This window comes from Caballeronia sp. TF1N1 (genome assembly GCF_022878925.1).
Classification (GTDB): domain Bacteria; phylum Pseudomonadota; class Gammaproteobacteria; order Burkholderiales; family Burkholderiaceae; genus Caballeronia.
Map to the genome: position 1 here is coordinate 2571776 of NZ_CP084626.1, position 56875 is coordinate 2628650.

The 56875-nt window shown below is 60.6% G+C and carries 54 protein-coding genes, 3 tRNA genes, 3 rRNA genes and 1 riboswitch (2 of these 61 cut by a window edge); of the genes, 11 read left to right on the top strand and 49 right to left on the bottom strand.

The features are described from left to right. Window positions 1-132, bottom strand: the beginning of a protein-coding gene (locus LDZ28_RS11955) for an Hsp70 family protein (RefSeq protein ID WP_244828124.1). The gene continues 1143 nt to the left of window position 1, outside the view; only the first 132 of its 1275 coding nucleotides appear in the window; it begins with the start codon at window positions 130-132; its stop codon lies off the left edge, out of view. A gap of 197 nt (window positions 133-329) precedes the next feature. Here LDZ28_RS11955 and LDZ28_RS11960 point away from each other — a divergent pair, with 197 nt between their 5' ends. Further along, complete coding sequence (locus LDZ28_RS11960; RefSeq protein WP_244826348.1) at window positions 330-1817, top strand: MFS transporter; 1488 nt, start codon at window positions 330-332, stop codon at window positions 1815-1817. Window positions 1818-1866: 49 nt separating this feature from the next. On the opposite strand, the gene LDZ28_RS11965 is transcribed toward LDZ28_RS11960, so the two are convergent. Next, the gene (locus LDZ28_RS11965) at window positions 1867-2463 is read right to left on the bottom strand and encodes a nitroreductase family protein (protein WP_244828126.1); all 597 of its coding nucleotides are present in this window, start codon (window positions 2461-2463) and stop codon (window positions 1867-1869) included. Window positions 2464-2674: 211 nt separating this feature from the next. Then, window positions 2675-3958 carry an MFS transporter gene (locus LDZ28_RS11970; RefSeq protein WP_244826349.1) on the bottom strand — a complete coding sequence of 428 codons (1284 nt, stop codon included), beginning with the start codon at window positions 3956-3958 and terminating at the stop codon, window positions 2675-2677. A gap of 127 nt (window positions 3959-4085) precedes the next feature. Between LDZ28_RS11970 and LDZ28_RS11975 the strand changes: the two genes are divergently transcribed. Together LDZ28_RS11975 and LDZ28_RS11980 are read left to right on the top strand one after the other, a co-directional pair. Next, window positions 4086-4730: a TetR/AcrR family transcriptional regulator gene (locus LDZ28_RS11975; RefSeq protein WP_370652039.1), complete on the top strand. Its 645-nt coding sequence runs from the start codon at window positions 4086-4088 to the stop codon at window positions 4728-4730. Next, window positions 4727-5284 carry a DUF1415 domain-containing protein gene (locus LDZ28_RS11980; protein ID WP_244826350.1) on the top strand — a complete coding sequence of 186 codons (558 nt, stop codon included), beginning with the start codon at window positions 4727-4729 and terminating at the stop codon, window positions 5282-5284. The genes LDZ28_RS11975 and LDZ28_RS11980 overlap by 4 nt, the downstream gene beginning before the upstream one ends. Here the strand turns inward: LDZ28_RS11980 and LDZ28_RS11985 are convergent, their stop codons facing one another. After that, window positions 5285-6154 (bottom strand): SAM-dependent methyltransferase, encoded by an 870-nt coding sequence (locus LDZ28_RS11985; protein ID WP_244826351.1) that lies wholly within the window; start codon window positions 6152-6154, stop codon window positions 5285-5287. A 389-nt stretch (window positions 6155-6543) separates the two neighbouring features. Between LDZ28_RS11985 and LDZ28_RS11990 the strand changes: the two genes are divergently transcribed. Then, window positions 6544-6864, top strand: a complete 321-nt coding sequence (locus LDZ28_RS11990) for a DNA-binding protein (protein WP_244826352.1) — start codon at window positions 6544-6546, stop codon at window positions 6862-6864. Window positions 6865-6914: 50 nt separating this feature from the next. Here the strand turns inward: LDZ28_RS11990 and LDZ28_RS11995 are convergent, their stop codons facing one another. Further along, the gene (locus LDZ28_RS11995) at window positions 6915-7613 is read right to left on the bottom strand and encodes a FadR/GntR family transcriptional regulator (protein WP_250465782.1); all 699 of its coding nucleotides are present in this window, start codon (window positions 7611-7613) and stop codon (window positions 6915-6917) included. Window positions 7614-7866: 253 nt separating this feature from the next. Here LDZ28_RS11995 and LDZ28_RS12000 point away from each other — a divergent pair, with 253 nt between their 5' ends. From LDZ28_RS12000 to LDZ28_RS12010, 3 genes are all read left to right on the top strand, one after another. Then, complete coding sequence (locus tag LDZ28_RS12000) at window positions 7867-8991, top strand: mannitol dehydrogenase family protein (RefSeq protein ID WP_244826353.1); 1125 nt, start codon at window positions 7867-7869, stop codon at window positions 8989-8991. A 115-nt stretch (window positions 8992-9106) separates the two neighbouring features. Further along, window positions 9107-10387, top strand: coding sequence for an MFS transporter (locus LDZ28_RS12005; RefSeq protein WP_244826354.1), 1281 nt, complete (start codon window positions 9107-9109; stop codon window positions 10385-10387). 9 nt (window positions 10388-10396) lie between these two features. Then, window positions 10397-11938 (top strand): UxaA family hydrolase, encoded by a 1542-nt coding sequence (locus LDZ28_RS12010; protein ID WP_244826355.1) that lies wholly within the window; start codon window positions 10397-10399, stop codon window positions 11936-11938. 120 nt (window positions 11939-12058) lie between these two features. Here the strand turns inward: LDZ28_RS12010 and LDZ28_RS12015 are convergent, their stop codons facing one another. The 13 genes from LDZ28_RS12015 to LDZ28_RS12075 form a co-directional block, all read right to left on the bottom strand. Beyond that, the gene (locus LDZ28_RS12015; protein ID WP_244826356.1) at window positions 12059-13699 is read right to left on the bottom strand and encodes an NAD(P)/FAD-dependent oxidoreductase; all 1641 of its coding nucleotides are present in this window, start codon (window positions 13697-13699) and stop codon (window positions 12059-12061) included. A 156-nt stretch (window positions 13700-13855) separates the two neighbouring features. Then, window positions 13856-13969 (bottom strand): 5S ribosomal RNA (rrf, locus tag LDZ28_RS12020). Between the two features lie 117 nt (window positions 13970-14086). Then, window positions 14087-16967 (bottom strand): 23S ribosomal RNA (locus tag LDZ28_RS12025). Between the two features lie 304 nt (window positions 16968-17271). Beyond that, window positions 17272-17347 (bottom strand) — tRNA-Ala (locus LDZ28_RS12030). 56 nt (window positions 17348-17403) lie between these two features. Further along, window positions 17404-17480 (bottom strand) — tRNA-Ile (locus LDZ28_RS12035). A gap of 64 nt (window positions 17481-17544) precedes the next feature. After that, window positions 17545-19077: ribosomal RNA gene (locus LDZ28_RS12040) — 16S ribosomal RNA — on the bottom strand. The 16S, 23S and 5S rRNA genes sit together here with 3 tRNA genes alongside, the layout of an rRNA operon. A gap of 445 nt (window positions 19078-19522) precedes the next feature. Next, window positions 19523-19598: transfer RNA gene (locus tag LDZ28_RS12045), tRNA-Thr, on the bottom strand. Between the two features lie 18 nt (window positions 19599-19616). Further along, the gene (locus LDZ28_RS12050) at window positions 19617-20126 is read right to left on the bottom strand and encodes a ClpXP protease specificity-enhancing factor (protein WP_244826357.1); all 510 of its coding nucleotides are present in this window, start codon (window positions 20124-20126) and stop codon (window positions 19617-19619) included. A gap of 63 nt (window positions 20127-20189) precedes the next feature. Beyond that, window positions 20190-20801 carry a glutathione S-transferase N-terminal domain-containing protein gene (locus LDZ28_RS12055; protein ID WP_008344155.1) on the bottom strand — a complete coding sequence of 204 codons (612 nt, stop codon included), beginning with the start codon at window positions 20799-20801 and terminating at the stop codon, window positions 20190-20192. A gap of 91 nt (window positions 20802-20892) precedes the next feature. Next, a complete protein-coding gene (locus tag LDZ28_RS12060) occupies window positions 20893-21651 on the bottom strand; it encodes a cytochrome c1 (protein WP_244826358.1) in 759 nt (252 codons plus the stop codon). A 23-nt stretch (window positions 21652-21674) separates the two neighbouring features. Next, the gene (locus LDZ28_RS12065) at window positions 21675-23057 is read right to left on the bottom strand and encodes a cytochrome bc complex cytochrome b subunit (RefSeq protein WP_244826359.1); all 1383 of its coding nucleotides are present in this window, start codon (window positions 23055-23057) and stop codon (window positions 21675-21677) included. Next, the gene (gene petA / locus LDZ28_RS12070; protein ID WP_244828130.1) at window positions 23057-23686 is read right to left on the bottom strand and encodes a ubiquinol-cytochrome c reductase iron-sulfur subunit; all 630 of its coding nucleotides are present in this window, start codon (window positions 23684-23686) and stop codon (window positions 23057-23059) included. The genes LDZ28_RS12065 and petA overlap by 1 nt, the downstream gene beginning before the upstream one ends. Before the next feature lie 215 nt (window positions 23687-23901). After that, the gene (locus LDZ28_RS12075; protein WP_244826360.1) at window positions 23902-24648 is read right to left on the bottom strand and encodes a Nif3-like dinuclear metal center hexameric protein; all 747 of its coding nucleotides are present in this window, start codon (window positions 24646-24648) and stop codon (window positions 23902-23904) included. A 20-nt stretch (window positions 24649-24668) separates the two neighbouring features. Here LDZ28_RS12075 and LDZ28_RS12080 point away from each other — a divergent pair, with 20 nt between their 5' ends. Further along, window positions 24669-25892: a S1C family serine protease gene (locus LDZ28_RS12080; RefSeq protein ID WP_244826361.1), complete on the top strand. Its 1224-nt coding sequence runs from the start codon at window positions 24669-24671 to the stop codon at window positions 25890-25892. Window positions 25893-25988: 96 nt separating this feature from the next. Here LDZ28_RS12080 and tatC read toward each other — a convergent pair whose 3' ends face one another. The 29 genes from tatC to LDZ28_RS12225 form a co-directional block, all read right to left on the bottom strand. Beyond that, the gene (tatC, locus tag LDZ28_RS12085; protein ID WP_244826362.1) at window positions 25989-26765 is read right to left on the bottom strand and encodes a twin-arginine translocase subunit TatC; all 777 of its coding nucleotides are present in this window, start codon (window positions 26763-26765) and stop codon (window positions 25989-25991) included. Between the two features lie 44 nt (window positions 26766-26809). Continuing rightward, entirely contained in the window at window positions 26810-27343 is a 534-nt protein-coding gene (gene tatB, locus LDZ28_RS12090) for a Sec-independent protein translocase protein TatB (protein ID WP_244826363.1), read from the bottom strand. A gap of 36 nt (window positions 27344-27379) precedes the next feature. Next, the gene (gene tatA, locus LDZ28_RS12095; RefSeq protein ID WP_244826364.1) at window positions 27380-27616 is read right to left on the bottom strand and encodes a Sec-independent protein translocase subunit TatA; all 237 of its coding nucleotides are present in this window, start codon (window positions 27614-27616) and stop codon (window positions 27380-27382) included. Window positions 27617-27771: 155 nt separating this feature from the next. Further along, window positions 27772-28134: a histidine triad nucleotide-binding protein gene (locus tag LDZ28_RS12100; protein WP_244826365.1), complete on the bottom strand. Its 363-nt coding sequence runs from the start codon at window positions 28132-28134 to the stop codon at window positions 27772-27774. Between the two features lie 36 nt (window positions 28135-28170). After that, on the bottom strand, window positions 28171-28563 hold the full coding sequence (locus LDZ28_RS12105) for a hypothetical protein (protein WP_244826366.1): 393 nt from the start codon (window positions 28561-28563) through the stop codon (window positions 28171-28173). Window positions 28564-28591: 28 nt separating this feature from the next. Next, on the bottom strand, window positions 28592-28960 hold the full coding sequence (locus tag LDZ28_RS12110; protein ID WP_244826367.1) for a phosphoribosyl-ATP diphosphatase: 369 nt from the start codon (window positions 28958-28960) through the stop codon (window positions 28592-28594). Beyond that, complete coding sequence (hisI, locus tag LDZ28_RS12115; protein WP_244826368.1) at window positions 28957-29361, bottom strand: phosphoribosyl-AMP cyclohydrolase; 405 nt, start codon at window positions 29359-29361, stop codon at window positions 28957-28959. Before hisI ends, LDZ28_RS12110 begins: the two co-directional genes overlap by 4 nt. 2 nt (window positions 29362-29363) lie before the next feature. After that, window positions 29364-30137 (bottom strand): imidazole glycerol phosphate synthase subunit HisF, encoded by a 774-nt coding sequence (gene hisF, locus LDZ28_RS12120; RefSeq protein ID WP_244826369.1) that lies wholly within the window; start codon window positions 30135-30137, stop codon window positions 29364-29366. 86 nt (window positions 30138-30223) lie between these two features. Further along, window positions 30224-30976 carry a 1-(5-phosphoribosyl)-5-[(5-phosphoribosylamino)methylideneamino]imidazole-4-carboxamide isomerase gene (gene hisA, locus LDZ28_RS12125; RefSeq protein ID WP_244826370.1) on the bottom strand — a complete coding sequence of 251 codons (753 nt, stop codon included), beginning with the start codon at window positions 30974-30976 and terminating at the stop codon, window positions 30224-30226. Window positions 30977-31094: 118 nt separating this feature from the next. Next, the gene (gene hisH / locus LDZ28_RS12130) at window positions 31095-31736 is read right to left on the bottom strand and encodes an imidazole glycerol phosphate synthase subunit HisH (RefSeq protein ID WP_244826371.1); all 642 of its coding nucleotides are present in this window, start codon (window positions 31734-31736) and stop codon (window positions 31095-31097) included. Then, entirely contained in the window at window positions 31733-32353 is a 621-nt protein-coding gene (locus tag LDZ28_RS12135; protein ID WP_244826372.1) for a MarC family protein, read from the bottom strand. The genes hisH and LDZ28_RS12135 overlap by 4 nt, the downstream gene beginning before the upstream one ends. A 54-nt stretch (window positions 32354-32407) precedes the next feature. Next, complete coding sequence (gene hisB, locus LDZ28_RS12140) at window positions 32408-32995, bottom strand: imidazoleglycerol-phosphate dehydratase HisB (protein WP_244826373.1); 588 nt, start codon at window positions 32993-32995, stop codon at window positions 32408-32410. Between the two features lie 33 nt (window positions 32996-33028). Continuing rightward, window positions 33029-34102 (bottom strand): histidinol-phosphate transaminase, encoded by a 1074-nt coding sequence (gene hisC / locus LDZ28_RS12145; protein ID WP_244826374.1) that lies wholly within the window; start codon window positions 34100-34102, stop codon window positions 33029-33031. A 72-nt stretch (window positions 34103-34174) separates the two neighbouring features. Further along, window positions 34175-35497, bottom strand: a complete 1323-nt coding sequence (hisD, locus tag LDZ28_RS12150; protein WP_244826375.1) for a histidinol dehydrogenase — start codon at window positions 35495-35497, stop codon at window positions 34175-34177. Between the two features lie 47 nt (window positions 35498-35544). Further along, window positions 35545-36237, bottom strand: a complete 693-nt coding sequence (hisG, locus tag LDZ28_RS12155) for an ATP phosphoribosyltransferase (RefSeq protein ID WP_244826376.1) — start codon at window positions 36235-36237, stop codon at window positions 35545-35547. Beyond that, window positions 36234-37505 carry a UDP-N-acetylglucosamine 1-carboxyvinyltransferase gene (murA, locus tag LDZ28_RS12160; protein ID WP_244826377.1) on the bottom strand — a complete coding sequence of 424 codons (1272 nt, stop codon included), beginning with the start codon at window positions 37503-37505 and terminating at the stop codon, window positions 36234-36236. The genes hisG and murA overlap by 4 nt, the downstream gene beginning before the upstream one ends. Window positions 37506-37649: 144 nt before the next feature. Then, window positions 37650-37889, bottom strand: coding sequence for a BolA family protein (locus tag LDZ28_RS12165; RefSeq protein WP_244826378.1), 240 nt, complete (start codon window positions 37887-37889; stop codon window positions 37650-37652). A 17-nt stretch (window positions 37890-37906) separates the two neighbouring features. Continuing rightward, the gene (locus LDZ28_RS12170) at window positions 37907-38662 is read right to left on the bottom strand and encodes an ABC transporter permease (RefSeq protein ID WP_244826379.1); all 756 of its coding nucleotides are present in this window, start codon (window positions 38660-38662) and stop codon (window positions 37907-37909) included. Continuing rightward, entirely contained in the window at window positions 38659-39585 is a 927-nt protein-coding gene (locus tag LDZ28_RS12175; RefSeq protein WP_244826380.1) for an ABC transporter ATP-binding protein, read from the bottom strand. The genes LDZ28_RS12170 and LDZ28_RS12175 overlap by 4 nt, the downstream gene beginning before the upstream one ends. A 202-nt stretch (window positions 39586-39787) precedes the next feature. Next, complete coding sequence (locus LDZ28_RS12180) at window positions 39788-40087, bottom strand: lipid asymmetry maintenance protein MlaB (RefSeq protein ID WP_244826381.1); 300 nt, start codon at window positions 40085-40087, stop codon at window positions 39788-39790. Further along, complete coding sequence (locus tag LDZ28_RS12185; RefSeq protein ID WP_244826382.1) at window positions 40084-40713, bottom strand: phospholipid-binding protein MlaC; 630 nt, start codon at window positions 40711-40713, stop codon at window positions 40084-40086. Before LDZ28_RS12185 ends, LDZ28_RS12180 begins: the two co-directional genes overlap by 4 nt. 124 nt (window positions 40714-40837) lie before the next feature. Next, the gene (locus tag LDZ28_RS12190) at window positions 40838-41767 is read right to left on the bottom strand and encodes a VacJ family lipoprotein (protein WP_244826383.1); all 930 of its coding nucleotides are present in this window, start codon (window positions 41765-41767) and stop codon (window positions 40838-40840) included. Window positions 41768-41778: 11 nt separating this feature from the next. After that, window positions 41779-42345: an outer membrane lipid asymmetry maintenance protein MlaD gene (gene mlaD / locus LDZ28_RS12195; RefSeq protein ID WP_244826384.1), complete on the bottom strand. Its 567-nt coding sequence runs from the start codon at window positions 42343-42345 to the stop codon at window positions 41779-41781. 104 nt (window positions 42346-42449) lie between these two features. Beyond that, window positions 42450-43217: a lipid asymmetry maintenance ABC transporter permease subunit MlaE gene (mlaE, locus tag LDZ28_RS12200; RefSeq protein WP_244826385.1), complete on the bottom strand. Its 768-nt coding sequence runs from the start codon at window positions 43215-43217 to the stop codon at window positions 42450-42452. Further along, window positions 43214-44029: an ABC transporter ATP-binding protein gene (locus tag LDZ28_RS12205; protein WP_244826386.1), complete on the bottom strand. Its 816-nt coding sequence runs from the start codon at window positions 44027-44029 to the stop codon at window positions 43214-43216. The genes mlaE and LDZ28_RS12205 overlap by 4 nt, the downstream gene beginning before the upstream one ends. 97 nt (window positions 44030-44126) lie before the next feature. Further along, entirely contained in the window at window positions 44127-45191 is a 1065-nt protein-coding gene (gene thiE, locus LDZ28_RS12210; protein ID WP_244826387.1) for a thiamine phosphate synthase, read from the bottom strand. Then, on the bottom strand, window positions 45188-45997 hold the full coding sequence (locus LDZ28_RS12215) for a thiazole synthase (RefSeq protein WP_244826388.1): 810 nt from the start codon (window positions 45995-45997) through the stop codon (window positions 45188-45190). Before LDZ28_RS12215 ends, thiE begins: the two co-directional genes overlap by 4 nt. 26 nt (window positions 45998-46023) lie before the next feature. Continuing rightward, the gene (gene thiS, locus LDZ28_RS12220; protein ID WP_244826389.1) at window positions 46024-46221 is read right to left on the bottom strand and encodes a sulfur carrier protein ThiS; all 198 of its coding nucleotides are present in this window, start codon (window positions 46219-46221) and stop codon (window positions 46024-46026) included. 18 nt (window positions 46222-46239) lie between these two features. Next, window positions 46240-47382, bottom strand: a complete 1143-nt coding sequence (locus LDZ28_RS12225; protein ID WP_244826390.1) for an FAD-dependent oxidoreductase — start codon at window positions 47380-47382, stop codon at window positions 46240-46242. Window positions 47383-47584: 202 nt separating this feature from the next. Beyond that, window positions 47585-47712, bottom strand: a riboswitch (TPP riboswitch). Window positions 47713-47960: 248 nt separating this feature from the next. Between LDZ28_RS12225 and LDZ28_RS12230 the strand changes: the two genes are divergently transcribed. From LDZ28_RS12230 to LDZ28_RS12240, 3 genes are all read left to right on the top strand, one after another. After that, entirely contained in the window at window positions 47961-49703 is a 1743-nt protein-coding gene (locus LDZ28_RS12230) for an ABC transporter ATP-binding protein/permease (RefSeq protein WP_244826391.1), read from the top strand. 139 nt (window positions 49704-49842) lie between these two features. Then, on the top strand, window positions 49843-50325 hold the full coding sequence (locus LDZ28_RS12235; RefSeq protein WP_244826392.1) for a hypothetical protein: 483 nt from the start codon (window positions 49843-49845) through the stop codon (window positions 50323-50325). 1 nt (window position 50326) lies between these two features. Continuing rightward, the gene (locus tag LDZ28_RS12240) at window positions 50327-51112 is read left to right on the top strand and encodes a DUF1828 domain-containing protein (RefSeq protein WP_244826393.1); all 786 of its coding nucleotides are present in this window, start codon (window positions 50327-50329) and stop codon (window positions 51110-51112) included. Window positions 51113-51175: 63 nt separating this feature from the next. On the opposite strand, the gene LDZ28_RS12245 is transcribed toward LDZ28_RS12240, so the two are convergent. Together LDZ28_RS12245 and LDZ28_RS12250 are read right to left on the bottom strand one after the other, a co-directional pair. Further along, complete coding sequence (locus LDZ28_RS12245) at window positions 51176-52642, bottom strand: glutamate synthase subunit beta (RefSeq protein ID WP_244826394.1); 1467 nt, start codon at window positions 52640-52642, stop codon at window positions 51176-51178. A gap of 78 nt (window positions 52643-52720) precedes the next feature. Beyond that, a protein-coding gene (locus tag LDZ28_RS12250) for a glutamate synthase-related protein (RefSeq protein WP_244826395.1) crosses the window boundary here: on the bottom strand, window positions 52721-56875 show its 3' portion. It continues 549 nt past the right edge of the window; the window shows 4155 of its 4704 coding nt (coding positions 550-4704); the start codon falls outside the window, past its right edge — the gene reads right to left on this strand; the stop codon is at window positions 52721-52723.

Below are 56875 nucleotides of genomic sequence, written 5' to 3' on the forward strand. Positions count from 1 at the left end.
CGGAAGCGTGGTTGCCTCGCCCTCGACGGGAGCCAGCCGGATCGAATGGCCACCCTGCGTCTGCGCCTGAATCGCGGCAGGCACGGCGACGGCGGAATTCGACGTGCCAAAATCGATCGCACAGTAGGTCATGGACATCGAGGCAGCGTTACGAGGCAACGCCGCATTCAAAAGTGGACAGGGTTTGTAGCATGTTCGGCGGCATGCATCAACCGCATTCGAACCCGTCTGGAACCGCCACGACGCTTCAACCGACGCGGAATGCAACTTGCTCGCCAAAGCGGCAATTTATTCACTGTTGCGCGCGCGGATGCGGCGGGCACGAGCCAATGAACGACACTACCTTACCGCAGGAAAATCGTTCGACTGCGAGCGCCAGCGATCGATCCGACATCATAGAAACCGATTTGCCGGGACGGCTCGACCGTCTGCCCTGGGGCCGGTTTCATACGTTGATCGTATTCGCGCTCGGCATCACGTGGCTGCTCGACGGGCTCGAAGTCACGCTCGCGGGCGCGGTGGCGAGCGCATTGAAGTCGAGCCCGGCGCTGCACTTCAACAACACGGATGTCGGCATCGCCGGCAGCGCGTACATTGCGGGCGCGGTGGTCGGCGCGCTTGGCTTCGGCTGGCTCACCGACCGGCTCGGACGACGCAAGCTCTTCTTCATCACGCTCTTTCTCTACGTGGCCGCGACCGCCGCAACCGCGTTCTCATGGGATCTCGCAAGTTTCGTGCTGTTCCGCTTTCTGACGGGCGCGGGCATCGGCGGTGAATACACGGCCATCAATTCCACGATCCAGGAATTCACGCCCGCGCGTTTGCGCGGCTGGACCGATCTCGCCATCAACGGCACGTTCTGGATCGGCGCGGGCATTGGCGCGGCCGGTTCGCTCGTTTTGCTCGATCCGGGCCTGATGCCGCCCGATTGGGGCTGGCGCGGGTGCTTCTTGATCGGCGCAGCGCTCGGTCTCACCATTCTCTTCATGCGGATGTGGGTGCCGGAAAGTCCGCGCTGGCTCATCACGCATAACCGCGTCGATGAAGCGAAGCAGATTGTCGAGGACATCGAAGCGCATTTTCGCAAGCACGGCGTCGAAATACCGAACACGCCGATCAAGCCGCTGCGCCTAAAGATGCGCGAGCACACGCCACTTTCGGAAGTCGCGCACACGCTGTTTCATGTGCATCGGAGCCGCTCGCTGGTCGGCCTCATGTTAATGACCGCGCAGGCGTTCTTCTACAACGCAATCTTTTTCACTTACGCGCTCGTGCTGACGGACTTCTATCACGTGCCAGGCGATCACATCGGCTGGTACGTGCTGCCGTTCGCAGCGGGCAATTTCCTCGGCCCCGTTCTGCTCGGCAAGCTATTCGACGTGCTCGGCCGACGCCGGATGATCGCCTTCACTTACGCGATCTCGGGCGTGCTGCTCACGATCAGCGGATGGATGTTCATGCACGGAATGCTTTCCGTGACCACGCAGACCATAGCGTGGATGGTAATTTTCTTCTTCGCGTCGGCGGCGGCGAGTTCGGCCTATCTGACGGTCAGCGAGACGTTTCCGCTGGAGATTCGCGCGCTTGCCATCGCCGTGTTTTATGCGTTCGGTACGGCGCTCGGCGGGATCATCGGGCCGGCGCTGTTCGGGCAACTCATCGATACGCATCAGCGCGGCGCGGTGTTCGTCGGCTATCTGATCGGCTCGGCGCTGATGATCGCGGCCGCCGTCGTGGCCGGCATCTGGGGCGTGGCGGCGGAGCGCAAGTCTCTGGAAGATGTTGCGCGGCCGCTGTCATCGGCGGATGAGGGGTGATGTCGTACACATCCGCAGTCAAGCGCACCCGCGCCGCGTAAGCCTGGCTTCACTCGAAACTCTTTCCCCACGCGCCTTCGAACGAGGTCTCGCCCAGCGCCTTGCGTGCTCGCGGCGCGGCCTCGCGTTCGCGAAGCGCGTCGTCGAGAAGATTCGCGTCGCCGTGATGACCGACTGCGATCATCGCGATGATCTCCACCTCCGGCGGAATCTCGAACGCCGCGCGGAACGCGTCGCGATCGAAGCCGCCCATCTGATGCGTCGCGAGCCCGAGCGCGTGCGCCTGGAGCACGAGCGCCATCGCGGCCGCGCCGGTGTCGTAGAGCGCGGTGCGGCTGACATCGCCCTTCGGCGTGAGCGTCGACGCAGTCACGCAGACCAGCACGGGCACGCGAACATTCCATGTCCGATTGGACGGCGCGAGCGTTTCGAACGCGCGCTGGAACGCGGCTTCGTCGCGATGCCGATCGAACGCGATGAAACGCCAAGGCTGCAAATTGCTCGATGAAGGCGCCCAGCGCGCCGCTTCGAGCAGGCTATGCAGATGCTCGCGGCTCAGCGGCGCGTCGGAGAACGCGCGCGGGCTCCAGCGGCCCGCGAGTAGTTCGTGGATATCGACTTCGGTTGCGGCGGGTTTGGCGGTCATCATTGGAATCCTTCAGCGATTGGAAGAAGCGAGGCCTGCCCATCACGGTAAGGGCTTTGCAGCAGGCGACCGCACAACGCTACCACTTCAATTCAGCACCGTTGCCTCGCGCCGCCCTCAAAAGCGCAAACGGCGCGCATCGGCCCGATGCGCGCCGTTCAGGTATCGAACGACAAGGATAAGTCACGGACTCACACGTCCGCAAAAGCGCTCAAGTGGCGGCGATGCCCATCGACCGCCCCGCGCGATTGATCCGCAACACCGTGACGGCTGCGACGAGGCAAAGACCGCCAGAGATCATCGTCGCCACGGTGTAGCTGCCGAGGCTCGACCGCAGCATGCCGCCGCCCAGCGCCGCGAACGCCGCGCCGAGCTGATGCCCCGCCACGATCCAGCCGAAGACGATCGGCGCCGACTCCTTGCCATAGACATCGGTGGCGAGGCGCACCGTCGGCGGCACGGTCGCGATCCAGTCGAGCCCGTAAAACACCGCGAAAAGCGGCAACCCAAAGAAGTCGATGCCAAACGCATACGGCAGATAGATCAACGACAACCCGCGCAGGCCGTAGTACCAAAACAGCAGCAAGCGCGCGTTGAAGCGATCCGAAAGCCATCCGGAAAGCGTCGTGCCGAACAAATCGAAAATGCCCATCGCCGCGAGCAAGGTCGCGCCTTGCACCTGCGTCATGCCGTAGTCGGAGCACATCGCGATCAGATGCGTGCCGACATAACCGTTCGTGCTCGCGCCGCAGACGAAAAAGCTGAAGAACAACAGCCAAAAATCGCGCGTCTTGCTCGCCATGCCGAGCGTGCCGAATGCGACCTTGATCGGATTTTTCGGCGGCGGAATGACGGCGGGCGGCGCGTCCGGGCTTTCGCCGACGGGTCGCAGCGCGACATCCGACGGACGCTCCGGCAGCAGCCACGCGACGAGCGGCACGACGACTGCCGTCGCTATCGCCACGACGAAAACCACCGGCCGCCAGCCGTGATGCTCCGACAACGCCGCGAGAAACGGCAGAAACACGAGCTGCCCGGTCGCCGAACTGGCGGTGAGGATGCCCATTGCAAGCCCGCGATGCGTCGTGAACCAGCGATTCACCACCGTCGCCGAAAGCGTGAGCGCCGCCACGCCCGTCGAGCCGCCGACCATCACGCCCCAGATCACGATCATCTGCCAGGGCGCGGTCATCATCGAGGAGAGGCCGACGCCCGCGGCCAAGGTCGCAAGCGCGGCGAGCAAGGTCGGACGCACGCCGAAGCGCTGCATGGCGGCAGCGGCGAACGGTCCGGTCAGGCCGTAAAGCGCAAGGTTGATCGAGATGGCGAGCGAAATGGTTCCGCGCGACCAGCCGAACTGTTTTTCGAGCGGCAACATCATCACGCTCGGCGTCGCGCGCGTGCCGGCCGCCGCCAGCAAAACCAGGAAAACGACGCCCACTGCGATCCAGCCGTAATGCACGCGGCCGCCAAGCCGTCTCGCTACCCAATTCATCGCTGCTCCGTTCCGTGAATTTCGTGTTTTACGCGCCGTGACGTTACCGACCTGTCACATCAGAGTTGCGAGCTTAGTTACCGATCGGTAACATGTCAAGACCCAAGCAATATTCAAGGATGCGACTGTGACACGAACTCCCGCCGACCAGCCGAAAACCCCTGCTCGCCGCGGTGTGCGAACCGACGGCGTGCAGGCTCGGGAACAATTGCTCGATGCCGCGCAGGAACTGTTTTATCGCGAAGGCATCCGCGCGATTGGCGTCGATGCCGTCGTCGAACGCGCGGGCGTCAACAAGATGAGCCTGTACCGGCGCTTCGCATCGAAAGACGAACTCGTCACCGCGTATCTGCAGCGCATGGACGAAAGATTCCGCAAGCGCTTCGAGGCAAGCGTCGAGAAGCATCCGGGCGCGCCGGCCGAGCAACTCGTTCAATCGCTTGAGGATCTCGTCGGGCGCGCGTCGGCGCCGGATTATCGCGGCTGTCCGTTTCTCAACATCGCGTGCGAATTCGGCGATCCGGCGCATCCCGCGCGGCAATCCGTCGAGCGCAACAAGCACTATCTGATCACGCGGCTCACCGAGATTTCGGCTGCTGCGGGCGCCGCCGACCCCGTCGAACTGGCAGAATCGCTGGCGTTGCTCGTCGATGGCGTCTACGCGACGAGCCAGACTTACGGTCCCGGTTCGGGGCCGATGCGCGCGGCGCCTCGCATTGCGCGCACATTGATCGACGCGGCCTGCAAGCCGCTTATTCAGGATGCACCATGAACGACCGTAGCACCCGCGAAGAAGAAGTGATCGCGGCCACGCGCCACTGGCTCACCCGCGCTGTCATCGGCTTGAACCTGTGTCCTTTTGCCAAGAGCGTGCATGTGAAGGGACAGATTCGCTATGTCGTGAGCGACGCGCGCGGCGTGGAAGATGTCGTCGCGGAACTCGCGGACGAACTGCGCCTTTTGCGCGAAAGCGATGCAAAAGACATCGACACGACGCTTTTCATCACGCCGCACGCCTTTGCGCACTTCACCGATTACAACGACGCGCTGTTCTTCGCCGACCGCTTGTTGAACGACATGGGCCTTGCCGGAGAACTGCAGATCGCGAGCTTTCATCCGCAATATCGCTTCGAAGGCAGCGAGCCCGACGACATCGAGAACTTTACGAATCGGGCGCCGTATCCCATCTTTCATTTGCTGCGCGAAGCGAGCATCGACCGCGCAGTGGATGCCTTTCCCGACGCCGCCGATATCTACGAACGCAACATGGAAACGCTGCGTCGCCTCGGTCACGAAGGTTTCGCGGCGTGGATGAAAAGCGACTGATCAGTGCGCGAAGAAGCGCTCGCGCAACTCGTCCAGCCCGAGCGTTTCAAGCACATCCGACAGCCGTTGCGCGGGCCGGGCGCGCGGCAAGTCCTTGAACTGAGCGATGATGAGCTCGTTTTTCATCGAATGTTCCCAGCCTACGAGTTCCGTCACGCTGACCTGATATCCGTGCGATTCGAGCTGCAGGCAGCGCAGTACATTCGTAATCTGGCTGCCGAATTCGCGCGTATGCAGCGGATGCCGCCACATCTCCGTCAGCACGTTCTTCGACAGCGCATGCCCCTTGTTCTTGCGCAGCACTGACGCGACTTCCGCCTGACAACACGGCACCACGACGATGTACTTCGCGTTCTTCTGCAGAGCGAACTGGATGGCGTCGTCCGTCGCGGTATTGCAGGCGTGCAGCGCGGTCACGACATCGATGGAATCCGGCAGCAGATTCGATTCAATCGATTCGGCCACTGACAGATTCAGAAACGACATTCCCTCGAAATCCAGCCGCTTCGCCAATTCCTCCGATTTTTGAACAAGATCCTCACGCGTCTCAATACCGTAGATGTGTGACCGATCGCGCAGAGTCTTGAAGAACAGATCGTAGAGAATAAACCCAAGGTAAGACTTCCCCGCGCCATGGTCGACAAGCGACACCGAACCCTGGCGTTCGTGAACGTCGGCAAGCAGCGGTTCGATGAACTGATAGAGGTGATAGACCTGTTTCAGTTTGCGGCGGCTGTCCTGATTCATCTTGCCGTCACGCGTGAGGATATGAAGTTCCTTCAGCAGTTCGATCGACTGACCTGGACGGATTTCGTGCTTTGTAGCGGGGTCGGGGGTGCCCGGAGCCGACGCGGAGGACTTCTTGGCCATCGTGAAAGTGACGTGGAAATTAAAAAACGAGGCTAGTTTGCGCCGAATGTGCGCTAACCGCTGGTTCTGCCGACTCGAAAGGAGAAGTTTACCCAAAAGCGCGAAGACGCTCTTGTTTCGCCCAAGTCGACCGGCGATGCAAGACGGCTAGAAAACGCTTGGAACACTTCGTGCATTGTCCGGTATGCAGATCTGGCCGGGACGATGCACAGCGTGGGGAAGAAGCCCGGCGCGCCAATGCAGCAAGGAAGAGCAACAAGCAGGTAGCAAAGCCACGCCTCGACAACGCAGTACGCGTCGTCACCCGCGAGCGGCTTTCGTTACGTAACACCTAACACTCAGCGCGGCGATTGCGACTCGCCGGCGCCATGAACATGGAGAGGACGGCGATGGACGCGATCCCCGACAAGAAAGCAGAAAAGCAGTTTCAGGAGATGCTCGCGGCGCTGACCACGATGCCCGCCTGGAGCGAGAAGCAACAACTCGAACTCGAAATGGCTCGAGAGATTTCGGTGGAGATGCTGCGTCTCGCCGAATCGATGCGCGACGGCTCCACGGATATCGAATCGTGTCTGACCATGCTGAAGTACGCCAAGGTGATGGACTTCGTCCTGACCACGCTCGCCTCGCGCCGCGAGATCGCGCCGCAGACACTGCGCGTGATCTTCAAGCTGGCTGGCCTGAAGGTCGATGAAGCGTACCCCGGCTAACGCGGGCTAACTTTCGAGAGAACCGGTTCGTCTTTGAAGGCGCACCGGTTTCAGCCTTTGCGCCGTGTCATCAGACGTTCGGCCGACTTGCGCATGTGCCGCTGCATCGCGGCTTGAGCCTGCACCGCGTCCCGCGCTTCGAGCGCCTCGAGAATCTCGAGATGTTCGCCAAGCGCGGCCGCCCAGGTTTCCTCCCCCTCGAAATGTCCGCGTAACGTGGATGACAGCGGACTATGCCGTTCGTCATAGAGACTGCCCACGGTTCTGACCAGCACGTCGTTGCCCGACATCTGCGCGATCGCAACGTGAAACGCGCGGTCGGCGCTCATCGGCACTTGTCCCGCTTCGACTTCGCGCGCCATGGTCTCGTAGACGGCGCGTAGCGTCTTCAATGCCTTTGGCTTGGCAAACGGCGCGACATTCGCGGCAATCGCGCCTTCGATCACGCTGCGCGCATTCATGATCTCGATCGGGCTCTCGCCCAGTTCCGCCTCGGTGGCGGGCGGCTTCGCCACAGGCGTCGCGCAGATATAGACGCCCGAGCCCATGCGAATCTCGACTCGCCCTTCCAGTTCCAGCGCAACCAGCGCCTCGCGCACCGAAGGCCGCGACACGCCCAACGTCTGCGCGAGTTCGCGTTCGGAGGGTAACCGGCCGTTCGGCGCAAAGTCCTGCTGTTCGATCAGAGCGCGCAGCTTGTCGGCGATCTGAAGGTAGAGGCGACGCGTTTCGACTGGTTTGACACTCACGTGCACACTCCTGCATGTCTCGGGGAAAACGTGGATTGTAATCAGCGGAAGGGTTGACGCACCGTACGAAGCGCGTTCGACGGTTTTCAAACGCTTACAAGTGGCTTGACCAATTCCAATTCGAGCCACTAGTATGCATTTCGGTAAGGCCAGATGGGCCATATTTTTTACGGCTGTCTGGAACCGTTCCCAACGACAAAACCCCCTATGTACTTCGCCGTCGCATCGAGCGATGGCGCGATAGCCGCCCGACATGACCAATCCGATTCTCCAGTTCGGCACGAGCCGTTTTCTGCAAGCGCACGCTGACTTCTTCGTGGCCGAAGCCGCGCGGCGCGATCCTGCGAAAGCGCTCGGCAAGATCACCGTCGTGCAGACCACGTCGAGTCCTGACAGCCGCGCGCGCGTCGATGCGCTGCGCGCCACGGGCCGCTATCCGGTACGCATTCGCGGACGCGAGCGCGACGCGACCGTCGACACCACCATCGAATGCGATTCGATCACCGAAGCGCTGCACGCCAACGACGACTGGCCGCTGTTGCTAGAACGCATGGAACGCGACGTGAAGGTGATCGTCTCGAACACGGCCGACACGGGTTACGCCCTCTTCGACGAAGACACGGCCGACCTGCTCGATGGCGCGCGTACGCCGCGCGGATTCGCGGCCAAGCTCGCCGTGCTTTTGCTCGCACGCTTCAAGGCGGGCGCGGCGCCGATCACGCTGTTGCCGTGCGAACTCGTCTCGCGTAACGGCGACACCTTGCGCGACCTCGTGCTCGACTTGGCGCGCAAATGGAATGCGGACGACGCGTTCATCGCTTACTTGTCGAACGATTGCGTCTGGGTGAATTCGCTCGTGGACCGCATCGTGTCGGAGCCGATCCTGCCGGTCGGCGCGATTGCCGAGCCTTACGCGTTGTGGGCAATCGAGCGGCAAGCGGGCATGACCTTGCCGTGCGAACACGAAGACATCGTCGTCACCGACGACCTCGCGCACTACGAGCGCCTGAAACTGCTGCTGCTCAACCTCGGCCACACGATGCTCGCGGAAATCTGGCGCACGCGCGGCGGCGCGCCCGACATGACCGTGCTCGACGCGATGCGCGATTCCGCGTACCGCGAGCCGCTCGAAGCCACCTGGCGCGACGAAGTGCTGCCGGTGTTTGTCGCGCTCGGCAAGGGCGACGTGGCAAGCGACTATCTCGCGAGCGTGCGCGACCGCTTCGAGAACCCGTTTCTCGTGCACAAGCTCGCGGATATCGCGCGCAATCACGACGAGAAGAAAGTGCGGCGTTTTCAACCTGTGATCGATTTCGCCGCCGGACTCGAACTCGATATCGAACAAAAGCGCCTGCGCGATGCATTGAACGCGCATTGAGATCCGCCAAAGAACGCGGACTCCCGTCACACCGTTTTTGAATCACGGCTCACCGCGTCGGCATGGCGGTTCGGGCCGGCAGATATGAAATGCCATCATCCCGAGGAGACAAACGATGCGCAAAATGCGTTGGGTAGTGATATTTCTGGCCTTTCTGGCCATTGCGATCAATTACATCGATCGCGCGAATCTGGCCGTGGCTGCACCGCAGATTGAGAAGGCGCTCGGCATCGGGCCGGCGGAAATGGGCTTCATCCTGAGCGGCTTCTTCTGGACCTACGCGCTCATGCAGATGCCTTTCGGTTGGTTCGTTGACCGCGTGGGCGCGCGAATCGCACTGCCGCTTGCGGTGGGCTGGTGGTCGGTGTTCACGGCGCTCACCGCCACCGCGACGAGCGTCGCGGGCATGTTCGGCTGCCGGCTGATGCTGGGCGTCGGCGAAGCGGGCGCGTATCCGTCGTGCGCGAAGCTCGTCGCGCAGTGGTTCAAGCCGCAGCAGCGCGCGTTTGCCACCAGCATCTTCGATAGCGGCTCGCGTGTCGGTTCCGCGCTGTCGATTCCCGTCGTTGCGCTCATCATCAGCTCGGTGGGCTGGGAAGCGTCGTTCGTCATCACTGGCGCACTCGGCGCGGTGTGGATCTTGGGCTGGTTCCTCATTTACCGTAATAAGTCGCTCGGCGACCTCACCGGTCCCGTGGATGTCCCGCCGCAACCGGTCGCGCCGAAGAACAAGGTCTCGTGGGGCTCGCTCTTCAAGTACCGCACGCTGTGGGGCATGATGCTCGGCTTCTTCTGCCTGAACTTCGTGATCTACTTCTTCATCACCTGGTTCCCGAGCTATCTCGTGCAGACGCATGGCTTCTCGCTCAAGTCGCTCGGCACGCTCGGCATGATTCCGGCGCTGATGTCCATCCCCGGCGGCTGGCTCGGCGGCGTCGTGTCCGACTCGCTCTTCAAGCGCGGCTGGAGCCTCACGGCGGCGCGCAAGACCTGCATGGTCGGCGGCATGCTGCTGTCGTCGGTCATCACGCTCTCGGCGTTCACCACGAACATCTATCTGATGCTCGGCTTTTTCGGCGTTGCATACGGCAGCCTCGCGTTCGCCGCGGCCAGCATCTGGTCGCTGCCGGGCGATGTTGCACCGACGCCGGGGCACGTCGCGTCCATCGGTGGCATTCAGAATTTCGCGTCGAACCTGGCGGGTATCGTCATCACGACGTTCACGGGCGTCATGGTCGAAATGACGAAAGGCTCGTTCACCATTCCGCTGTGTGTTGCAGGCGGCTTCTGCTTTCTCGGCGCGTTCAGCTATCTTGTGATTGTCGGCAAGATCGAGCCGCTCAACCGCGCCGAAACGGAAGCCCTCGCCGACAAGCGCGCTCCCTCCACGATCTAAGAAAACATCATGTCCACCACATCCACCGACCATGCGGTCATCCGGCTGCATCCCAAAGACGATGTCGTCATCGCGACACGTCAGCTGCTCTCCGGCGCGCGCATCGCGTCGGAGGATCTCGTCGTCATGGGCCTGATTCCGCCGGGCCACAAGATCGCGACGCGCGCCATCGCCGCGGGCGAGCCCGTCAAGCGCTACAACCAGATCATCGGCGTGGCGAAGGACGCCATCGCACGCGGCCAGCATGTCCATACGCAAAATCTGTCGATGGCCGAGTTCGCGCGCGAGCACGAGTTCGGCATCGACAAGCATCCGACACCTTTCGTCGATGAACCCGCGACGTTCATGGGCATTCGCCGCGACGACGGCCGCGTGGCGACGCGCAATTTCGTAGGCGTGCTGACGAGCGTCAATTGCTCGGCGACCGTCGCGCGCGCGATTGCTGATCACTTTCGGCGCGACGTTCATCCGGAAGCGCTGGCGGACTACCCGAACGTCGACGGCGTGATTGCGCTCACACATGGCTTGGGATGCGGCATCGACATGCAGGGCGATGGCCTTGCCATCTTGCGTCGCACGCTGGCCGGATACGCGGTGCATCCGAATTTCTATTCGGTGCTCTTCGTCGGCCTTGGATGCGAGACCAATCAGATTTCCGGCGTGCTCGAAGCAAGCGGACTGAAAGACGGCGAGCGTCTGCGCAGCTTTACGATTCAGGACAGCGGCGGGACGAGAAAGACGATCGAGCACGGCATCGCATTGGTCAAGGAGATGCTCACGGAAGCGAATCGCGTCAAGCGCGAGCCGGTGCCGGCGTCGCACCTGATCGTCGGTTTGCAATGCGGCGGGTCGGATGGCTACTCGGGCATTTCGGCGAATCCGGCGCTCGGCGCGGCCGTCGATAAACTCGTCGCGCATGGCGGCACGGCGATTCTCTCCGAGACACCGGAGGTTTATGGCGCGGAACATTTGCTGACGCGGCGCGCGGTCAGCCGTGAAGTCGGCGAGAAACTGCTGACGCGTATCAAGTGGTGGGAGGACTATTGCGCGCGCAACGGTGCGGCGATGGACAACAATCCGTCGGCGGGCAACAAGGTCGGCGGGCTGACCACGATTCTCGAAAAGTCGCTTGGCGCGGTGGCCAAGGGCGGCACGACCAATCTCGTCGAGGTTTATGAGTACGCGCAGCGCGTCGACGCCAAGGGCTTCGTGTTCATGGATTCACCCGGCTACGATCCGATGTCTGCAACGGGTCAGGTTGCTTCGGGCGCGAATCTCATCTGCTTCACGACCGGACGTGGTTCGGCTTACGGCTGCGCGCCTTCGCCATCGCTCAAGCTCGCGACGAACACCGCGCTCTGGGAGCGGCAAGAAGAGGATATGGATATCAACTGCGGCGGCGTGATCGATGGAACGGCGAGCATTGGGCAACTCGGCGATCAGATTTTTCAGATGATGCTGGATTGCGCGTCGGGCGTGGCATCGAAGAGCGAACTGCACGGGTATGGGCAGAGTGAGTTCGTGCCTTGGCAGGTGGGCGTGGTTACTTGAGGTTTTTTGGATGCGGATGAAAGGGCGCAACGGTGACGATGCGCCCTTTTTCGTTTTGGAGGCAATGGGCGTTGGTTATGTCTCTTCGACGTTTGCATGGACAGCAAATGAGTCACGACGTTACCGGACGGCCGCCTCATGTTCCGCCATCATCCTCAACGCGACGGCCTCCGCGACTTCGATTCCGTCGATCGCCGCTGAATAGATCCCGCCCGCATAACCCGCGCCCTCGCCCGCCGGATACAAGCCTTCGACATTGACGCTTTGGTAATCGTCATTATTGCGGCGCACCCGCAGCGGCGACGACGTGCGCGTCTCGACGCCAGTGAGAACGGCGTCGTGCATCGCGAAGCCGGGGATCTTCTTATCGAGCTCGGGCAGTGCTTCTCGGATGGCTTCGATCACATAATCGGGCAACGCGGTGCTGAGATCGGTCGGCTTGACGCCTGGCTTGTACGAAGGCACGACCGATCCAAGCGATGTCGAAGCGCGCCTCGCGATGAAGTCGCCCACAAGCTGTGCAGGCGCGCTGTAATCGCCGCCGCCCAGTTCGAACGCACGCTCTTCCCACATGCGCTGGAAGGCGATGCCCGCGAGTGGACCGCCCGGATAATCTTCCGGCGTGATGCCGACGACGATGCCCGCGTTCGCATTACGTTCGGCGCGCGAGTACTGGCTCATGCCATTGGTCACGACTCGGCCGGGCTCCGACGTCGCCGCGACAACCGTTCCGCCAGGACACATGCAAAAGCTGTAGACAGCGCGGCCGTTGCTGCAATGGTGGACGACTTTATAGTCCGCGGCGCCAAGCCGTTCGTGACCGGCGAATTTGCCGAAACGGCTCCGATCGATAATGCCCTGCGGATGCTCGATACGAAACCCGAGCGAAAACGGCTTCGCCTCCATGAAAACGCCGCGATCGTGCAACATCTGGAAGGTATCGCGCGCGCTATGTCCCACGGCAAGCACAACGTGATCGCAGCGCAGCGTTTCTCCGCTCGACAGACGTAGACCGCGCACCTTGCCATCGTCGATGTCGATATCCTCGACGCGCTGCTCGAATCGTACTTCGCCGCCGAGTTGATGAATATTCGCGCGCATCTTTTCGACCATGCTGACCAGTCGAAACGTGCCGATATGCGGCCGGCTCAGATACAGGATGTCTTCAGGCGCGCCCGCTTTAACGAACTCGTCGAGGACTTTGCGGCCGTAGTGCTTCGGATCCTTGATTTGACTGTAGAGCTTGCCATCGGAGAAGGTGCCAGCGCCGCCTTCACCGAACTGCACATTGGATTCCGGGTTAAGCTCGTTTCGGCGCCACAGACCCCAAGTGTCTTTCGTCCGCTCGCGCACGGCTTTTCCACGCTCGAGGATGATCGGGCGAAAACCCATTTGCGCGAGAATCAGCCCGGCAAACAGCCCACACGGCCCCATGCCGATGACGACGGGGCGAAGCTGGCTCGATGCTTCAGGCGCCTTGGCCACGAAGTGGTAAGCCATATCCGGCGTAATGCCGACATGCGGATGCGGCCGGGCCTTTAGTCGCGCGAGCACCGACGCTTCATCCGCCAACTCCACATCGATGATGTACGTAAGCTTGATGTCGGCGCGCTTGCGTGCATCGTGCGCGCGGCGAAAGACATGGAAGCGCACGAGTTCGCTTGACGTCACGCCGATTTCTCCAAGGCGCGCGATGACCGCAGGCTTGATGGCCGAATCAGGATGATCGAGCGGAAGCTTGATTTCGCTTAAACGTAGCATGGGAACTCGAATGGCAATCGACTGCGCAATGTTTTGCTGATTTTATCGCGCGATCAAGGCATGCACGGCTGATTGAATCTGGCAGATCAGCCCAATGCTGCAGAAATGCAAAAACCCCACCTGGTTAGGGGTGGGGTTTTTGTTGCTGCATGAGGAGCCTGACGATTACCTACTTTCACACGGGAGATCCGCACTATCATCGGCGTGGAGTCGTTTCACGGTCCTGTTCGGGATGGGAAGGGGTGGTACCAACTCGCTGTGGTCATCAGGCATGACTTGTTGTCGTGCGCCGGGTGGGCACACAACCAATCCGGGAAGAAGCAGTAAATGTTGGGTGGCGATTGTCGCACACGCATAACTCGCCAGTGGTTCAAACACACTGGTTATAGGATCAAGCCTTACGGGCAATTAGTATCAGTTAGCTCAATGCATTACTGCACTTACACACCTGACCTATCAACGTCCTGGTCTGGAACGACCCTTCAAGGGGCTCGAAGCCCCGGGGATATCTCATCTTAAGGCGAGTTTCCCGCTTAGATGCTTTCAGCGGTTATCTCTTCCGAACATAGCTACCCGGCGATGCCACTGGCGTGACAACCGGTACACCAGAGGTTCGTCCACTCCGGTCCTCTCGTACTAGGAGCAGCCCCCTTCAAATATCCAACGCCCACGGCAGATAGGGACCAAACTGTCTCACGACGTTTTAAACCCAGCTCACGTACCTCTTTAAATGGCGAACAGCCATACCCTTGGGACCGGCTACAGCCCCAGGATGAGATGAGCCGACATCGAGGTGCCAAACACCGCCGTCGATATGAACTCTTGGGCGGTATCAGCCTGTTATCCCCAGAGTACCTTTTATCCGTTGAGCGATGGCCCTTCCATACAGAACCACCGGATCACTATGACCTGCTTTCGCACCTGCTCGACTTGTCGGTCTCGCAGTTAAGCACGCTTATGCCATTGCACTATCAGCACGATTTCCGACCGTACCTAGCGTACCTTCGTACTCCTCCGTTACACTTTGGGAGGAGACCGCCCCAGTCAAACTGCCTACCATGCACTGTCCCCGATCCAGATCATGGACCAAGGTTAGAACCTCAAACAAACCAGGGTGGTATTTCAAGGACGGCTCCACCGAAACTAGCGTTCCGGTTTCATAGCCTCCCACCTATCCTACACAGATCGGTTCAAAGTCCAATGCAAAGCTACAGTAAAGGTTCATGGGGTCTTTCCGTCTAGCCGCGGGGAGATTGCATCATCACAAACACTTCAACTTCGCTGAGTCTCGGGAGGAGACAGTGTGGCCATCGTTACGCCATTCGTGCAGGTCGGAACTTACCCGACAAGGAATTTCGCTACCTTAGGACCGTTATAGTTACGGCCGCCGTTTACCGGGACTTCAATCAAGAGCTTGCACCCCATCATTTAATCTTCCGGCACCGGGCAGGCGTCACACCCTATACGTCCACTTTCGTGTTTGCAGAGTGCTGTGTTTTTATTAAACAGTCGCAGCCACCAGTTTATTGCAACCTCTTCACCCTTCCAGCGCAGGCTGGTTAAGCTACAGAGGCGTACCTTATCCCGAAGTTACGGTACCAATTTGCCGAGTTCCTTCTCCCGAGTTCTCTCAAGCGCCTTAGAATACTCATCTCGCCCACCTGTGTCGGTTTGCGGTACGGTCACTATTAGACTGAAGCTTAGAGGCTTTTCTTGGAACCACTTCCAATTGCTTCGCTTCCGAGGAAGCTCGCGCCACACCCTTGAATTATGTGCCCGGATTTGCCTGAGCACCTTCTCCAATGCAGCGACCGGGACGTCCAACACCCGGACAACCTTCCGCGATCCGTCCCCCCATCGCATCTAACAATGGTGCAGGAATATTGACCTGCTTCCCATCAGCTACGCATTTCTGCCTCGCCTTAGGGGCCGACTCACCCTACGCCGATGAACGTTGCGTAGGAAACCTTGGGCTTACGGCGAGGGGGCTTTTCACCCCCTTTATCGCTACTCATGTCAGCATTCGCACTTCCGATACCTCCAGCACGCTTTTCAACGCACCTTCGCAGGCTTACGGAACGCTCTCCTACCATGCATATAAATATGCATCCGCAGCTTCGGTGACTGGCTTGAGCCCCGTTACATCTTCCGCGCAGGACGACTCGATCAGTGAGCTATTACGCTTTCTTTAAAGGGTGGCTGCTTCTAAGCCAACCTCCTGACTGTTTTTGCCTTCCCACTTCGTTTCCCACTTAGCCAATCTTTGGGACCTTAGCTGGCGGTCTGGGTTGTTTCCCTCTTGACACCGGACGTTAGCACCCGATGTCTGTCTCCCGTGATTGCACTCTTCGGTATTCGGAGTTTGCTATGGCGTAGTAATCCGCAATGGACCCCACAACCATGACAGTGCTCTACCCCCGAAGGTGATACACGAGGCACTACCTAAATAGTTTTCGGAGAGAACCAGCTATTTCCAAGTTTGTTTAGCCTTTCACCCCTATCCACAGCTCATCCCCTAACTTTTCAACGTTAGTGGGTTCGGTCCTCCAGTACGTGTTACCGCACCTTCAACCTGGCCATGGATAGATCACTTGGTTTCGGGTCTACGCCCAGCAACTGATCGCCCTATTCGGACTCGCTTTCGCTACGCCTGCCTTAATCAGTTAAGCTCGCTACTGAACGTAAGTCGCTGACCCATTATACAAAAGGTACGCCGTCACCCCTTGCGAGGCTCCGACTGTTTGTATGCATGCGGTTTCAGGATCTATTTCACTCCCCTCCCGGGGTTCTTTTCGCCTTTCCCTCACGGTACTGGTTCACTATCGGTCGATCACGAGTATTTAGCCTTGGAGGATGGTCCCCCCATCTTCAGACAGGATTTCACGTGTCCCGCCCTACTTGTCGTACCCCTAGTTCTTCCACGCTGTTTTCGCTTACAGGGCTATCACCTGCTATGGCCGCACTTTCCAGAGCGTTCAGCTAACAACACAGATAAAGAGTACAGGCTGATCCCATTTCGCTCGCCACTACTCTGGGAATCTCGGTTGATTTCTTTTCCTGCGGTTACTTAGATGTTTCAGTTCACCGCGTTCGCTTCACTAAGCCTATGGATTCAGCTTAGGATGACCCATTCGGGCCGGGTTTCCCCATTCGGATATCGGTGGATCAAAGCTCGTTTGCCAGCTCCCCACCGCTTTTCGCAGGCTACCGCGTCCTTCATCGCCTGTGATCGCCAAGGCATCCACCACATGCACTTGTTCGCTTGACCCTATAACGAGTGTGTCTGCCAGCATTGCTGCCTTCAAGCCCACCGTCATAGGTTGAGTATTCGCGTTGTGCCGTATTCCAAAGCAATCTTTCGATCACCTTTTCATACTTGATACAATCACAACCCTGATTACCCTACTCACACCCATCTCTAAGTGCTTTCGAATAATCTCTTTACTACTTCTTCCAGATTGTTAAAGAACGACAGCCGATAGCGTGATCAATTCGATCACCTACCCGCGCTGACTGGCTCAATCGCCAATGCGCAACGTTGAACCCCGCGTTCAGCGCTGTGCATTGAGGATTGGTGGAGGATGACGGGATCGAACCGACGACCCCCTGCTTGCAAAGCAGGTGCTCTCCCAGCTGAGCTAATCCCCCCGTGTGTGCCTGACTCAGTCTGCTCGCTTGGTCGTTTTAAGCACCGCTTGCTCGGGTGGTGGGTCTGGTTGGATTCGAACCAACGACCCCCGCCTTATCAAGACGGTGCTCTAACCGACTGAGCTACAGACCCTTAGCCTGTCTTTCTGACAGCCGATAAGCGTGAACACTTGAGTGGGCGAGCGTTTAAGCTCGAGAAAGGAGGTGATCCAGCCGCACCTTCCGATACGGCTACCTTGTTACGACTTCACCCCAGTCATGAATCCTACCGTGGTGACCGTCCTCCTTGCGGTTAGACTAGCCACTTCTGGTAAAACCCACTCCCATGGTGTGACGGGCGGTGTGTACAAGACCCGGGAACGTATTCACCGCGGCATGCTGATCCGCGATTACTAGCGATTCCAGCTTCACGCAGTCGAGTTGCAGACTGCGATCCGGACTACGATCGGTTTTCTGGGATTGGCTCCACCTCGCGGCTTGGCAACCCTCTGTTCCGACCATTGTATGACGTGTGAAGCCCTACCCATAAGGGCCATGAGGACTTGACGTCATCCCCACCTTCCTCCGGTTTGTCACCGGCAGTCTCCCTAGAGTGCTCTTGCGTAGCAACTAAGGACAAGGGTTGCGCTCGTTGCGGGACTTAACCCAACATCTCACGACACGAGCTGACGACAGCCATGCAGCACCTGTGCGACGATTCTCTTTCGAGCACCCCAGGCTCTCACCCGGGTTTCGTCCATGTCAAGGGTAGGTAAGGTTTTTCGCGTTGCATCGAATTAATCCACATCATCCACCGCTTGTGCGGGTCCCCGTCAATTCCTTTGAGTTTTAATCTTGCGACCGTACTCCCCAGGCGGTCAACTTCACGCGTTAGCTACGTTACTAAGGAAATGAATCCCCAACAACTAGTTGACATCGTTTAGGGCGTGGACTACCAGGGTATCTAATCCTGTTTGCTCCCCACGCTTTCGTGCATGAGCGTCAGTATTGGCCCAGGGGGCTGCCTTCGCCATCGGTATTCCTCCACATCTCTACGCATTTCACTGCTACACGTGGAATTCTACCCCCCTCTGCCATACTCTAGCCTGCCAGTCACCAATGCAGTTCCCAGGTTAAGCCCGGGGATTTCACATCGGTCTTAACAGACCGCCTGCGCACGCTTTACGCCCAGTAATTCCGATTAACGCTCGCACCCTACGTATTACCGCGGCTGCTGGCACGTAGTTAGCCGGTGCTTATTCTTCCGGTACCGTCATCCCCACCCGGTATTAACAGGTAGGTTTTCTTTCCGGACAAAAGTGCTTTACAACCCTAAGGCCTTCTTCACACACGCGGCATTGCTGGATCAGGGTTGCCCCCATTGTCCAAAATTCCCCACTGCTGCCTCCCGTAGGAGTCTGGGCCGTGTCTCAGTCCCAGTGTGGCTGGTCGTCCTCTCAGACCAGCTACAGATCGTCGCCTTGGTAGGCCTTTACCCCACCAACTAGCTAATCTGCCATCGGCCGCCCCTATAGCGCGAGGTCCCGAAGGATCCCCCGCTTTCTTCCGTAGATCGTATGCGGTATTAATCCGGCTTTCGCCGGGCTATCCCCCACTACAGGACACGTTCCGATGTATTACTCACCCGTTCGCCACTCGCCACCAGGGTTGCCCCCGTGCTGCCGTTCGACTTGCATGTGTAAGGCATGCCGCCAGCGTTCAATCTGAGCCAGGATCAAACTCTTCAGTTCAATACCTGTTACTGTTTTCGGTTGTTTTACCAACCGGTCGCTCACTCAACGTACTGACGATGATTAATCCGTCTTTCGACAGATAAACCTTCCTCTAATACTGTGTGAGACTTGATAACTTTCGCTAAACGTCCCAACCCCGAAAGGTCAGAACCGCTCGCGCCATCAAGTGCCCACACTTATCGGCTGTTAGTTTTTAAAGAGCACATTCGCTAAGACTTCCTGCCAAGCGCACCAAGCATTTTGCTCAGCACCGCTTCGTCTTGCGTCGCTGCATCTGCAGCAGAGAAACGAGATTATGTACGTCGTTTCAGTTACTGTCAACAAGAATTTGAAGCTTTTCTTATTGACTTGCCTTTCAGCTTCCTCAGACCACTGCGGAACAAACAACCCGCTCAAACCAAATGGGTCGTGCGGACATCGCACGACCCGTCGACGTTAGTCTTGGTGCCGGCTGCAGGACTCGAACCCGCCACCTGATGATTACAAATCAACTGCTCTACCAGATGAGCTAAGCCGGCGAAGGACGGAATTCTACTTCATTTGACGACTTTGAGGTGCGATCGCCCAGATGATTTTGAAGCATCGTCATCCGAGCTTGCCGTAACGTCGTCGCTCGACGAAGTCCCGTCGGCGTCGGACAGTTCCTCTACCGCGTCTTCCGCGATACTTTCGTCTCGCTCGACCGAATGCGGCGCGGTGCTCGCGCCCGACGCGTCGATAGCCGTTTGCGATGAAGGCTCGACCGGGAACGCCATTCCCTGCCCGTTCTCTCGTGCATAGATGGCCAGCACGTTCGTAACCTGCACTTCGATCTTGTGCGACTTACCCGAGAAACGCGCGCTGAATTCGATCCATTCGTTGCCCATCTGAAGCTGGCTCGTCGCCTCGAAACTGATGTTCAGCACGATTTCGTCGTTACGCACGAACTGACGCGGCACCCGCGTGGCGCCGTCGACCCGCACCGCGATGTGTGGGGTGAACCCGTTATCCGTGCACCACTCATAGAGCGCGCGCAGCAGATACGGCTTGGTGGAAATCTCTTGCATCAACTTTCCTCTACAGGAGCGCGGCGGGCGAAATCCGCGCCGCCGCGCTCCGATGCCCGCAAACTATCGACGCATCACCTTTTCGGAAGGCGTCAGCGCTTCAATATAGGCCGGACGGCTAAAAATGCGTTCGGCGTACTTCATCAACGGCGCAGCATTCTTCGACAACTCGATGCCGTAATGGTCCAGACGCCACAACAGCGGCGCGATGGCCACGTCGAGCATCGAGAACTCTTCGCCGAGCATGTACTTGTTCTTCAGGAAAATAGGCGCGAGCTGCGTAAGACGATCGCGAATTGCACTGCGCGCCTTCTCGTGGTTCTTCTCGGCGGCTTTGCCCTTCTCGTTTTCGAGCGTGCCGACGTGCACGAACAATTCTTTTTCGAAGTTCAGCAGGAACAGGCGCGCGCGGGCGCGTTGCACCGGATCGGCCGGCATGAGCTGCGGATGCGGGAACCGTTCGTCGATATATTCGTTGATGATGTTCGATTCATACAGGATCAGGTCGCGCTCGACAAGGATCGGCACCTGACCGTATGGGTTCATGACCGCGATGTCTTCCGGCTTGTTGAACAGATCGACGTCGCGAATCTCGAAATCCATGCCCTTTTCGAACAACACCAGCCGGCAGCGCTGGGAGAACGGGCAAGTAGTGCCGGAATACAGAACCATCATGTCTTTAAAGTTCCTTCAGTAAACTCGAAAGGCCGGCCGCGACGCTTCCCGGGGAAACGCCGTCGTGCCGACCCACGCCGTCTAGGGCGCGCTATTTAATATCTTTCCAGTATGCCGCGTTCAGGCGCCATGCGAGGAAACTCAACAACGCCAGGAACAGCAGGACCCATACGCCGAGGCGCTTGCGAGTCTGCTGGGCGGGTTCGGACATCCACGAGAGGTACGAAACCAGATCGGCCACAGCATTATCATAATCCACGGAGGACATGGAACCCGGGCTAACCTGAGTGTAACCCACGAATCTCTTTACCTTTTCGCCGGTGTGCTCGTCGGTTTCGGTTTCGAATTTTGCATCGCGGATACCCTGCATCGTCCACAGCACATGCGGCATGCCGACATTCTCATACACGCGATTGTTCCAACCGGTCGGCCGCGCCGGATCGCGATAAAACCCCCGCAAGTACGTGTACAACCAGTCCTTGCCACGCGCCCGCGCTTCGACCGACAGGTCCGGCGGCGACGCGCCGAACCACGCTTTCGCGTCTTCCGGGCGCATTGCAATGGACATCGTGTTGCCGATCTTGTCTGTCGAAAACAGCAGATTTTCCTGAACGTCCTGTGGCGTGATGCCGAGGTCGGTCAGCCGGTTGTACCGCATCAGATTGGCGCTGTGGCAATTCAGGCAGTAGTTTACAAAGATTTGGGCGCCGTGCTGCAACGAAGCAAAATTGTCCGCGTTATCGGGCGCGCGGTCGAGCACCGCTTCTTCCTGCGCGTACGCCGGCGCACTCGCGCCGAACGCGAACATCGCCGCACCGATGATTGCCAGGGAACCGAGCCATTTTTTCATTGTGTTTGTCTCCGGACGAGTGCTCAGTGAGGTTTGAAAGTCACTCGCTCGGGCGGCGTCTTGAATCTGCCGCGCGGCGTCCAGAACGGCATGCCGAGGAAAAACGCGAAGTAGATCAGCGCGCAGACCTGCGCGATCAGCGTCCCCACCGGTGAGGGCGGCCTGGTTCCCAAGAAGCCCAGCACGAGGAACACGGCCACGAAGATGCCGTAGAACACTTTATGGAAAAACGGCCGGTAGCGAATGGACCTCACCGGACTGCGATCGAGCCAGGGCAGGAAAAAGAGCGATACGACCGCTGTGCCCATGACTACCACGCCCCAAAACTTCGACTCCGTCAGCGCCATGAAGACGATCACCGCGAGCGAGAGCACCGGCAAGCCGATCCGCCATTTGCCGCGCGCGCGTAACAGCGCAAAGAGGCCAAGCAGCGCGATGATGACCATCAGCACGATCTTGAACGGATCGGTGGTGGCGCGAAGCATCGCGTAGAAAGCCGTGAAGTACCAGACTGGCGCGATTTCGGGCGGCGTCTGCAACGGATTGGCCGGCACGAAGTTATTCGCTTCCAGGAAGTAGCCGCCCATCTCCGGCGCGAAGAAAATGATCGCCGCGAAGATCAGAAGGAAGACCGACACGCCCAGGAAGTCGTGCACCGAATAGTACGGATGGAACGGAATGCCATCGATAGGAATGCCGTTCGCGTCCTTCTTCGCCTTGATCTCGATGCCGTCCGGGTTGTTCGAGCCGACTTCGTGCAGCGCGACCAGATGCGCCACGACGAGGCCAATCAGCACGAGCGGAATCGCGATCACATGGAACGCGAAGAACCGGTTCAGCGTGACGTCCGACACGACGTAATCGCCGCGAATCCAGAGCGACAGATCCGGGCCGATGAAGGGAATCGCCGAGAACAGATTCACGATCACCTGCGCGCCCCAGAACGACATTTGCCCCCACGGCAAAAGATAGCCAAAGAACGCCTCGGCCATGAGGCACAGGAAAATTGCGCAGCCGAAAATCCACACCAGTTCGCGCGGCTTGCGATACGAGCCGTACATCAGCCCGCGAAACATGTGCAGATAGACGACGACGAAGAACATCGAAGCGCCTGTCGAATGCATGTAGCGAATGAGCCAGCCCCACGGCACCTCGCGCATGATGTATTCGACCGATGCAAACGCGAGCGTCGCATCGGGCTTGTAGTTCATGACGAGAAAGATGCCGGTGACGATCTGAAGCACGAGCACGAGCAGCGCGAGCGAGCCGAAGAAGTACCAGAAGTTGAAGTTCTTCGGCGCGTAGTACTCGGAAACGTGCTGCTTCCACGTCGCGGTGAGCGGAAAGCGCCGGTCGATCCAGCCGATCAGGCCCGTCGTCTCCACATCCTTGTCTGCGGTCGCCATTAAGCCTCTCCCTTTTCGTCCTTGCCGATCACGAGTTGCGTCGCGGAAGTGAACATGTACGGAGGCACGTCCAGATTCTGCGGCGCGGGCTTGTTCTTGAAGACGCGGCCCGCCATGTCGTAGGTCGAGCCGTGGCACGGGCAGAGAAAACCGCCGGGCCAGTTATCGGGAAGATTGGGTTGGGCGCCTTCGGTGAAACGCGGGGTCGGCGTGCAGCCCAGATGCGTGCACACGGCCACCGCCACGAAAATGTTCTTGTGATCGGTGCGGGAACGGAACTCGTTGTTGCAGTACTCCGGCAACGGCATCGAGAATTCCATCTTCGATTTCGGATCGGCCACTTCGGTGTCGGCTTTCTTGACGTCCGAAAGCATCTCGTCGGTGCGGTTGACGATCCACACAGGCTTGCCGCGCCATGCGACGGTCATCATTTCGCCGGGCTTGAGTCCGCTGATATCGACCTCGACCGGCGCGCCTGCCGCCTTCGCCTTCTCCGACGGAGCGAACGACCCCACAAACGGAATTACTGTTGCTACACCTCCGACACCACCTGCTACGGTCGTCGCTATCAGCCAGGTACGGCGGCTACCGTCAACGCGCCCATCGTGCTTATCGTCCTTGTCTCGCATCACACGCCCCACTTCTGAGTTGGATTTATACCGTCACATCAGTGTTCCGTCGCTAGTGTGCGCGAATGGAGTTGGCATTTACAAGGCCCGAATAGGAAAAATCACTCCAAGTGATTGTTCTTTCCGGGTTTTCCCGCACGTTTTCGCGCCATCTTGTGAAGCAATCATTTAAGGCAACTGCAAGGCCGATTAAAACGATAATCGGCGCAAAACATTTATACCGGATTGTCGATATCGATAAACACATGCTCGATGTCGAATTCTTCCGACAGGTGATTACCCAGCGCCTGGACGCCGTAGCGCTCGGTCGCGTGATGGCCCGCCGCGATGTAGGCCACGCCCGATTCCGCCGCAATGTGCATGGTCTGCTCGGAGACTTCGCCGCTGACGTAGACATCCGCGCCCGCCGCGATGGCCTCTTCGAAGTATCCTTGCGCGCCGCCCGTGCACCACGCGACGCGACGCAGTTCGCGGTCTGAATCGCCCAATACGAGCGGCTTGCGGCCGAGCGCGTTTTCGACCGTTGCGGTGAAATGTTCGAGCGAGAGCGGCATGGTAAGCGGCGCGATCCACCCGAGATCCTGGCCTGCAAAACGGCCGTCCGCGATCAAGCCGAGGCGCGCGCCGAGCTGCGCGTTGTTGCCGAACTCCGGATGCGAATCGAGCGGCAAATGATAGGCAAACAGGTTGATATCGTTGGCGATAAGCGTGCGGATTCGCTGATACTTGCGTCCCGTCAACTGCGGCGCCTCATTGCGCCAGAAGTAGCCGTGATGCACGAGTACCGTGTCCGCGCCCCACTCGAGCGCGGCTTCGAGAAAGGCGAGCGAGGCCGTCACGCCGGTTGCGATCTTCTGAACCCGGCGCGCGCCTTCCACCTGTAGACCATTCGGGCAATAGTCCTTGAAGCGGCCGATTTCCAGCAGATTGTTCAGATACAATTCGAGTTCGATCCGATCCATGAATTCCTCTATCCCTTCAAATGCTTAGACGCTTCTGGCTATTTTTTGCCCAAGCGGTCACCGTGATTTTGGCCCTGATGTTCATCATCGCGACCTTGAAACCGCAGTGGCTTCAACGTCAGGGCCAATTCGGCAAGCAACTCGCCGAACCAATAGTCGCGCTGCAGGAAGTGGCGCCGAGCATAGGCTCGCGACCGCTTCAATCTTCCTATGCCGAAGGCGCGCAAAAGGCCATGCCCGCTGTGGTCAACGTCTTTTCCAGCAAGGACGGCAATCTGCCGCCGGACCCGCGCGCCAAAGACCCGCTGTTCCGCTACTTCTTCGGCGATAAAAACAAGCGCAAGAGCGACGAGCCGCCAGCGTCGAATCTCGGCTCGGGTGTCATCGTCAGCTCGGAAGGTTACATTCTAACGAACCAGCATGTCGTCGATGGCGCCGATCAAATCGAAGTTGCGCTTGCCGACGGCCGCACGTCCAGCGCGAAGGTAATCGGCGTCGACCCGGAAACCGATCTTGCCGTGCTCAAGATCAACATGACGAATCTGCCGACCATCACGCTCGGCCGCATGGACCAGACGCGCGTCGGCGATGTCGTGCTGGCTATCGGCAATCCGTTCGGCGTCGGGCAGACGGTAACCATGGGCATTGTGAGCGCGCTCGGGCGCAATCACCTCGGCATCAACACGTTCGAGAACTTCATTCAGACCGACGCGGCAATCAACCCCGGCAACTCGGGCGGCGCGCTCGTCGACGTGAACGGCAATCTGCTCGGCATCAACACGGCGATTTATTCGCGCAGCGGCGGCTCACTGGGAATCGGCTTTGCGATCCCGGTGTCGACGGCGCGCAGCGTGCTCGAGAGCATCATCACGACGGGCACGGTCACGCGCGGCTGGATTGGCGTGGAGCCGCAGGACGTGACGCCGGAGATCGCGGAATCGTTCGGGCTCGACCAAAAATCTGGCGCCATCGTGGCCGGGGTGTTGCAAGGCGGCCCGGCGGACAAGGCAGGCATCAAGCCGGGCGACATTCTCGTCAGCATCAACGACGACACCATCACCGACACCACGCGCCTTCTGAACGTGGTCGCGCAGATCAAACCGGGCACGTCGGTGAAGGTTCATTTAATGCGCAAGAACAAGGAACTCGATATCAACGTGACTATCGGCAAGCGCCCGGCTCAACCGCGCGCGCCACAGTTACCGGAAGACGAGGACCAAGGAAACGATCAGGGCGACGAATAAACTCGGTTCTCCGTTGAAAACAAAAAGGCAGCTTCGGTAATCGAAGCTGCCTTTTTTGCGCATCCGACATTTCACTGCCGCGGCAATACGCCGCACCTACTCGGCCGTTGCCTCTTCGCTTTTGATTGGCTGCTTTCCAACCACCAGCCGCGCCGCAATAATCCCCGCTTCGTAAAGAATGATGAGCGGGATGGCCAGGATCAGCTGCGAGAAAACGTCTGGCGGGGTAACGACCGCCGAAATGACGAACGCGCCGACAATCACATACGGGCGAATCTGCTTGAGCTTCTGGATGGACACGACACCCATGCGCGCCAGCAACACAACGACGATCGGCACTTCGAACGTTACGCCGAATGCAAGGAACATCGTGAGCACGAAGCTCAGGTAGTTGTCGATATCCGTGGTCATCTCCGCACCGAGCGGCGCGTTGTAATGCGCCATCACGCGAAAGATTGTCGGAAACACGACGAAATACGCGAAAGCCATGCCGCAAAGAAAGAGCGCGTAGCTGCTGAACACGAGCGGCGCGACGAGCTTCTTCTCATGCTGATACAAACCCGGCGCCACGAACGCCCAAAGCTGATACAGCACAAGCGGCAGCGCGATGACGAAGGCGACGAGCATGGTCACCTTCATGGGCACGAAGAACGAGCCGGTCACGTCGGTGACGATCATCTTGCCGTCGGCCGGCAGGTTCTGCATCAGCGGCCGGGCCAGTAACTTGAAGATGTCCGGCGCCCAATACACCAGCGAGACGAACACCACGATAACCGAAGCGCCCGCTTTGATGATGCGGTCACGCAATTCGACCAGATGCGAAATGAACGTCTCTTCGACGGGCTCGTCTTTATTTTGTAGCGGGTCGCTCACGCCGGCCCTCGGTATGGATCATCGATGAAAGGAAGTGGCCCGGATCAGAAAAACCGGGTCGGACGGCGCAAGGTTTCTGGCGTGTGACGCGCAACGCGAGCCGCGCCAGACTGAACCCGCGTGCGGCGCAGATTCGTTCGCTTGTACCAGTTGGGGATGGCGCTTTGTTTGACGCGCCAGTTCTTGCGCGCCGCCCGGATGCCTGAAGTGCGCATCCACGGTTTGTCCGTGACCGCCGCGCTGCCGCCGATCGCCTCGGCCTCTTCTCTCGCGACACTCGGCGACACGGACGTGCCCTGACTCCACGCGTCGTTCAATTCGGCTTCGTGGCGCTTCAGGTTGTCGTGAATCGACGTTTCGACGTTCGACGCAGCGGTTTCGAAGTCGGTGCGCATCTTCTTCAGCTCGTCGAGTTCCATCTCGCGCGCCACTTCGGATTTGACGTCGTTGATATAGCGCTGCGCGCGCCCGAACAGTGCGCCGGCCGTGCGCGCAACCCCGGGTAGGCGCTCAGGCCCGAGCACCACAAGAGCCACGACGCCGATCAGCGCCATTTTGGTCAGACCGAGATCGAGCATTGAAGAGTAAGTGAAAGATTGCGGTCGATGACCGGATTAGCGATAGTCGCCCGAACGGGTCTTGTCCTTCGCTTCCACGTCAACCGCACCGTTGCGCGGCAGTTCGCGCGGATCGGTGGACGAAGCCGGCTGCTCACCATCGCGCATGCCTTCCTTGAAGCCCTTGACCGCGCCGCCCAAATCGCCACCGATGTTGCGCAGTTTCTTCGTGCCGAAGACGAGCGCCACGATCAAAAGGACGATCAACCAATGCCAAATGCTCAACGAACCCATGAATGAAAATTCTCCGTAATTCCGCCGCAACGGCTTTGTGCGAACGGAAGATCGGCCTTGCGGCCCGCGCCGAAAAAGTCACTTCGGCTATGAATACCGATTCTGCGCGTCCAATATTGCATTGGAAAGGCGTTTGCCGACAAAATTTGCGGTTTTCAGCCCATCCGGCGCCACGGACGCTTTCCTGCCAGCAAATGCGCGTGGATGTGATAAACCTCCTGTCCACCGCCCGGCCCCGTATTGATCACCGTTCGGAATCCCGTCTCGCCACCCGTGTAGGAGACGCCGAGATCTTTTGCCAGACGACCAACGAGACTTACCATTCTACCAAGCAGCGGCGCGTCGCTTTCCGTGCAGTGCGACAGCGTTTCGATGTGCTTCCGGGGAATGATGAGCACGTGAACCGGCGCGGCCGGATTGATGTCGTTGAAGGCGACGAACTCGTCGTCCTCATAGAGCTTCGTGCTTGGCAGTTGTCCTGACGCAATCTTGCAGAAAATGCAGTTGTCTTGGCTCATGAAATTCCCGTGTCTCCTGTTGCCAGGTGTTGCCGTTCAAAACCACGCGCGTGGGTCGAACGTTTTTCCTTCATAAAGATACAGCCAACCTTTGATGACGCGATAAAGCGTCCAGATGCCGACCGCGAAAAGAATCACGAAGCCGATCCCGACGAAAATGAGCGCCGCGCCAACTAGATGTCCGAGGACAGCCCACCAGAACGTGCGGATCTGCCAGGTGAAATGGGCTTCGTAAGGCGTTCCGACGGTATCGCCGCGTTTCAGATAATTGATGATGATCGCGACGAGCACGGTCAACCCGCCCGTCAGCCAATAGAGCGCGTAAAGCGCATACAAGACATGCGTGAGCGTCTTGAGGCTGCTCAGCCGCTGCGGGTCGAGCTGATTCTGATACACCGGCGGCGGGTACTGTTCGTGAGGCGTATTCACGGGGCCCTCCTTCGCAATGGGCGTCTCGTCAGCTGCCGTTTTGCTCGCGCTCGCGCGTTTTGCGCAGCGCTTTTTCTTCGATACCCGACAAACCTTCGCGCCGTTCCAACTCGGCGATCACGTCGGCGGGGGTCAGGTCGAAATGCGACAGCATCACGAGACAATGGAACCACAGGTCGGCGACTTCCCCGACGAGCGCTTTCGGCGCGCCGCCGTGGCGCGCATCCTTCGCGGCGAGCACGACTTCCGTCGCTTCCTCGCCGATCTTCTTCAGGATCGCGTCGTCACCTTTATGAAAGAGTCGCGAAACGTAGGATTGTTCCGGATCGCCGCCTTTTCGACCGTCGATAACCGCGGCGAGGCGCAGCAGCGTGTCCTGCGTGGTGGCTTGCGTCATTTGTAAATACTTTCGGGGTCTTTCAGAACCGGCTCGACCGCGACCCACGCGCCGTCTTGCGCCGTTCCTTCGAATTTCTGGAAAAAGCAGGAATGACGGCCGGTGTGGCACGCGATCCCCGATACCTGTTCGACTTTGAGCAGCACGACGTCTTCGTCGCAATCGAGCCGCACCTCGTGCACATGCTGAACGTGCCCCGATTCCTCGCCCTTGAACCACAGGCGCTGACGCGAACGCGAAAAATAGACGGCGCGCTTCAGTTCGATGGTTTTGGCGAGCGCCTCGCGATTCATCCAGGCGAACATGAGCACGTCGTTGCTCGACGCTTCCTGCGCGATCACCGGCACGAGGCCGTTCGCGTCCCAGTTCACCTTGTCGAGCCAATCGGCTTGATCCGTCACCGTCAATTCCTCACCGAAATGCCTTGCTCGGCCATGAAGCGCTTGGCTTCGCCGACCGTGTGTTCGCCATAGTGAAAGATGCTCGCGGCCAGAACGGCGTCGGCGCGGCCTTCCGTGATGCCATCCGCCAGATGCTTGAGCGTACCGACGCCGCCCGAAGCGATCACCGGCACGGGAACGGCGTCCGACACGGCGCGCGTGAGCGCGAGGTCGAAGCCGGACTTGGTGCCGTCGCGATCCATGCTGGTCAGCAGAATTTCGCCCGCGCCGAATTCGGCCATCTTGCGCGCCCATTCGATCGCGTCGATGCCCGTTGCCTTGCGCCCGCCGTGCGTGAACACTTCCCAGCGCGGCGGCTCGCCATCGGCGGAAACGCGCTTGGCGTCGATGGCAACGACGATGCATTGCGAACCGTGCTTGTCGGATGCATCGCGTACGAGTTGCGGATTCGCCACCGCCGACGAATTCATGCTGATCTTGTCCGCGCCGGCGTTGAGCAGACGCCGCACGTCTTCGACGGCGCGCACGCCGCCACCGACGGTCAGCGGAATGAACACCTGTGACGCGACCGATTCGATGATCGGCAAAATGAGGTCGCGCTGGTCGGAAGTCGCGGTGATGTCGAGGAACGTGAGTTCGTCCGCGCCTTGGTCGTCGTAACGTCGCGCGATCTCCACGGGATCGCCCGCGTCGCGCAGTTCGACGAAGTTGACCCCTTTGACGACGCGCCCGGCGGTCACGTCGAGACAGGGGATGATGCGTTTAGCGAGAGCCATGTTCCGCCACTGCAGGTCCAAAACGAATGAAGGGCGGCAAAAGCCGCCGCCCGGCGTGCTGCAACGTGCTCGCGCCCGAAAGAGCCTCAGGCGCCGTCCGCTTCGCGCAACGCATCCGCGCGCGTCTGCGCGGAAGTGAAGTCCAGGTCGCCGGAATAGATGGCGCGACCGCAGATCACGCCTTCGATGCCTTCGCCCTCGACTTCGCAGAGCGACTCGATGTCCGCGATGCTCGACAGTCCGCCGCTCGCGATAACGGGAATCTTCACGGCTTGCGCGAGCCGCACGGTGGCGTCGATATTGATGCCCTGAAGCATGCCGTCGCGCCCGATGTCCGTGTAGATGATCGACTCGCAGCCGTAGTCCTCGAACTTGCGCCCGAGATCCACTACTTCGTGGCCGGTCAGTTTGCTCCAGCCGTCGGTGGCGACTTTGCCGTCCTTGGCGTCGAGCCCGACGATGATATGCCCCCCGAACGCGCTGCACGCATCCTGCAGGAAGCCGGGATTCTTCACCGCCGCCGTGCCGATGATGACGAACGAGAGACCGTCGTCGAGATAGCGCTCGATGGTGTTCAGGTCGCGAATGCCGCCGCCTAGTTGCACGGGAATCTCGCTACCCACTTCGTCGATGATTGCGCGGATAGCGTCGCCGTTCCTCGGCTTGCCCGCGAAGGCGCCGTTCAGATCGACGAGGTGTAGTCTGCGCGCCCCTCGGTCGACCCAGTGCCGGGCCATTGCCGCCGGATCTTCTGAAAAAATGGTCGCCTGGTCCATATCGCCTTGTTTGAGGCGCACGCACTGACCGTCTTTGAGATCGATGGCCGGAATGAGCAGCATAGGTATCGCGTATTTTCTGGATTGAGTTGATCGAAACGGCCGCGCGTGAGGTCTCGGTGCCTTACAGCGGGCCGCTTCGCTAGTGTAGTACAAGTATTGCAACGCCCGGTTGCGCGCTTTACGGGTTCCAGTGAACGAAGTTGCGATACAGCCGCAAGCCCGCGTCGGCGCTCTTCTCGGGGTGGAATTGCGTGGCGAAGATGTTGTCGCGCGCCACCGCCGATGTGAACGCGGAACCATAAACGGTTTCGCCCGAAGTGTGCGCCGGGTTGTCCGGCACGACGTAGTAACTATGCACGAAGTAGAAGAACGCGCCATCCGCGACGCCGTCCCACACCGGATGCGCTTGCGTCTGGCGCACGCGGTTCCAGCCCATTTGCGGCACCTTGAAGCGCGAGCCGTCGTCCTGCAACTGGCCTTCGAGTTGAAAGCGCACGACCTTGCCGGGGAAAAGCCCGAGGCCCTTCGTGTCGCCTTCTTCGCTCCAGTCGAACAGCATCTGTTCGCCGACGCAAACGCCGAGCATCGGCTTGTTGCGCGACGCTTCGATCACCGCATCCTGCAAGCCCGACGCGCCCAAATGGCCCATGCAATCGCGCATCGCGCCTTGACCCGGCAGCACGATACGATCCGCCGCGCGAATGGCCTCGGGCTGATCGACGATCGCCACGTCGGCGTCGGGCGCGGCCTTCTTAAGCGCCTGATACACCGAGCGCAGGTTGCCCATTCCGTAATCAACAATCGCTATCGAAGTTTTCATTTCAAAGATGGCATCAAGGCCTTCAACCCGTTGACGATGAACTCCACCGCCAGCGCGGACAACATCAAACCCATGAGACGCGTGCCGATATTGATACCCGTGCGCCCGACCCAGCGCGCGATCGGCTCGGCCAGATTCAACGCGCCGAAACACAACGCCGCGATGATCGCGCCAAGCACGACGAGCCCGAAGCGGTCGTACCAGTGCTGCGCATTTGCAGCATAGACGATCACGGTGCTGATCGATCCCGGCCCAGTGAGCAGCGGAATCGCGAGCGGCACAACGGCAACGCTATTGCGCTCCTCGGCTTCCATGCGCTCCTCGACGGTCGATCGCGCGTTGCCGACTTGCGCGTTCAACATGCTGATCGCCATGAGCAGCATGATGATCCCGCCGCCGACTTCGAACGAGCCGACCGAAATGCCGAAGAACGCGATGATCTGCTGCCCGAGCAGCGCGGTGATCGCGATTACGCAGAACACCGAGATCGATGCCACGCGGATGGTGTTGCGCTTTTCGAGATCGGATTGTTGCGCGGTCAGGCTAAGAAAAAACGGTATCGCGCCGACCGGATTGATCAGCGCAAGCAAGGATATGAACGACTTGAAGAGATCCATCGCGGGCGAGCCTTTCGTGCGCGACGCATTGCTGCGTCGCTTGGAACGGGCTGATCAGAGACTGCCTTTGGTGGAAGGAATTTGTCCTGCGGCGCGTTCGTCGGCTTCGACGGCCATGCGCAACGCGCGGCCAAACGCCTTGAACACGGTCTCGACCTGATGATGCGCGTTGATGCCGCGCAGATTGTCGATGTGCAGCGTCACGCCCGCGTGATTCACGAAGCCACGGAAAAATTCGATGGTGAGATCGACATCGAACGTACCGATGCGCGCGCGCGTAAACGGCACATGGAATTCGAGGCCCGGACGGCCGGAGAAATCGATCACGACGCGCGACAGCGCTTCATCGAGCGGAACATACGAGTGGCCATAACGGCGAATGCCCTTGCGGTCGCCAATGGCTTTCGCCACCGCCTGACCCAGCGTGATACCGGTGTCTTCGACGGTGTGGTGATCGTCGATATGGAGGTCGCCATGCGCTTCGACTTCGAGATCGAACAGGCCGTGTCGCGCGATCTGATCGAGCATGTGATCCAGAAACGGCACGCCGGTGGCGAGCTTCTGCTTGCCGGTGCCGTCCAGATCGAGCTTCACACGGATCTGCGTTTCGCTGGTGTTGCGAACGACTTCCGCAATGCGCATGGTGTTTCCTTGAGGCTTTCGAAGAGTGGGGATTTAGTTGAGCGCGAGCTTTTTGAGCGCCGCGACCATGTGCGCGTTTTCCTCGGCCGTGCCGACCGTCAAACGCACGCAATTTGCCAGCAAAGCATGCATTTTACTCACGTTTTTGACGAGAACCCGCGAAGTCAGCAGGGTTTCGAACGCGACGGCGGCATCCGGCACGCGCACGAGCAGAAAGTTGCCCGCGCTCGGATACACCGTCATGCCGGGCAGCGCGGCGACTTCGCGCGCGAGGACGGCGCGCTGCGCGCGCAGATCGGCGGCCTGGGCGTCGAGGACATCGAGATGATCCAGCAGGAAATCAGCGGTTGCCTGCGTTAGCACGTTGATGTTGTACGGCGGGCGCACCTTGTCGAATTGCATGGTCCACGCGGGCAGACCGACCAGATAACCGAGCCGGATGCCCGCAAGTCCGAGCTTCGACACCGTGCGCATGACGACCACGTTGTCATACTCGGCCGCGCGCGGCAGCCACGTCTTTTCCGCGAACGGCTGATAAGCCTCGTCGATGACCACGAGACTCTTCTTCGCCGACGCGATCACGCGCTCGATGTCGGCATCGGCGTAAAGCGTGCCGGTCGGATTGTTCGGGTACGCGAGATAAACGAGCGCGGGCTGATGTTCGTCGATAGCCGCGATGAGCGCGTTTGCGTCTAGCGTGAAGTCCGCGTTGAGCGGCACGCCGATGAATTCGAGCTGCGCGAACTTCGCCGACATCTGATACATCACGAAGCCCGGCACCGGCGCCACGACTTTCGCGCCGGGCGTGGCGCACGCCATCGACATCATGCTGATCAGTTCGTCCGAGCCGTTGCCGAGCAGCACGTCGCAGGCTTCCGGCACCTTCATTGCACGCTTGATCTTGGCGAGCAGATCCGCCGGACGCGGCGATGGATAACGGTTCAGCGCCACGCCCGCGAGATGTTCGCCAAGACGCTTGGCGAGATCGGCGGGCAAGGAGTACGGGTTTTCCATCGCGTCGAGCTTGATCAAGCCCGTGGAATCGGCCACGGGGTAGCTCGTCATGGAAAGGACGTCGGGACGCAGGATGTCTTGAGGTGTGGTCATGATGTCGCCGACGTCTTTGCGCCGGACATATGGCGGCTCTCAGGCCGCCTTGGTCGTCTAAGCCGGCCAGATTCAGCCGACGTTTTTCATCCGATACTCCGCGCTCTTCGCATGCGCTTGCAAACCTTCGCCGTAAGCCAGTTCCGCCGCGATCTCGCCGAGCGTCTGCGCGCCTTCCGCGCTCACTTCGATCACACTCGAACGCTTCATGAAATCGTACACGCCGAGCGGCGACGAGAAGCGCGCCGTGCGTGAAGTCGGCAACACGTGGTTCGGGCCCGCGCAGTAATCGCCGAGGCTTTCGCTCGTGTAGCGGCCGAGGAACATGGCGCCCGCGTTGTGGATCTGCGCAGCCCACTGATGCGGATCGAGCGCCGAAATCTCCAGATGCTCGGGCGCGATATCGTTCGCGATCGCGCACGCTTCGGCCATGTCCTTCACCTTGATGAGCGCGCCGCGGTCTTCGAGCGAGCGCTGAATGACTTCGCGGCGCGGCATGGCCGGCAGCAATTCGACGATGGCTTCTTCAACGCGCCGAATGAACGCCGCGTCCGGACACAGCAGAATGGATTGCGCGAGTTCGTCGTGTTCGGCTTGCGAGAACAGGTCCATCGCGACCCAGCGCGGGTCGGTGGTGGCGTCGCAGATGACGAGAATTTCGGACGGCCCGGCGATCATGTCGATACCGACCGTGCCGAACACGCGCCGCTTCGCCGATGCGACATACGCGTTGCCCGGCCCGCAGATCTTGTCGACCGCCGGCACGGATTCGGTCCCGTACGCCAGCGCGCCAACCGCCTGCGCCCCGCCGATGGTGAACACGCGGTCCACGCCGCCGAGCAGCGCCGCCGCGAGCACGAGCGGGTTCTTGACGCCATCGGGCGTCGGCACGACCATCACGATTTCCTTGACGCCCGCGACGCGCGCCGGAATGGCGTTCATCAGCACGGACGACGGATACGCCGCCTTCCCGCCCGGCACGTAGATGCCCGCGCGATCGATCGGCGTCACCTTCTGGCCGAGCACCGTGCCGTCGGCTTCGGTGTAATGCCAGCTATGACTGCCGCATTCGATGCGTTGCTTCTCGTGATATCCGCGCACGCGAGCAGCCGCTGCTTCGAGCGCCGCGCGACGTTTCGGCTCAAGCCCTTCCAGCGCGGCTTCGAGTTCCGCCACGGGCAATTCGAGCGCCGCGACGCTGTGCGCCTTCAGACGATCGAACTGGTTGGTGTAGTCGAGCACGGCGGCGTCGCCGCGCGCTTTGACATCCGCGAGAATTTGCGCGACCGAGCGCTCTATTGCTTCGTCCTCGCTCGCCTCGAATGCGAGAACCGCGCGCAAAGCTTTCTGAAAACCGTCGGTGCTGGAATCGAGTTTGCGAATCTTGATAGACATGCTGGTTTTCCGTTTGCTGTGGCTCGCCGCGCGACTACGCGGCTGCCCTAATTATCCGTTCCTGCCGATGCGCGCTCGAAAGCGTCGAGATACGGCTTGAGCGCCGCGCGCTTCAGCTTGAGCGCGGCCTGATTCACGACGAGGCGCGACGAAATCTGCATGATCTCTTCGACTTCGACCAGATTATTCGCCCGCAGCGTGCCGCCCGAACTGACGAGATCGACGATGGCATCGGCCAGACCGACGAGCGGCGCCAGTTCCATCGAACCGTAAAGCTTGATCAGATCGACGTGCACGCCCTTCGCCGCAAAATGCTCACGCGCGGTCTCCGTATATTTCGTCGCGACACGCAGACGCGCACCCTGACGCACCGCGTTCGCGTAATCGAAGCCAGCTTTCACGGCCACCGACATCCGGCAGCGCGCAATGTTCAGATCAACCGGCTGATAAAGCCCGCTTCCGCCATGCTCGATCAACACGTCCTTGCCCGCCACGCCGAAATCGGCCGCGCCGTATTCGACGTAGGTAGGAACGTCGGTGGCCCGCACGATGATCACGCGCAAATTCGGATTCGTCGTCGGCAAAATGAGCTTGCGCGAGCTTTCCGGATCTTCCACGACCTCCACGCCGGCAGCGGCGAGCAGCGGCACCGTCTCCTCGAAGATACGCCCTTTCGACAGCGCGAGCGTCAGCGGCGCATTGGCGGCAAGCGAGGACGACGTCTGCGGCAACGAACTCATTGTTCGCTCCCGCTGCCCTTGATACGGCTCACCCGCGCGCCGACCGCCGTCAGCTTCGACTCCATGCGGTCGTAGCCGCGATCCAGGTGATAGATGCGGTCGATGAGCGTTTCGCCATCGGCGCACATTGCCGCGATCACGAGACTTGCCGACGCGCGCAGATCGGTCGCCATGACCTTCGCGCCCGACAGCATGTCCACGCCCGAGACGAGCGCCGTGTTGCCGTCGATGGTAATGCTCGCGCCAAGCCGGTTCAGTTCCTGCACGTGCATGAAGCGGTTTTCGAAGATCGTCTCGACGACTTGCGACGTGCCCTTGGCAATAGTGTTCAGCGCCATGAATTGCGCCTGCATGTCAGTGGGGAACGCCGGATATTCGGACGTGCGGATGTTGACCGCTTCGGGGCGCTTGTTCATGCGCACGCGCATCCAGTCGTCGCCTTCCTCGATGCTCACGCCCGCTTCGCGCAGCTTGGCGGTGACGGCATCGAGCAGCGACGGCGTGACGTTGCGCAGCGTGACATCGCCGCCCGCGGCCGCGACCGCGCACAGGAACGTGCCCGCTTCGATACGGTCCGGCACCACGCTATGCTTCGCGCCGTGCAGCTTCTCGACGCCCTCGATGACGAGCCGATCCGTGCCGATGCCATCGATCTTCGCGCCCATCTTCACGAGCAAATGCGCGAGGTCGGTAACTTCCGGCTCGCGCGCGGCATTTTCGATGACCGTCTCGCCGTCCGCGAGCACTGCCGCCATCAGCAGATTTTCGGTGCCGGTGACGGTAATCATGTCGGTGACGATGCGCGCGCCCTTCAGACGCTTCGCGCGCGCTTCGATGAAGCCGTGCTCGATATTGATCTCGGCGCCCATCGCCTGCAGACCCTTGATGTGCTGATCGACCGGACGCGCGCCGATTGCGCAGCCGCCGGGCAACGATACCTTCGCCTCGCCGAAGCGCGCGACGAGCGGACCGAGCACGAGGATCGACGCGCGCATGGTCTTGACCATTTCGTACGGCGCGACGAGGTTGTCCACTTTCGATGCGTTGAGCGTCACGCGGCCATCGCTCGACGCTTCGGAGTGCACGCCCATCTGGCGCAGCAATTTGAGCTTCGTGCGCGTGTCCTGCAAATTCGGCACATTCGACAGATGGACGTCGTCGGCCGTGAGAAGGCTTGCGCACAGAATCGGCAGAGCCGCGTTCTTCGCGCCCGATACGGTGATTTCGCCGGAGAGCTTCGCGCCCCCCGTGATGACCAGTTTATCCATGATGACGTGTCCTTCGACCGAGCGTCCTGCTGCGGAGCCGCTTTCGGCGCCGCGGTTGTCTTGAATGATTCGCACTGTTTCCTGCCGGTGTTGCCGGGTGTTACGGGATGTTGCGTGTTGCGTATTGCTACGAATGTCGCGTATTTACGCGGCTTTGAATTCGTCGGGCGTGAGCGTCTTCATGCTGAGCGCGTGAATTTCTTCGCGCATGCGCTCGCCAAGCGCCGCATAGACCAGTTGATGCCGCGCGATCAGCCGCTTGCCGACGAACGCGTCGCTCACGATGGTCGCGAAGAAGTGCTGGCCATCGCCTTCGACTTCGAGATGCTGGCAGGCGAGGCCGCCAGCGATGTAGTCCTTCACTTGCTCGGGAGTCGGCAACATGAAAGTCTCCTAAAGAATTAGTGACGCAGCTTGAAGCCGCTCGCGAGCAGACGCACGGCAATGAGCGCGAGCACGGCCAGAAATGCAGCGACGATACCCATGCTCACCAGCGGATTCACGTCCGAAAGACCGAAAAAGCCGTAGCGAAAACCGTCGATCATGTAGAAGAACGGATTTAGATGCGACACCGCGCGCCAAACCGGCGGCAACGTATGCGTCGAATAGAACACGCCGGAAAGAAACGTGAGCGGCATGATCAGGAAGTTCTGAAACGCGGCCAACTGGTCGAACTTGTCTGCCCAGATGCCGGCAATCAAACCCAACGTACCGAGGATTGCCGAACCGAGGATCGCGAACGCAATGATGTAGAACGGCGCGGAAAAAGACATCGGGACGAACCATATCGTCACGACGAAAACGCCGAGCCCGACACAAAGTCCACGCGCCACCGATGCCAAGACATACGCAAAGAACATTTCCCAATGCGCAATGGGCGGCAACAGCACGAACACGAGATTGCCTGTGATCTTCGATTGAATCAGCGACGACGAGCTATTCGCAAACGCGTTCTGCAAAACGCTCATCATCACGAGGCCGGGCACGAGAAAGCTCGTATAACCAACGCCAGCATAAACCTGTACGTGCCCGGAAAGCGCGTGACCGAAGATGGTCAGATACAGCAACGCCGTGACGACCGGCGCGAGCACCGTTTGAAACGATACCTTCCAGAAGCGCAAAAGCTCCTTGTAGAACAACGTCTGAAAGCCGCTCATGAAAGTCCCTCGACCACGTCGGGTTCGTTCATGACTTGCACGAACACGTCTTCGAGATCGGCTTTGCGAACCTCGATTTCATCCAGCGCGCAACCGGCCGCGCGGCACTTCGCGAGAATCGGCTCGACATCGTCGTAGCTCGAAAGGCGCAGCAGGTGCTGCATGCCGGACACCGCGTGCGGATCGACTTCCAGCGGACGCAGTTCCACAGGCAGCGAGCCGCTCGAAAAGCGCAGATAAAGTTGCAGACCGGAAAAGCGTTGCAGAAGCGTGCTCGTGCGCTCGAGCGCCACGACTTCACCACGGCGAAGCATGGCGAGACGATCACATAGCGCCTCGGCTTCTTCGAGGTAATGCGTGGTCAGCACGATGGTGTGCCCTTCGCGATTCAATCGCGAGATGAACTTCCAGAGCGTCTGACGAAGTTCGACATCGACGCCCGCCGTGGGCTCGTCGAGCACGATCACCGGCGGCCGATGCACCAGCGCCTGCGCCACCAGCACGCGTCGCTTCATGCCGCCCGAGAGCGCGCGCGTGTTGACGTCCGCTTTCTCGGTGAGATCGAGATTGGCCATGACTTCGTCGATCCAGTCGTCGTTCTTGCGCAAACCGAAATAGCCCGACTGAATTCGCAAAGCCTCGCGCACGGTGAAGAACGGATCGAACACCAGTTCTTGCGGCACCACGCCAAGCGCACGGCGCGCCGCGCGGAAGTCGCTCACGACATCGTGGCCGCGCACGGACACCGTGCCGCTATCGGCGCGCGCGAGTCCGGCAAGGATGCTGATCAGCGTGGTCTTGCCGGCACCGTTGGGGCCGAGCAAGCCGAAGAATTCGCCCTCTTCAACCGTGAGGCTCACGCCTTTGAGCGCCTGAAGCTGCTTGTAGCGCTTTCTGACGTTTCGGATTTCTATGGCTGACATTGACAGTGCGCGTGCCTCGTGTGGCCGCGCCTCGATTGTGCGGATAACGCTTGACGGACCCGGGCTCGATCGAAAAATTGCCGGGTGCGGGCCCGAAAAAGCATTTGATTATAGGGCAAACCGGATGGAGCCGACTTCGGAGCGATCCTGATCGCGGCAACGCAAGCCTGGTTGCCGCACCTGATATGGCGTCAGGACAGGATCAATGTCGGAAGGAGAGCAGCGTGTCGACGCCGTAAGCTTGCGCGAGACTGGCAAGCTTGGAAGGAACATTCACGACGCCAAGCGCCGTGCCGCGCTCGCTGGCGGCGCGCTGCCATGCAAGCAGCACGGCGAGCGCGGATGAATCGAAATGCGTGAGCGGCGCGCAGTCGACTTCGGTTGCACCCGCCGCGATACGCGACAAACCCGCGTCGAGCGCAGCCTTCGCGCTTTCGTGGGTCAGCGTGGCGGCCGTTTGGAAGCGGCCGCCCGCGACTTGCGCATTTGCCTGCGTGCTCACGATGCCTTGCCGTTCGCGAGTTGCTGATTACGCTGCGTGAGGAATTGCAGCAAGCCAGCCACGCCATTCTGCGAAATCTGCTCGTTGAACTGTTGCTGATACGCCTGGATCAGCCATGCGCCGAGCACGTTGATGTCGTACACGCGCCAGCCTTGCGGCGTTTTGTACAGGCGGTAGTCGAGTTCGATCGGCGAGCCGTTATTCATCACGACCGAGCGGACCACGACATCCGTGTCCTCCGGCGACGCGCGGAAGGGCTTGTACTGCACCGTCTGGTTACGAACCTGAGCGAGCGCGCCCGAATACGTGCGAATGAGCAGCATCTTGAATTGCTCGACGATCTGCTTTTGTTGCTCGGGCGTTGCCGTGTTCCAGTTGCGCCCCATCACGAGACGCGTGGTACGGGTGAAGTCCGTGTACGGCAGGATCTTCTGATTGACGAGTTCAGTGATGCGCTGGATGTCGCCCGACTGAATCTTGCTGTCGGACTTGATGTCGTCGAGCACTTGTTGCGTGACGGTCTTGATCATCACGTCGGGCGCGCTCGAGTCGACGGATTGCGCCGACGCCGCGCCGCAGAACGCGATCAGCATGGCGAAGATGGGAAGCAAAAAGATTTTTTTCATCGCAGATCCTGCAAAAAAAGGGGCTTGAGTTTGAGCGCGCTGGCTAGAACGAGTTCAGATCGCGCGCCTGTCAAACTGTAAAAAATGCTGCCAAGTATTTTACCGGCCGTTAGCGCCAGTCCGCTCAACGCAAGCGGAACGAAGGGAATCCCGGCGCGCGCGGCGGAACGTACTGATGTCCCGGAACCGTGTTGTTGCCCGTGTCGCTCGCTGCGCGCGGCGCGCCAGCGGCTCCAGAAGCAGGCGTCGCGCCCGATGCCGCTTCGGACGGAACCGCCGTGGCCGAAGCGCCCGCCGGAGTCGCGGCTTCCGCGCCTTCCGCATCGTAGTTTGGAAGCGGCGCTTCGCTGTAATCGGGCGAGGTGCCTTCGCCACCGGTAATCAGATATTGCCGCCGCTGCAGGTAAGCGTTACGAACGAAAGAGTATTTGTCGAGCGCGGCATCCGAAAGAATGTCGGATGCATCCAGCAGGTTCGCGCGTGTGTTCACGAGATTTACGCCGTACAAGGCCCAGCTCACGGAATCCGGCTGCACGTAACTCAGCGGATTACCGAAATAATCGACCGCGAGGCCGCCGGTATCGCGCACGGTGCTTGGTCCAAGGAGCGGCAGCACGACGTACGGGCCAGGCGGCACGCCGTAGTGCCCGAGCGTGAGACCGAAGTCGCCCGAATGCTTCGGCAGCTTGGCGACGGTCGCCACGTCGAACAGACCGCCCACGCCGAACACCGTGTTGATCGCGACGCGCATGATGTCAGACACGCCATCCGCGATTCTCAGTTGCAGAAGATTGTTCGCCGCGATGTAGACATCGCCGATATTCGAGAAGAAGTTCGTAACGCTGTTGCGCACGGGTTCCGGGACGGCCCAGACGTAAGCCTGCGCCACCGGCTTGAACGCGTATTGATCGACCTTGTCGTTGATCGTGAACATCGTCCGGTTGTAGCTCTCGAAGGGATCGCCCTTGGTCGGAGTGGTCACTGTCGCGCACCCGCCGAACATGCCCACCGTTGCCGCTAGAACGATTGCGCGCCGCATCCCTGTCGAGTGCATGTTGTTTCTCCTTATTGAGCCGTACCCGAGGCTGCGCTCGCGCCCATCGCGCTTGCCGCACCCGGAAATGCCGGTGCGGGAGCTGCCGTTGCCGCCGGCGCCGCCGAGGATTTCGACGCGCCGGAATCCGCTGCCTTGTTATAGAGGAACTGTCCGATCAGATTTTCTAGCACCACGGCGGACTGCGTCATCGTGATGGTGTCGCCGTTCTTGAGCATCTGATCGTCGCCGCCCGGCTCCAGGCCGATGTACTGCTCGCCGAGCAGACCGGAAGTCAGAATCTTGGCGGACGAATCTTTCGGAAATTGATATTGCTTGTCGATGTCGATGGCGACCACCGCCTGATACGTATTTCCATCGAAGCTGATCGAGCCGACGCGCCCGACCGTCACGCCCGCGCTCTTGACCGGCGCGCGCGCCTTAAGGCCGCCGATGTTGTCGAACTTGAGCTTCACCGCGTAGGTCTGCTGGAACGACAGCGAACTCATGTTGCCCGCCTTCAGCGCAAGGAACAGCAGCGCCACGAAACCGAGCACCACGAAGAGGCCGACCCAAAAGTCGAGAGCAGTCTTTTTCATCGTCTTCCCAAAGAGAATCTTGTCGCAGAGCGCGTGTGAGGTCTGTGCCCTTCACAACGCCCACGCCCTCGCGGGCGTTTTGCATTTGGTTCATTAGCTGGACATCAGCTGAACATCAACGCGGTCAGCAGGAAATCGAGGCCGAGCACCGCGAGCGACGCGTACACGACCGTCTTCGTGGTCGCGCGCGACACGCCTTCCGGCGTTGGCCGTGCTTCGTAGCCCTGGAACAATGCGATGAACGTCACCGCGAAGCCGAACACGATGCTCTTGATGACGCCATTGCCGACATCGCGCCACACGTCCACGCCGCCTTGCATCTGCGACCAGAACGCGCCGGAATCCACGCCGATCAGCAACACGCCGACCACATACCCGCCGATGATGCCGACCGCGCTGAAAATGGCCGCCAGCACGGGCATGGCGATGATGCCCGCCCACATGCGCGGCGCGACCACCACTTTCATGGGATCGACGGCCATCATTTCCATTGCCGTGAGTTGTTCGCCCGCCTTCATCAAACCGATCTCGGCAGTCAGCGACGTACCCGCGCGGCCGGCGAACAACAGCGCCGTGACGACCGGCCCGAGTTCGCGCACGAGCGAAAGCGCGACCAGCAGTCCGAGCGCCTGCTCCGAACCATAGCGGTTCAATGTGTAATATCCCTGCAGCCCGAGTACGAAGCCGACGAACAGGCCCGACACCGCGATGATGACAAGCGAATAATTGCCGACGAAGTGAATTTGCTTCGTGACGAGACGCGGCCGCCGCAAAAGCGGGAAGAATTCGAGTACGAGGCGCAACAGCATGCGCATTGCATAACCGGCGGTTCCGAAACCGTCGAGCACCCAGCGTCCGAGCGCGCTGATCATGCTTTCCCTCCGATGCCGAAATCCGCCGCGAGCGGCTGGCTCGCGTAATGAAACTTGAAGGGACCGTCCGGCGTGCCGTCGATGAACTGACGCACGGTCGGGTCTTCCGACGCGCGTAATTGCTCCGGCGTGCCTTCCGCGTGAATGCCGCCGTTCGCGACGAAGTACACGTAGTCCGCAATGGCGAACGACTCGGGCACATCGTGCGAAACGAGAATGGACGTGGCGCCGAGAGCGTCGTTGAGCGTGCGGATGAGTTGCGCGGTTATGCCGAGCGAGATGGGATCGAGACCGGCGAACGGCTCGTCGTACATCATCAGTTCGGGATCGAGCGCGATGGCGCGGGCAAGCGCGACGCGGCGCGCCATGCCGCCGGAAATCTCCGACGGCGCGAGATCGCGCGCGCCACGCAGGCCAACCGCGTTGAGCTTCATCAGGACGAGATCGCGGATGAGCTCTTCCGGCAGATCCGTGTGTTCCCGCAGCGGAAACGCGACGTTCTCGAACACGGTCTGGTCGGTGAACAGCGCGCCGAATTGAAACAGCATGCCCATCCGGCGGCGCAGCGCGTAAAGACCGTCGCGCGATTGCGTGCCGACGTCCTTGCCCGCGAACAGCACCTGACCGCGGCTGGCTTTCACCAGCCCGCCGATCAATCGTAAGGTTGTCGTCTTGCCGCAGCCGGAGCCACCCATGACCGCAACCACCTGACCACGCGTGAAACGCATGTTCAGGTTCGAGAGAACGGGCCGATTACCGTAACCGAAATCGACGTCGCGAAGCTCTAGCAGGGGCTCGGGGAAAGCTGGCACGAGGTAAGAAATTCCTTGGACGCAAGAGGCCGAATTATAGGGCCTGCGCGCAATCGGTGCTTTACCTACGCTCTACCCGATATGATTTTCAGAACATTTACCCTTGATTTGCAAAGCTTTGTTGTAGCGACTCGACGGCGGCTTCGGTGTCCGCCGCTTCTGTCACGGCACGCACGACAGCAGCGCTTCCTACGCTGGTCGCCAGCACCTCGGGCAATACCTTGCCGTCGATACCGCCGATCGCGACGAGCGGCACACGTCCTTTCAGAAGCTTTACGTAGCGTGTAAGCCGCGCCAGGCCTTGCGGCTTGGTGGGCATGACTTTCGTCGTGGTGGGAAACACCGCGCCGAGCGCGAGATAGCTCGGCCGGAAGTGCAGCGCGCGAAGCATCTCGTAATAGCCGTGCGTCGAAAGTCCGAGGCGCAAGCCGGCTTGCGCGATTGCCTGCAGATCGGCGGTTTCGACATCTTCCTGACCGAGATGCACGCCGTAAGCGCGTGCGGCGATCGCTTCGCGCCAGTGATCGTTGATGAAAAGCTGCGCCTGATGCCGCTGCCCCGCCACGACCGAACGCTCGATTTCGCCGTGAAGGTCCGCTGCGTCGGTGGTCTTGCGGCGCAACTGCGCCGTGCGCACGCCGAGGTCCAGCACGCGTTCGACCCAATTCGCGCTCGGCAAGACGGGGTAGAGACCGAGCTTGTCCGGGCAAGCGGGAAAGGCAGGTTCCGGCGCGGGCGGAAGATCGCCGACGCGCGGGAACGTGTCGAAGTCGCTTGGCCACGCGTCTTCTTTCTGTTCGTCGCCGGCGCGCCATGCCATTGCCAGGACGAGCGCATCGTGCGGTTCGAAATTGCAGTCGAGGAACGCCGCCAGCGCGGCCAGCCAGTCGTCGGAACGCTCGCCTTCGAGAACATGGCGCGCGCCTGCATGCAGCAATATCACGCGACGTTCGTACGCTTCCAGCACCGTCGCATTGCCCGCGGCGTATGGCTCGTTGACGACGAGCAGATCCTGCGCACTTGGCGTATCCGGCACGGTCAGGCAGATGCGCCAGCGCGTTGGCGGCGCGGGCCACTCGCCGAGCCGCGCGCGGATACGTTCGGCGACTTCGGTCAACTCATCCGCCGGCGGCCAGAAAACTTCGTGTCCGAGCAAGCTCATGCAGCACCTCCGTCCTGATGCCAGAACGGCATGCCAACGACCGGCGTGCTGGCCTGCGCGCTGTCGCGCTCGGCCATCGGACCGGCGAGAAACGCCGTGCGCCCGGCTTCGACACCCAGCGCGAACGCGCGCGCCATCTGCGACGGAAAGGTCGCCTGCGACACGGCGGTGTTCAAGAGCACACCGTCGAAACCCCACTCCATCACCTGGCACGCATGCGAGGGCACGCCGAGGCCTGCATCGACGATCAGCGGCACGTCTGGCAGCCGCTCGCGCAACGTGCGCAGACCGTAGGGATTGGTCACGCCCTTGCCGGTGCCGATGGGCGCGCCCCAGGGCATCAACGCCTCGCAGCCGGCATCGAGCAGACGGCGGCCGATCACGAGATCCTCGGTGCAATAAGGCAGCACCTTGAAGCCGTCGCGCACGAGCTTGCCCGCCGCTTCGACGAGGCCGATCGGGTCGGGCTGCAACGTGTAGTCGTCGCCGATCAGTTCCAGCTTGATCCACGGCGTGTCGAAAACCTCGCGCGCCATGTAGGCGGTGGTCAGCACTTCATCGACGCTATGGCAGCCCGCCGTGTTTGGCAGCAGCGCGACGCCGTGACGCTTGAGGACTTCGAAAAAACCGGCCTCGCCAGTCTCGGACTGACGGCGCAGCGCGACGGTCACCATGCCGGGCCGCGCGGCATCGATGGAATCCGAAAGCGATTGCAGCGACGGATAACGCGATGTGCCGAGCAGCACACGGCTCGGGAACGTCTGGCCGTAGAGCGTGAGGCTATGGGCGGCGGTGTGTGAGGTCATGATTCGATCCTTCGGATTCGGTGGATTCAGCCGCCCGCGACGGGCGACACGACGTCGAGCTTGTCGCCGGCTCGAAGCGTCTTCGTGCCGTGCTCGCCGCGCGCGACGAACTGCCCGTTGAGCGCGACCGCGAACGGCGGTTTGGCGCCGAATGCGGCGAGCGCGTCGGTGACGGTGGCGGCATCGGTCAGACTGAATTCGCGCTGATTGATGTGGATGTTCATGGCTTTGACTTTCGATGACTAGAGCGCGGCCGCGATGGCCGGTTCGCTATGCAGAAGTTCGGACCAGCGCGCGCCGCCGCGATAATCCGCGAACGATGCGGCGTCCGCGACGGTTCCGCCGGCGATGGCTTGGGCGAGTGCGCAGGCGGCATCGGCGACTTCCGGCGCGATCATGAAGCCGTGCCGATACAGGCCGTTCACGCGCACGGTCCGCGCCCCGTCCCAGACGATGGCCGGCCGATGATCCGGCAGCGTCGGCCGGCACTGAGAATTGAGTTCGAGGATGCGCGCCTCGCCGAAACCCGGATGCACCGCGAACGCCGCACTCATCAGTTCCAGCGCCGAGCGCACGCTCACGGGCGACATGTCCTCGCCTTCGACTTCGGTCGCGCCGATCACGTAAAGATCGTCCTCTTTCGGCGCGATATACAGCGGATAACGCGGATGCAGCAGCCGCACCGGCCGCGACAACCCGATGCCCGGCGCATGCACGCGCGCCACTTCCCCGCGAATACCACGCAACGCGGGCCACGCAGTTTTGCCGCCCAGCCCACGGCAATCGATGATCCAGCGCGCGTCGGGCATGGCATCGACCGGAGAATTCCAGTGCGTGCGCACGCCGCGCGCCGTAAGTCCGGCCGCGAGCGCTCGAAGCGCCTGACGATTGTCGAGTTGACCTTCGTGCGGCAGCAGCCAGCCTTGCGCGAAACGCGTGCCGAGCGCGGGTTCCGCTTGCGCGACTTCCGCGCCCGCGAGCTTGATGAAGCCGCCATCGAGCAAGCTTGCAGGCGCGTTGGCGCGCAGCCTGCGTTCGAACAGCGGCGCTTCCGCGCGATCCGCGCCGTGCCAGACGACGAGCGTGCCGTTGCGCTGAAAGTAAACCGGCTCGGGCAACTCGGCGATGAGACCCGGCCAGCGTTCCAGCGACGCCGCGCCGAGTTCGACGACGAGCGGCTCCGCACTCGTCGCCTCGGCGAGCGGCGCGAGCATCGCGGCGGCCACCCACGCAGCCGACTGCGTGCCCGCCTCGTCGCCGCGCTCGTATAGCGCGACGCCGTGGCCCGCGCCCGCGAGTTGCCACGCCACGAGCCGCCCGACGAGTCCTCCGCCGATGACGGCGAAGTCTGGCCGGCGCGCGGCGGGCTGATCGATCGTGTTCACTTTTCCGATGTCTCCTGTCGATCGAAACGAGGCTGTGCGCCGCTCCGGTCTTATCCACGACTGATAACGCCGTGCAGCAAACGCACGAACGCGAAGACAAAACTTGCAGAGGAGAGACCGGCCCGGCAGCGGCAACGCAAACAACGCGCGCCAGGCGGAAAAGAAAGATGATGGAAGAACCTGGAGGAAAGGCGCGACGGCCGCGCGTTCTCCGGAAACTTCCCTCGCCGGTATTACCCGGATCGGGTGCAAAGGGTCTCTCTCAGCCTCGCCGCGCCAGCACACCGATAATTCGATGACGTCGCGCGCGAAGCACCCCTGTTTCGTCGAAGATCATTAGACCATGAAAGCCAAAGCCGCTGCAAACCGGGATTCCCCGCCTTTGGTCGCCTCAGTCGGCACTCTGGCACAATGCCGCGAGCATGGTTCTCCGCATGGTTGTGCGAATGAGCACGGAATTAAGCGGCAGTTAAGGGAACCTCTGAACAATCTGCGGGACAGGAAAGAGGCTGCGCGTGCGAGTATCGCGGCGCGGTGCGTCCATTCGTAACTCGGACCGGCATATCATCAGGAAGGTCATGGCCAATTCTCAACCGGAAAACACGCAGCAACAAGCCGACACGGTCTCTGCGTGGAGCCTCATCAAGCCCTACTGGGTCTCGGAGGAGCGCGGCTTCGCATGGGGTCTGCTCGTTGCCATCATCGCGATCAACATGACGGTCGTATGGATCAACGTGCGGCTCAACAGCTGGAGCGCGGCGTTCTACAACGCGCTGCAGAACAAGAACGTCCACGACTTTCCGCACCTTCTGCTGGTCTTCACCGGCCTCGCCTTCGCGTACATTCTGCTTGCGGTTTATGGGAGGTATCTGCGGCAGATGCTCGGCTTCCGCTGGCGCCAGTGGCTGACCAACAAGTATCTCGAACAGTGGTTCGGCGACCGCGCTTTTTACCGCATAGAACGCGACCGTCTCGCCGATAACCCCGACCAGCGGATCAGCGACGACCTGCAATCCTTCGCGACCACCACGCTGTCTCTGTCGCTCGATCTGCTTTCCACGCTCGTCACGCTCGTCACGTTCATCACCATTTTGTGGACGCTCGCGGGCGCGCTGACCATCACGGCATTCGGCACGCCGCTCGTCATTCCCGGCTACATGGTCTGGGCGGCGGCGCTTTACGCGATCATCGGCTCGGTCATCATTCAGAAGGTCGGGCATCCGCTGGTGTCGATCAACTACCAGCAACAGAAGGTCGAGGCCGATTTCCGCTTCGGGCTGATTCGCGTGCGCGAGAATGCCGAGCAGATCGCGTTTTACGATGGCATCGCCACCGAGACGGCCAACGCGAAGACCATTTTCCAGCGCATTCGCGACAACTGGTGGATGATCATGAAGTACACGAAGCGCATGACCTTCGTGCTCAGTTTCTACGGACAGATCGCCATCATCTTCCCGATCATGGTTGCCGCGCCGCGCTATTTCGCGGGCGCGTTCTCGTTCGGCGTCTTGATGCAGATTTCATCGGCGTTCGGCACGGTCAGCGATTCGTTCTCCTGGTTCATCAACAGTTACTCGACCTTGGTCGAATGGCGCGCCACGGTGAATCGTCTGCGCGAATTCAAGCGTGTGATGCGCTCGACGCATATCCGCGAGGAAACGTCGCCGGCAACGGCGCATGGCGGTATCAACCTGCATTACACGAGCACGAAAGCGCTGACGACCAAGGGGCTTGCGCTCGCGTTGCCGAATGGCACGCCACTTTCGCGCGTGGGCGATGTGACGATAGAACCGGGATCGCGCTGGCTGATAGTCGGGCCGTCGGGCGCGGGCAAGAGCACGCTGATGCGGGCTCTGGCGGGCCTTTGGCCGTTCGGCGACGGTAGTATCGACGCACCCGTCGACGCGAAGATGCTGTTTATCCCGCAAGTGAGCTATCTCCCGATCGGCACGCTGCGCGCGGCGTTGAGCTATCCGTCGCCGGGTGGCACCTTCACCGACGAGGAATCGCGCGAGGCGCTGCGTCTGTGCAATCTGGCCGAGTATGGCGACCGCCTGGAAGAAAGTGCGCACTGGGCGCGCAGCTTGTCGCCGGGCGAGCAACAGCGTCTTGCCGCCGCGCGCGTGCTGCTGCACAAGCCCGACTTCCTGTTCCTCGACGAAGCCACCAGCGCCCTCGATGCGGATAACGAACTGCATATCTACAACACGCTCGTCGAACGTTTGCCGAAGGCGGCGATTTTGAGCGTTGCGCACCGGGAGTCGGTGGCGCTGTTCCATGATTATCGGATCGAGATAGAGAGGACGATGGCGGAGGTTTGATTCCGTCTCTTGCTGAATGAAGAACCGCATCCGCGAGCAATTGTGGGTGCGGTTTTTCTTATTTGTGGCGGTGAGTAACTTGCCCTGCGCGCGACGTCATAGACTTCGAAGCGTTACGGCAGACAGTCACAAATAATCGATGGACTTCCTTCTACTGACAGACGACGATCTCGAATCGATGCGCCACGCGCCAAAATCCATCGTCAACAAGGGGGCGCGGTGGGTAACGAAAGGCGGTCACCGCGAAAAGAATTACGTGCTCCACGATGCACGCGATATGACACAGGTTTACCGGCTCTTTCTTCGCGTCTCGCTGACCAGAGCCAGTGCGTTTTCTGTCGGTCTCGCGCGTGTGTGGTCACCTGATGCAACCCTTGTGCTCGTGCGTTACAACGGTCCTTATCACGGGCACAGAAATGTTATCGAGCGCGTCAAGGTTCCCTTAGGCTGTCACAAGCATGTCGCCACCGAACGATACATCCGTGCCGGCCACGATCCGGACGGCTATGCTGAATCGGTCTACGACTACAATTCGGTTGAGGGAGCATTTGATTGTCTCTGCAGGGATTGCAGCGTCGACTTGCTTGACTACAACCCGTTTCAATCCGAGCTCGAGTTCTGACATGCTGCGCGACGCACCCGATACGGTTAAACGACTGCTCTGCGAGTCATGGTGTTCCGAGCTGGACGTGGCACAAGACGGTGATGCGCTTCGCTTGTCCATGCCGCTGCTGGAACCGGATGGCGACTACGTGACGGTCTGGCTTCGTCAAACGATGGGCGGCTGGCTCATCGAAGATGCGGGCACGACGTTGATGCGCATTTCCTACGACTCCGACGCTACTCTTCTCACGCGCGGTCCACGCCGTGTGCTGCTGGACAAGATGCTGGCGGAATACGGCGCGCGCCTTGGAGAAGATGGGCAGATCGTGTCCGAGTCAGACGAAACTTCACTCGGCATGTCTTTGCTTCGCTATGGTCAAGCCTTGGTGCGCGTCAACGACCTAAAGACATGGAGCAAGTCACGTGTCGCATCGACTTTTTCCGACGACCTGAAGCGTCATCTGATAGAGATTGTCGGAGTAGACAACGTGCTCGAGAACTATCTGGCGCCGCAAGTTCCCGACGCCGCTGACTACCCAATCGACTTCTCGCTCAGAGGCGGCCGCGCACCTCTTTTCGTATTCGGTGTCGCCACGCGGGAACGAGCGCGGCTGGCAACTATCGTCCTTCAGCATATCGATCAGCACATCGAGTCGTTCGATTCGATCGTGGTTTTTCAGGATGCCAGCGCGTTACCGAGCGGTGATTTACGTCGTTTAATGAACGCCGCCAACGACATGGTGGACTCGCTCGACGCGAAAGGCGCACTCGAAAAGAAAATCCGCCATCGCCTGAGAACGGCATAGCCCCGCCAACAAAAAAGGGCGAACCCCAAAGGCCCGCCCTTTTCTCCCATCAACCCCGCTCTTTTATCGCGGCAATTCGCTACTGCCCATCAAATACGCATCCACCGACCGCGCGCACTGACGCCCTTCGCGAATCGCCCACACCACGAGCGACTGACCGCGCCGCATATCGCCTGCGGTGAACACCTTGTCCGCCGACGTGTAATACGCTTTGTCACCTTCGGTCGAGGCGCGCACGTTACCGCGCGCGTCCTTGTCGACGCCAAACGCATCCAGCACCGGCGAAGCTGGCTGCGTGAAGCCCATGGCGAGCAGCACGAGGTCGGCCTTCAGCTCGAACTCGCTGTTCGGCACTTCCTGCATCTTGCCGTTCTTCCACTCGACGCGCACCGCGATCAGCTTCTCGACCTTGCCATTCTTGCCTTCGAAACGCTTCGTCGCAACCGACCAGTCACGCTCGCAACCCTCTTCATGCGACGACGACGTACGCAGCTTGATCGGCCAGTAGGGCCACACGAGCGGCTTGTTCTCTTCCTCGGGCGGCTGCGCGAGCAGTTCGAACTGCACCACGCCCTTCGCGCCATGCCGGTTCGAGGTGCCGACGCAATCCGAACCCGTGTCGCCACCGCCGATCACGACGACATGCTTGCCCTTCGCGACCAGTTGCTCCGCGAGCTTGTCGCCTGCGTTGACCTTGTTCTGCTGCGGCAGGAATTCCATCGCGTAATAGATGCCTTCCAGCTCGCGCCCCGGCACCGGCAGATCGCGCGGCGTTTCCGAACCGCCCGCCACCACGACCGCATCGAACTGTTCTTTCAGTTCGTCCGGCGTGATGGTTTCCTTGGCCGTATTGCCGATGTGCCCCGGCAGCGCGTCCTTGCCGATGAACACGTTGGTGCGGAACGACACGCCTTCCGCTTCCATTTGGCGCATGCGGCGGTCGATCAGCCACTTCTCCAGCTTGAAGTCGGGAATGCCATAACGCAGCAAACCACCAATGCGATCGTTCTTTTCGAACACGACCACGTCGTGACCGGCGCGTCCCAGTTGCTGCGCGACCGCGAGCCCGGCGGGACCGGAGCCGACCACCGCAACCTTCTTGCCGGTCTTGTGTTTGGGCGGCTGCGGCGCGACCCAGCCTTCGGTCCACGCCTTGTCGATGATCGCGTGCTCGATCGACTTGATGCCCACCGGATCGTCATTGATGCCGAGCGTGCAAGCCGACTCGCACGGCGCCGGACAAATGCGTCCCGTGAACTCGGGGAAGTTGTTGGTCGAATGCAGCACTTCGATCGCGCTCTTCCAGTCCTGACGGAACACGAGATCGTTGAAGTCCGGAATGATGTTGTTCACCGGACAACCGTTGTTGCAAAACGGAATGCCGCAGTCCATGCAGCGCGCGCCCTGAACCTTGGCGTCTTCATCGGTCAGCGCGGCGACGAATTCCTTGTAATGCTTGACGCGGGTCAGCGGTGCTTCGTACGCCTCGTGGCGGCGTTCGAACTCGAGAAAACCGGTTGCCTTGCCCATGTGGTTCTCTTCTTTCTCTGTATTTGGTGAGGAACTCGCTCTCCGGCGTACCGGAGAGCTCTTCTATAGTGAGACCGCTCAGGCCGCGAGTGCGTCCTTTGCCTTCTTCGCGCCGATCTCGCCGAGCGCGCGCTTGTAGTCGGTCGGGAACACCTTCACGAACTGACGGCGCGACGCATCCCAGTTTTCGAGCAGCGCCTTGGCACGCGGCGATCCGGTGAACTGGAAGTGACGCTCGATCAAACCCTTGAGCAGCGCTTCGTCGGTCTTGCCGGCATGCCACAGCGCGCGATCCACCGTGCGCTCCTGTTCGGCCTGTTGCAGCACCGGATCGAGGGCCACCATGGTCTTGTTGCACTTGGCGCCGAACGTGCCGTCCGGATCGAACACGAACGCGACGCCGCCCGACATGCCCGCCGCGAAGTTGCGGCCCGTCTCGCCGAGCACGACCACCGTGCCGCCCGTCATGTATTCGCAGCCGTGATCGCCCGTGCCTTCGACGACTGCCGTCGCGCCCGAGTTTCGCACGCAGAAGCGCTCGCCCGCGACGCCACGGAAGTACGACTCGCCTTCGATAGCGCCGTACATCACCGTGTTGCCGCAGATGATGTTCTCCTCGGACTTGCCACGGAAGTCGTTGGTCGGGCGAATGATGATGCGCCCGCCCGACATGCCCTTGCCAACATAGTCGTTACCGTCGCCGACGAGGTCGAGTGTCACGCCCTTGGCGAGGAACGCGCCGAAGCTCTGACCCGCCGTGCCCTTCAACTGGATATGGATGGAGTCGTCGGGCAAACCGTCGTGGCCGTACTTCTTCGCGATCAACCCGGACAGCATGGCGCCGACCGTGCGGTTCACGTTGCGCACCGGCTGGATGAACGAAACGTGCTCGCCCTTCTCGATCGCCGCCTTTGACTTCTCGATCAACACGTGATCGAGCGCCTTGTCCAGACCGTGGTCCTGCACATCGACGTGCTTGCGCGCGACTTCCGCGCCCACCGGCACTTGATAGAACACGCGCGAAAAGTCGAGACCCTTCGCCTTCCAGTGTTCGACGCCCTTCTTCGTGTCGAGCAATTCGGCGTGGCCGATCAGATCCTCGAACTTGCGAATACCCAGTTGCGCCATGATCTCGCGCACTTCTTCCGCAATGAAGAAGAAGAAGTTGACGACGTGTTCCGGCTGGCCAGTGAACTTCGCGCGCAGCACCGGATCTTGCGTCGCGACGCCGACCGGGCACGTGTTCAGATGGCACTTGCGCATCATGATGCAGCCTTCGACGACGAGCGGCGCCGTCGCGAAGCCGAATTCATCCGCGCCGAGCAGCGCGCCGATCACGACATCGCGGCCGGTCTTCATCTGGCCGTCGGCCTGCACGCGGATACGGCCACGCAGACGGTTCAGCACCAACGTCTGCTGCGTTTCGGCAAGACCGAGTTCCCACGGCGTGCCCGCGTGCTTCAGCGACGACAAGGGCGATGCACCCGTGCCGCCATCATGGCCCGCGATCACGACGTGATCCGCCTTTGCCTTCGCCACACCCGCAGCGATGGTGCCGACGCCCACTTCGGACACCAGTTTCACCGAAATGCTCGCCGCGGAATTCACGTTCTTCAGATCGTGAATGAGCTGCGCCAGGTCTTCGATCGAATAGATATCGTGGTGCGGCGGCGGCGAAATGAGACCGACGCCCGGCACCGAGTAACGCAGCTTGCCGATATAGTCGGAAACCTTGTGGCCCGGCAGTTGACCGCCTTCGCCCGGCTTCGCGCCTTGCGCCATCTTGATTTGAATTTGATCCGCCGACGACAGATATTCCGCCGTCACGCCGAAGCGGCCCGATGCAACCTGCTTGATCTTCGAGCGCAGCGAATCGCCGTCTTTCAACGCGACGTCGGTGACGATTTCATCGCCGATCAGGGACTTGAGCGTGTCGCCGGTCTTGATCGGAATGCCGCGCAGTTCGTTCCGGTAGCGCTTCTCGTCCTCGCCGCCTTCGCCCGTGTTCGACTTGCCGCCGATACGGTTCATGGCGACCGCGAGCGTGGCGTGCGCTTCCGTGCTGATGGAGCCGAGCGACATCGCGCCTGTCGCAAAACGCTTCACGATGTCCTTCGCCGGCTCCACTTCGTCTAGCGGAATGGCCTTCGACGGGTCGAGCTTGAACTCGAAGAGACCACGGAACGTCATGTGACGCTTCGTCTGGTCGTTGATCAGATGCGCGTATTCCTTGTACGTCTGATACGAGTTGCTGCGCGCCGAGTGTTGCAGCTTGGCGATGGCATCCGGCGTCCACATATGCTCTTCGCCGCGCACGCGATAAGCGTATTCGCCGCCCGCATCGAGCATGTTCGCGAGAACCGGGTTGTCGCCGAAGGCATCGCGATGCAGGCGAATGGCTTCTTCCGCCACGTCGAAGATGCCGATGCCGCCGACCTTGGACGCCGTGCCACGGAAATACTTCTCCACGAGCTCGGAGGACAAGCCGACCGCTTCGAAAATCTGTGCGCCGGTGTAGGACATGTAAGTGGAAATGCCCATCTTCGACATGACCTTGTACAAGCCCTTGCCGACCGCCTTCGTGAAGTTGTAGATGACCTTCTCGGCCGACAGATCGCCCTTGAAGCCTTCCGCCATGTTGGCGAGCGTTTCCAGCGCGAGGTACGGGTGAACGGCTTCCGCGCCGTACGCCGCGAGCAGCGCGAAGTGATGCGTCTCGCGCGCCGACCCGGTTTCGACGACGAGACCCGTGCTCGTGCGCAGACCATGCTGCACGAGATGCGAGTGGATGGCCGACGTGGCGAGCAGCGCCGGAATCGCGACATTGTCGCGGTCCATCTTGCGGTCGGACACGATCAGCATGTTGTAACCGGACTTCACGGCATCGACGGCTTCGGCGCACAACGACGCAATGCATGCTTCCACGCCTTCCTTGCCCCAAGCCACCGGATAGCAGATGTTCAGTTCGTACGAGCTGAACTTGCCGCCGGTGTATTTGTCGATGGCGCGAATCTTCGCGATGTCTTTGAAGTCGAGCACGGGCTGCGACACTTCGAGACGCATCGTCGGGTTGATGTTGGTCGTGTCGAGCAGATTCGGCTTAGGACCGACGAACGAGACCAGCGACATCACCATGTTCTCGCGGATCGGATCGATCGGCGGGTTGGTCACTTGCGCGAACAACTGCTTGAAGTAGTGATAGAGCGTCTTGTTCTTGCCGGACATGACCGCGAGCGGCGAGTCGTTGCCCATCGAGCCCACGGCCTCTTCACCCGACTGCGCCATGGGCGCCATCAGAAACTTGAGGTCTTCCTGCGTATAGCCGAACGCCTGCTGACGGTCGAGCAGCGCGGCGGCTTCGCGACGCTGCGTTTCGACGTCTTCCGCCTTCGGCTCGATTTCGTCGAGCTTGATACGCACGGCGTCGATCCAGCTCTTGTACGGCTTCGCGTTCGCGAGGTTGTCCTTGAGCTCCTTGTCCTCGATGATGCGGCCTTGTTCCATGTCGATCAGGAACATCTTGCCCGGCTGCAGACGCCACTTCTTGACGATCTTCGATTCCGGGATAGGCAGCACGCCCGATTCCGACGCGAGGATCACGAGGTCGTCGTCGGTGATGAGATAGCGCGCCGGACGCAGGCCGTTACGGTCGAGCGTGGCGCCGATCTGGCGGCCGTCCGTGAACGCGATGGCGGCGGGACCGTCCCACGGCTCCATCATCGCTGCGTGATACTCGTAGAACGCGCGGCGGTTGTCGTCCATGAGCGTGTGCTGTTCCCATGCCTCGGGAATCATCATCATCATGGCGTGGACGAGCGGATAGCCCGCCATCACGAGCAGTTCGAGACAGTTGTCGAACGAAGCCGTGTCCGACTGGCCGGGATAAATCAGCGGCCAGAGCTTGGGCAGATCGTCGCCGAGCACGTAGGAGGCGATCGCGCCGGTGCGCGCGTTCAGCCAGTTGACGTTGCCCTTCACGGTGTTGATTTCACCGTTGTGCGCAATCATGCGATACGGGTGAGCCAGTTCCCACGCCGGGAACGTGTTGGTCGAGAAGCGCTGGTGCACGAGCGCAAGCGCCGAGACCACGCGCTCGTCCTGCAGGTCGCGGTAATACACGCCGACCTGACCGGCCAGCAGCAGGCCCTTGTAGACGACCGTGCGCGACGACATGGACGGCACGAAGTATTCCTTGCCGTGCTTGAGCTTGAGCGCCTGAATGCGGTGGCTCGC

What these genes read in the sequence shown, in the direction of transcription:
- LDZ28_RS11960 (WP_244826348.1), top strand. Translation starts at nt 330, where the DNA reads ATGAACGACACTACCTTACCGCAGGAAAATCGTTCGACTGCGAGCGCC.
- LDZ28_RS11965 (WP_244828126.1), bottom strand. Translation starts at nt 2,463, where the DNA reads ATGACCGCCAAACCCGCCGCAACCGAAGTCGATATCCACGAACTACTC.
- LDZ28_RS11970 (WP_244826349.1), bottom strand. Translation starts at nt 3,958, where the DNA reads ATGAATTGGGTAGCGAGACGGCTTGGCGGCCGCGTGCATTACGGCTGG.
- LDZ28_RS11980 (WP_244826350.1), top strand. Translation starts at nt 4,727, where the DNA reads ATGAACGACCGTAGCACCCGCGAAGAAGAAGTGATCGCGGCCACGCGC.
- LDZ28_RS11985 (WP_244826351.1), bottom strand. Translation starts at nt 6,154, where the DNA reads ATGGCCAAGAAGTCCTCCGCGTCGGCTCCGGGCACCCCCGACCCCGCT.
- LDZ28_RS11990 (WP_244826352.1), top strand. Translation starts at nt 6,544, where the DNA reads ATGGACGCGATCCCCGACAAGAAAGCAGAAAAGCAGTTTCAGGAGATG.
- LDZ28_RS12000 (WP_244826353.1), top strand. Translation starts at nt 7,867, where the DNA reads ATGACCAATCCGATTCTCCAGTTCGGCACGAGCCGTTTTCTGCAAGCG.
- LDZ28_RS12005 (WP_244826354.1), top strand. Translation starts at nt 9,107, where the DNA reads ATGCGCAAAATGCGTTGGGTAGTGATATTTCTGGCCTTTCTGGCCATT.
- LDZ28_RS12010 (WP_244826355.1), top strand. Translation starts at nt 10,397, where the DNA reads ATGTCCACCACATCCACCGACCATGCGGTCATCCGGCTGCATCCCAAA.
- LDZ28_RS12015 (WP_244826356.1), bottom strand. Translation starts at nt 13,699, where the DNA reads ATGCTACGTTTAAGCGAAATCAAGCTTCCGCTCGATCATCCTGATTCG.
- LDZ28_RS12050 (WP_244826357.1), bottom strand. Translation starts at nt 20,126, where the DNA reads ATGCAAGAGATTTCCACCAAGCCGTATCTGCTGCGCGCGCTCTATGAG.
- LDZ28_RS12055 (WP_008344155.1), bottom strand. Translation starts at nt 20,801, where the DNA reads ATGATGGTTCTGTATTCCGGCACTACTTGCCCGTTCTCCCAGCGCTGC.
- LDZ28_RS12060 (WP_244826358.1), bottom strand. Translation starts at nt 21,651, where the DNA reads ATGAAAAAATGGCTCGGTTCCCTGGCAATCATCGGTGCGGCGATGTTC.
- LDZ28_RS12065 (WP_244826359.1), bottom strand. Translation starts at nt 23,057, where the DNA reads ATGGCGACCGCAGACAAGGATGTGGAGACGACGGGCCTGATCGGCTGG.
- petA (WP_244828130.1), bottom strand. Translation starts at nt 23,686, where the DNA reads ATGCGAGACAAGGACGATAAGCACGATGGGCGCGTTGACGGTAGCCGC.
- LDZ28_RS12075 (WP_244826360.1), bottom strand. Translation starts at nt 24,648, where the DNA reads ATGGATCGGATCGAACTCGAATTGTATCTGAACAATCTGCTGGAAATC.
- LDZ28_RS12080 (WP_244826361.1), top strand. Translation starts at nt 24,669, where the DNA reads ATGCTTAGACGCTTCTGGCTATTTTTTGCCCAAGCGGTCACCGTGATT.
- tatB (WP_244826363.1), bottom strand. Translation starts at nt 27,343, where the DNA reads ATGCTCGATCTCGGTCTGACCAAAATGGCGCTGATCGGCGTCGTGGCT.
- tatA (WP_244826364.1), bottom strand. Translation starts at nt 27,616, where the DNA reads ATGGGTTCGTTGAGCATTTGGCATTGGTTGATCGTCCTTTTGATCGTG.
- LDZ28_RS12100 (WP_244826365.1), bottom strand. Translation starts at nt 28,134, where the DNA reads ATGAGCCAAGACAACTGCATTTTCTGCAAGATTGCGTCAGGACAACTG.
- LDZ28_RS12110 (WP_244826367.1), bottom strand. Translation starts at nt 28,960, where the DNA reads ATGACGCAAGCCACCACGCAGGACACGCTGCTGCGCCTCGCCGCGGTT.
- hisF (WP_244826369.1), bottom strand. Translation starts at nt 30,137, where the DNA reads ATGGCTCTCGCTAAACGCATCATCCCCTGTCTCGACGTGACCGCCGGG.
- hisA (WP_244826370.1), bottom strand. Translation starts at nt 30,976, where the DNA reads ATGCTGCTCATTCCGGCCATCGATCTCAAAGACGGTCAGTGCGTGCGC.
- hisH (WP_244826371.1), bottom strand. Translation starts at nt 31,736, where the DNA reads ATGAAAACTTCGATAGCGATTGTTGATTACGGAATGGGCAACCTGCGC.
- LDZ28_RS12135 (WP_244826372.1), bottom strand. Translation starts at nt 32,353, where the DNA reads ATGGATCTCTTCAAGTCGTTCATATCCTTGCTTGCGCTGATCAATCCG.
- hisB (WP_244826373.1), bottom strand. Translation starts at nt 32,995, where the DNA reads ATGCGCATTGCGGAAGTCGTTCGCAACACCAGCGAAACGCAGATCCGT.
- hisC (WP_244826374.1), bottom strand. Translation starts at nt 34,102, where the DNA reads ATGACCACACCTCAAGACATCCTGCGTCCCGACGTCCTTTCCATGACG.
- hisD (WP_244826375.1), bottom strand. Translation starts at nt 35,497, where the DNA reads ATGTCTATCAAGATTCGCAAACTCGATTCCAGCACCGACGGTTTTCAG.
- hisG (WP_244826376.1), bottom strand. Translation starts at nt 36,237, where the DNA reads ATGAGTTCGTTGCCGCAGACGTCGTCCTCGCTTGCCGCCAATGCGCCG.
- murA (WP_244826377.1), bottom strand. Translation starts at nt 37,505, where the DNA reads ATGGATAAACTGGTCATCACGGGGGGCGCGAAGCTCTCCGGCGAAATC.
- LDZ28_RS12165 (WP_244826378.1), bottom strand. Translation starts at nt 37,889, where the DNA reads ATGTTGCCGACTCCCGAGCAAGTGAAGGACTACATCGCTGGCGGCCTC.
- LDZ28_RS12170 (WP_244826379.1), bottom strand. Translation starts at nt 38,662, where the DNA reads ATGAGCGGCTTTCAGACGTTGTTCTACAAGGAGCTTTTGCGCTTCTGG.
- LDZ28_RS12175 (WP_244826380.1), bottom strand. Translation starts at nt 39,585, where the DNA reads ATGTCAGCCATAGAAATCCGAAACGTCAGAAAGCGCTACAAGCAGCTT.
- LDZ28_RS12185 (WP_244826382.1), bottom strand. Translation starts at nt 40,713, where the DNA reads ATGAAAAAAATCTTTTTGCTTCCCATCTTCGCCATGCTGATCGCGTTC.
- LDZ28_RS12190 (WP_244826383.1), bottom strand. Translation starts at nt 41,767, where the DNA reads ATGCACTCGACAGGGATGCGGCGCGCAATCGTTCTAGCGGCAACGGTG.
- mlaD (WP_244826384.1), bottom strand. Translation starts at nt 42,345, where the DNA reads ATGAAAAAGACTGCTCTCGACTTTTGGGTCGGCCTCTTCGTGGTGCTC.
- mlaE (WP_244826385.1), bottom strand. Translation starts at nt 43,217, where the DNA reads ATGATCAGCGCGCTCGGACGCTGGGTGCTCGACGGTTTCGGAACCGCC.
- thiE (WP_244826387.1), bottom strand. Translation starts at nt 45,191, where the DNA reads ATGAGCTTGCTCGGACACGAAGTTTTCTGGCCGCCGGCGGATGAGTTG.
- LDZ28_RS12215 (WP_244826388.1), bottom strand. Translation starts at nt 45,997, where the DNA reads ATGACCTCACACACCGCCGCCCATAGCCTCACGCTCTACGGCCAGACG.
- thiS (WP_244826389.1), bottom strand. Translation starts at nt 46,221, where the DNA reads ATGAACATCCACATCAATCAGCGCGAATTCAGTCTGACCGATGCCGCC.
- LDZ28_RS12230 (WP_244826391.1), top strand. Translation starts at nt 47,961, where the DNA reads ATGGCCAATTCTCAACCGGAAAACACGCAGCAACAAGCCGACACGGTC.
- LDZ28_RS12235 (WP_244826392.1), top strand. Translation starts at nt 49,843, where the DNA reads ATGGACTTCCTTCTACTGACAGACGACGATCTCGAATCGATGCGCCAC.
- LDZ28_RS12240 (WP_244826393.1), top strand. Translation starts at nt 50,327, where the DNA reads ATGCTGCGCGACGCACCCGATACGGTTAAACGACTGCTCTGCGAGTCA.
- LDZ28_RS12245 (WP_244826394.1), bottom strand. Translation starts at nt 52,642, where the DNA reads ATGGGCAAGGCAACCGGTTTTCTCGAGTTCGAACGCCGCCACGAGGCG.